This window comes from Rhizobium sp. NLR10b, assembly GCF_019685435.1.
In the GTDB taxonomy this organism is placed as follows: Bacteria; Pseudomonadota; Alphaproteobacteria; order Rhizobiales; family Rhizobiaceae; genus Rhizobium.
Window position 1 is genome coordinate 1 of the sequence record NZ_JABDWV010000006.1, and the last position, 57,671, is coordinate 57,671.

Consider the following 57,671-nt stretch of genomic DNA (forward strand, 5'->3'; position numbering starts at 1 on the left):
ATGGCGCGTCGCCCGCGGGAAATTGCCGCGGTGACGCTCGAGATCGGCAAAAACGCGGTAGCGGCCCTCGGCATGAAGCCCGTCCAGCTCGTTTTTGAAAAATGCTTCGAAATCCATCATATGCTCCAGTATCACGCGGCCGTTCTTGCCGATCGGACGTCCGCGCGTCAATGCTTACCCTTTGCTTTAACATCAACTGCGGCAAAAGGCCCAGATTTTTGAATGATTCCAGATAAAAAATATGGGCGCAATCATCCGTGAGTTTGATAGGGCGCAGCGCGATGGAAATCGCAAAACCACAGGCCCCGCGACGACACTCGTCCTGCAAAAAAATCGCGGCACTGGTGGACAACCCTTTCTTCCGACATAGTTTTCGGGCTAGCGTGCCAAAAAAACAATAGGGACGGCCTATGCCCATTGGGCGATAACCCAGGAGAAAGAGATGAAAAAAGCTGTCATACTCGCATTGATCGGCCTGTCAGTCGCAAGCTGCACGCCGACCCAGCAGGGTGCCGGTATTGGTGCTGCATCCGGCGCCGTCATTGGCGGCGCAGTGACCGGGAATGTCCGAGGTGCTGCGGTCGGAGCCGCCATCGGCGGCGTGTCGGGCGCCCTGATCGGCAGCGTCGCGGAACAGCCCGGCCAGTGCTACTATCGCGACCGCTACGGCCGCCGTTACATCGATGCTTGCCCGCGCTGAGGGCGCTGACAAACGGCAAAACAGGAAATCCCGGCCACACATCCGGGATTTTTTGTACCGAATTAGCGCGTGGGCAATTTAAAATGGTACACCCTGCGCGATTTTGCCGCTAAGCTGTTCACGGCTGGGCAACGAAGCTTCATGTAGGCGTAACCAAAAGCAGCGGATGCGGATTAGAGGGACAAGTCCGAAAATAGGTTTTGCGTATCGGCGAACAGGCACCATGATGGTGGTCGCAGCGGCAGCTGCTTTCTCACCGGTCCTGATCGGCGATGCTTACGCCTTCAAGCTTTTCGGCATCACCATCTTCGGCAAGGAGGAGGATGAGAGCGAACAGGTGCCTGATCCGGTGCGCTATCACGTCGACCTCAAGGCCGACACCACCGATCCGGATCTCAGGGAAGCGCTCGAAAACAGCTCCCGCCTTGTCAGCGACCAGAAACAGCCCGTCTCCGGCGATCTCGGCATCGTCGTCAAGGCGCGTGACGACCGCGAGCGACTGGTCGCTGCGCTCTATGAAAAGGCCCGGTATGGCGGAGTGGTGACGATCACCATCGACGGCAAAAATATCGACGACCTGCCGCCCAATCCGACATTCGACCGCTCCGGGCCGGTCCCCGTCACAGTCGATATAACACCAGGCCCTGTTTTCAAGGTCAGAGAGGTGCAGTTCGGCGGCGACGCCGCGGATCGCAATCCCGCCGACTACGACCTTGCCCCCGGCGCCGAGGCCGGCTCGCTCGCCATCATCAAGGCCGGCGACAGAATAGTCGAGCAGTTGAAAAGCGAAGGCCGGCCCTTCGCCAAATTGACCGAACGCAAGGTCGTAGCCGATCACAGGAGCGACACGGTCGACATCGTGCTTGCTGCCGAAGGCGGGCCTGTCGCCCCGATCGGCGATGTCGGGGTCACCGGCGAAAAAACCGTGCGGCCTGCGTTCATCCAGCGTTATTCCCGGCTGAACAAAGGGGACCCCTATTCGCCGGAAACGCTGAAGAAGGCCGGCGAGCGGCTGCGCGCCCTCGGCATCTTTTCGAGCGTCACCATTCATGAGGGCGATGCGCTGGCGCCGGACGGCACGCTGCCGATGACGATCGAGGTGTCCGAAGGCAAGAGGCGCTATTTCGGCGTCGGCGCGCAATATTCCACCACCGACGGCCTCGGCATCCAGGGTTATTGGGGTCACCGCAACCTGTTCGGCGAAGCCGAGACGCTGAGGATCGAAGGCTCGGTCTCGCGGCTCGGTGAAACCACCGATGTCGGCAGCCTCGACTATTCGGCCGGCATCCTCTTCACCAAGCCCGGCGCCTTCTTCCCGGCCGCCACGCTGAAGGCCGGCATCGTCGCCAAGACCCAGAATCCGGACGCTTATGATGCGACGCTCGTCACCGCCTCGCTCGGCCTTTCCTATGAACTGACCGAGAAGGACACGGTGTCGGCGAGCGGCGAAGTCAGCTGGGAGCGTGATGACGACGCATTCGGTACCAACGATTATCTGACCATCGCCCTGCCGCTTCAATATGATCGTGACGCACGCGACGATAAGTTCAATCCGACCGAAGGTTATCGCGCAACGGTGTCGGCAAAGCCCGGCTACGAGATCTTCAATGCCATCCCCTATGCGGCGTTCGAGGGTTCGATCTCCGGCTATCTTCCGTTCGGCGCCGAAGATCGCCTCGTGCTTGCAGGCAAGGTCGCCGCCGGCGTGCTGATCGGCGGCGGCGGGATCGAGGATATCCCTGCCACGCAACGCTTTTTCGCCGGCGGCGGCGGCTCGGTGCGCGGATACAGCTTTCAGGAAATCTCGCCTTACAACGACAACGGCGATGCCACCGGCGGCCGCTCCTATGTGACCGGGTCGCTGGAGGCCCGCTTCAGGATCACCGATACGATCGGCCTCGTGCCCTTCATCGATGTCGGCACCGTATCGGACAGCACCTTTCCGGGTTTTTCCGATATCCGCGCCGGCGCCGGCGCGGGAATACGATATGCCACACCTTTCGGGCCGCTGCGGCTTGATTTTGCCGTGCCGCTGAACAAGTACGAAGATGGCACAGATTATGGAATTTATGCCGGCATCGGCCAATCCTTCTAGGATTGCCGATTCGGGTTCCTTCCGATCTGTGGGCCGCATGAAAACGGGGTAGTCCGCGCCGATGCAAACGCTGGCAAAAATCATCAACTGGATCGTGCGGGTCACAGGCTTTGCTGTCGGCGCCATTTTGATTCTCGCTGTCGCGGCACTTGCGATCTTCGGCTTCACTTCCTTTGGCGCCCGCATCGTCACCGAAAGGATCGCCTCCACCCTTTCCAACCGCGACATGACGATCGAGGTGCGCGAACCGGAGGGGCTTTTGACCGGCGGGCTTCGCGCCGCCGAAATCTCCCTATCCGACACAAGGGGCGTTTTTGCGGAAATTCACGGCGTGGCGATTGACTGGAACCCGCTGGCGCTGCTGACGGGAACATTCCACGCCAAGCGTTTCCAGATCGAGACGATCAGCGTGCTGCGCAAGCCGGTGCGCACCCTGCCCTCCCGGCCCAACGCAGAAAATTCCGGCGGCTTCGCACTTCCGGTTAAGGTCGATGTCGACCATGTGGCCCTGCCCGATATCAAACTCGCCGAAGCTTTTGCGGGACGCGCCTTCGCGCTCGCCGCCGTAGGCAGCCTTACGGCGGATGGCGACGGCGGCGAAGCGATGGTCAATGTCAGCCGCCATGCAGTTCCGGATGCGCGGCTTAGCGCCGATATCGCCTACGCTCCGGCCGAAAACCGGCTGCGGCTGAAGGCGCAGCTTGCCGAGCCGAAGGGTGGGCTTTTGGCGGGCTTCCTCGGCCTGCCTGGCAATCCTGCCGTCAACATCAACCTCGACGGCCAGGGACCGATATCCGACTGGACAGGCAAAATGCAGGCTGCGCTCGACGGGCAACAGCGCGCTGCAATCGAGGGCCGACATGCGATTGGCGCAGACGGGCTGCACCATCTCGATCTCAAGGGTGGCGGTGACCTGAGCTCGCTTCTTCCCGCGGCATTCCGGCCTCTTTTCGCCGGCCAGACCAATATCGACCTTGCCGCCACCTTCGACGACCATGGCAAGATCGATATCCAGACAGGCAATATCGCCACCGGCAGCGTTGTCATCGCCGCATCGGGCGCGCTTGACCCGACCGGCAACAACAGCCTGAACGCCAATCTGCTCGGCACATCCGGCCCTGTCGATTTCCGCTGGCCGCTCGCCGAAGGCGAAGCGCGCTTCCTGATATCGGGTCTGAACCTGGCTCTAACAGGCGACGCGCAGACCGCCCGATTGAGCCTCAGCGGCTCGCTCGACAGCGCAACCCTGCCGCAGGCCGATATCGGCAACGTCAAGCTGACGGCAAAGAGCGACGCCTTCAATCTTGCCGCTCGTTCCGGCAGCGTTCAGCTGCGCCTCGTGGCCGGCGACGCAACCTTTGCCGAACCGAACCTCAACCGCGCAGTTCAAGGCCCTATCACGATCGCCGCGCCGCTCCAGATTTCGCCGGGAGACATCGGCTTCAATGGCACCACCGTCGAAAGCGCCAATATCAACGGCAGCCTCAACGGTTCCTATCGGCTGGGGGACCGAGCGCTGACCGGCAATGTCAAGCTGAGCGTCGAGCCGGCGGCCCTGCCGGCCGCGGCGGCGAGCAGGTTTGATCAGCCGATCACGCTCGAAAGCCAGGTGACCGGCACTATCCCGTCGAAATTCGCGCTGTCCAACCTCGTCCTGAAATCCGGCACGCTTGAAGCCGCCGGCAACGTCGCGCTCGACGGCTCGATGTTGAACGCCGATCTCTCAGGTCGGCTGCCCGATATCGGCAAGCTGATTGCGGGTGCGAGTGGCGGAGCAGGTTACGCGCTGAGAGTCGGAGGCGAACTGCCGGCGATCTCCATGACGGCCAATCTCAAGGCTCCCAGCCTTGAGATGGCCGATCGCATGCTCGCCAACCTCAATGTCGATCTGTCGGGTATCGCCGATCCCAAGGCGCCGCAGGGGAAATTTGCGGCCACCGGCACGATCGACGGACAGCCGATCGGCATCAGCGGCGACGTCCGTTCTGAAAACGGCAGGACGAGCATTCCCGCACTGACCGCCGATATCGGCGGCAACCGGCTGACCGGCAATCTGGAGCTCTCGCCCTCCTTTGCACCCTCAGGCGCGTTGACCTTCGATTTCCCCGAGCTCGGCTTGCTGGCTGCGCTTGGCGGACAGAAAGCCGAAGGAGATCTCAAAGGGTCGCTCGGCATCGAGAGCGACGGCGGCAAGATCGCGCTCAAGCTCGTTGCGTCAGGCGCCTCGATCCGCCGCGATACGCTGGCGATCGTCAAGCCGGATATCGACATCACGGTCAGCGATCTCAGCGCCCTTGCCGCAAACGGCACGGTCAGGGCCGAGGAACTGGCTGCCGGAGCGAACAAACTTGGCGAACTTTCTCTCAGCTTTACCAAACAGCAAGACCGCACCAAATTCGACCTCGATGCTACCTATGACGGCAATCCCGTGATCGCGGACGGTACGAGTGAGATGGCCGCCGGCAATATCGGCTTCAACCTCGATCGACTCTCGGCAAGCCCCCGCAACATTCCGATCGAGCTCGCTGCGCCGACGCGGGTCACGGTCACCGGCGGTGTCGCCAATCTGGACGGACTGACGTTGAAGACCGGCGCCGGCTCGGTATCGGTTACCGGTTCGGCCGGCGAGACGCTGAAGCTCGATGCCGTCATCAAGGAGCTGCCGGCGTCACTCGTCGACGGTTTCGTACCGAATCTTTCGACTGGCGGCACGATCTCGGGAACGATTGCCGTGACGGGAACGCCGGCAGCACCCATCGCCGATTTCAAACTCGACTGGAAGGATGCGACGACAGGGCAGCTTAAGGGCGCGGGCCTGACACCGCTCGGCATCACTGCCAGCGGTAAATTCGTCGACAAGAAGCTCGATTTCGACGCGACAATCGCCGGTGCCGACAGCCTGTTGCTCAAGGCCCGCGGCGACGTCGCGCTCGCTGATCCGACGGCGCCGGTGTTCGATATCAACGCCGATATCCTCAACCTGCCTGCGCAGGTCGCCAATGGTTTCGTTTCCGATCTCGCCGCCGAAGGCGCGATCACGGGAAAGGTGACCGCCTCCGGTTCCCTTAAGGCTCCAACCGCCAATTTCGACATCGCCTGGAAAAGCGCCGCGACGCGCCACACGAAGCGCGCCGGCCTCGCGGCTCTTGATGTGACCGCATCTGGCAAATTCGTGGACAACAAGCTCGATTTCGGCGCCGCAGCCATCGGCGCCGACAGGCTCTCGCTCAAGGCAAACGGCAACGTGGATATCGCCGGGACGACGATCGGTGACGTCAAGGTCGACGCAACACTGGACAATATCCCGGCAGCTATTGCCAACGGCTTCGTTCCCGATCTCGCAGCAGAAGGCACGCTCTCCGGAACGGTCGCGGCCAGCGGGCTGCTTGCAGCCCCGACCGCCGATTTCGATCTCCATTGGCTAAACGCCGCGACGAGCCACACGAAACGGGCCGGCCTCGCCGGTCTTGGCGTCACCGCGTCCGGAAAATTCACCGACAACAAGCTTGATTTCGACGCCGCGATTGCCGGCGCCAACAACCTCTCGCTGAAGGCGAACGGCAATGCCGCCGTTACCGGCACGACGATCAGCGCGGTCGCGGCCGATGCGACACTGTCAAATGTCCCGGCAAGCCTGGCAAACAGCTTCGTCGCCGATCTCGCTGCCGAAGGCACGGTCTCGGGTAGGCTCTCGGCTGCGGGCTCGCTTTCCGCCCCGACCGCCAATTTCGACCTCAATTGGAAAGACGCCGCGACGAGCCACACGAAGCGTGCCGGCCTTGCCGCTCTCGACATTACCGCATCGGGGAAATTTGCCGATAACAAGCTGGATTTCAACGCGGCCGCCGGTGGCGATCAAGGTCTCGCATTGAAGGCCATGGGCAACGTCGCTCTTGCTGGTACGACGATCGACAGTATGAAAGTCGATGCCGAAATCGTCAAACTCCCCGCCGCTCTCGCCAATGCCTTCGTCCCCGATCTTGCGGCCGGCGGCATGATATCCGGCACGCTCTCGGCAGCAGGAACACCCGCTGCACCCAAGGCCGATTTCAAGCTCGACTGGGCGGATGCCGCAACCAGCCACACCAGAAGCGCGCATCTTTCCGGCCTCGCGCTTGCCGCATCGGGACACCTCGTCGACAACAAGCTCGCCTTTAACGCCAATCTTGGCGGCAAGGACGGCCTCTCGCTGAATGCCGCGGGCAATGTGGCGATATCGGGCGCCTCGGTCCGCAACCTCGACGTCAAGGCCGATCTCGTCAATCTGCCAGCAGCCCTTGCCAACGGCTTTGTTCCGGGTCTTGCCGCGGAGGGCATGGTGTCGGGAACGGCATCCGCCTCAGGCGCGCTGCCAAGACCCGCCGTCGATTTCAAGCTCGACTGGAAGAACGCCGCCACCGCGCAGACCAGGAGCAGCGGCTTATCGGGTTTGAGCGCCGTGGCCTCCGGCAAGTTCGCCAATGACAGGGTCGCTTTCGATGCCAGCCTTGCCGGCAAGGAGGGCATGTTGGCCAAGGCGGCGGGTGGCTTGACGATCGCGGGAACGGCCATCCGCGACCTTTCGATCAATGCCGACATTCCGGCGCTGCCGGCAAATATCGCCAATGCCTTTGTTCCCGGCCTTGGTGCTGAAGGCACACTGTCGGCGAGCGCCCAGACATCGGGAACGCCGGCAGACCCGATCGTCGATTTCAAGCTCAACTGGAAAGATGCCGCGACCAGCCACACCAAGGCCGCCGGCCTCTCCCGGCTTGCCTTGGCGGCGACGGGAAAATATGCCGGCGACCGACTGGATTTCGATGCCGACCTCAGCGGCGGCGGCGGCATTTCGCTGAAGGCCGCCGGTAATTTGTCCATTGCAGGCACAACGATCCGATCGATCGACGTCACCGCGAACGCTGCCAATGTTCCGGCCGCCATCGCCAACGGCTTTGTTCCGGGCATCGGAGCCGAGGGTACCATCTCGGCGACGGCCAAAGCGACGGGCACGCTGTCCTCACCCGCCGTCGATTTCAAGGTCGACTGGAAGAATGCCGCGACGAGCCAGACGAAAGGCGCCGGTCTTTCGCCGTTCAGCATCGGGGCATCCGGCAAGCTTGCCGACAACAGGCTGACGGTCGACACCAGCCTGGCCGGCGACGCCGGCATGTCGCTGAAGGGCGGCGGCAGCGTGGTGATATCGGGCAACCGCGCCATCGACATGCGCTTCAACGGCAATGTTCCTTTCGCCGTGCTTGGCGCGCCGCTCGCACAGCAGGGCTTTGTCGCCGACGGCGTCGCCAACGTCGATCTTAAGATTGGCGGAACGGCCGCAGCACCCATCATCAACGGCACTGTCTCGACATCAGGGGCCAAGCTCGTCGACGTCAGGCGCAATCTTGCCATCAACAATGTCGCAGCCATCGTCACCTTCAATGGCAACCAGGCCGTCATCTCGCGCCTCAGCGGCAATCTTGGCGGCGGCGGCACGATTTCGGCAAGCGGCACCATCGGCATCCAGCCCGCCGGCGGCTTTCCCGCCGACATTTCGATCAAGCTCGACAAGGCCGTCTATGTCGACGGAACGCTCGTCGTCTCCACCGTCAACGGGGCAGTCGGCCTGCGCGGGCCGATCATGAGCGCGACGCTGAGCGGTAAGCTGCGGCTGGACAAGACCTCGATCACCGTCCCGGAGAGATTGCCGACCTCGCTGCGTGAAATCGACATCCGGCATAAGAATGCACCGCGAGCAGTGCTGGCGCAGCTGCGCGATGAAGGCAAGCAAAAGCCGGGCGAAAAGTCCTCCGTTATCACGCTCGACCTCGAAATCGATGCGCCCTCGCAGATCTTCGTGCGCGGCCGCGGCATCGATGCCGAGCTTGGAGGCCGCGTGACGATCCGCGGAACGGCGGCAGCACCCATCGTCACCGGCGGCTTTACGATGCGCCGCGGACGGCTGACCATTCTCAATCGCCGCCTCAATTTCTCCGACAAGAGCAAAATCACCTTTGCCGGCGACCTGACGCCAGCGCTCGACATGGAAGCGACCTCCACCTCCGGCACGACGACCCTGACGGTCGATGTCTCAGGCCTTGCCACCGATCCTTCGATCACCTTTTCCTCTTCGCCCCAGCTGCCGCAGGACGAGGTGCTGGCGCAGCTGATCTTCGGCCAGTCGATGTCGAAGCTGTCGCCGGTGCAGATCGCCCAGCTCGCCGACGCGGTCAGCCAGCTGGCCGGCAACCGCTCCACTTCGCTTTTCGAGGGTCTGCGCAACCAGCTCGGCGTTGACGATTTCGACGTCAGCACCGACGAGAAGGGCCAGACGAGTGTCAGCGTCGGCCGTTATCTCAACGACCGTACCTATTTCGAATTGCAGCAGGGCGGCTCGGCCGGCGCCAAGGCCATCATCAATCTCGATGTCGGCCGCGGTGTCAAATTGCGGGGAGCCGCCGGCGGCAATGGCGCCGGCGAAGCAGGCATCGTCTATGAACGGGAATATTGAAGCGGCTTAGAAACCCGTCTTGCTCGTTTTGAGAAGAATGTTGGTCTCGGTCGAATTGATGCCGTTGATCAACCTGATTCGACGCAGCGTCTCGTCAAAGGCGGCAAGATCGCGGTCCTCCAGCTCGGCGACGAAATCCCATTTGCCGTTGGTGCTGTGAAGCGCGCGCACCTGCGGCAGGCCCCTGAGCTGATCGGCCACCCTGTCGGCGAGCTTGCCGAGCACCTCGATCATGACGATAGCGCGCACGCCGGCGGATCGCGTCTCGTGACTGGTGCGGATGGTGAAGCCGACGATGGTGCCGCTGACGACCAGCCGGTCGATACGGGCGGCGACCGTTGCCCGCGATGCACCGGTCATCGCCGCCAGCGACGAGACGGACATGCGGGCATTGTGGCGAAGGGCACTCAGAAGTTCGGTATCGAGATCGTCCACGTCGAACACTTTGTCAAAATAGCTTTACCAATCTGCGCAATCATAATCCATTTCTGGCACTTTTCCATCTTTTTGCCGCCAGCCCTTTATCCCACTATCGGCCGAAACAGGCCTCAACACGGAGCCATCGAATGAATGCGCAATCGCGATCTGTCACCCTCATCGGCGCACCCTTGGAAGAAGGTTCGGGTCGCAGAGGCGCCGCCATGGGGCCGGCGGCGCTGCGGATTGCCGGCGTCGACCAGACCCTAATTGATCTCGGCCACGACGTCGCCGATATCGGCGATCTCTCCATCGTGCCCGCGATGGATCTGCCGAATCATCCGAAAGCCCACAATCTGAGGATCGTCGGTGCCTTCACCCGCGCATTGGAAAGCAGCGTCTATGACGTCGCCGCCGCCGGCCGCTTTCCGCTGATTCTCGGCGGCGATCACAGCCTGTCGATGGGCAGCGTCTCCGGCATGGCGCGTTATGCCGCCAGCAAGGAGCGCCCGCTCTTCGTGCTCTGGCTCGATGCCCATGCCGATTTCAACTCTCCGGCCACGTCGCCCTCCGGCAATATGCACGGCATGCCCGTTGCCTTCTTCTGCGGCGAGGCGGAGTTCGCCGAAATCCTCCCGAAGGACCGGCCCTTCGTCGACCCGAAGAATGTCTTCCAGGTCGGTATCCGTTCGGTCGATGCGCGCGAGCGCGAGGAAATCCATGAACACGGCGTCAACGTTTTCGATATGCGCGCCATCGACGAGCAGGGCATCGGCGCTATCATGCGGGAGATTCTCGCTGCTGTCGCCAAGGCCAACGGCCTGCTGCATGTCAGCCTCGATCTCGATTTCCTCGATCCCGACATCGCCCCCGGCGTCGGTACGACGGTGCCCGGCGGTGCGACCTTACGCGAGGCGCATCTTGTCATGGAAATGCTTTCGGACAGCGGCCTCGTCTCGTCGCTCGATCTCGTCGAGCTCAATCCGTTTCTCGATGATCGCGGCAAAAGCGCCCGCATCCTGGTGGAACTGACGGCAAGCCTGTTCGGCCGCCGCATCTTCGATCGTCCGACACGTGCCGCATAGACAAGGCTGAGGGAGAAGCGCCATGAACACTTCGGAAAAACTGATCGCCACGGAACAGCGGCTCGGCGCTCACAACTATAAGCCGCTCGACGTGGTGCTCACGCGCGGCGAAGGCGTGTATGTCTGGGATACCGACGGCAACCGTTATCTCGATTGCCTCTCGGCCTATTCTGCCGTCAATCAGGGCCATTGCCACCCGAAAATCCTCGCCGCAATGGTCGAGCAGGCCGGCAGATTGACGCTCACCTCCCGCGCCTTCCGCAACGACCAGCTCGCCCATCTCTACGAGGAGCTTGCCGCACTTACGGGCTCGCACAAGATCCTGCCGATGAATTCCGGCGCTGAAGCGGTGGAGACCGCCATCAAGGCGGTGCGCAAGTGGGGTTATGAGGTCAAGGGCGTACCTGAAGGCAAGGCGGAGATCATCGTCTGCGCCGACAATTTCCATGGTCGCACGCTGAGCATCATCAGTTTCTCCACAGATCCCGACGCCCGCACTGGCTTCGGCCCCTACACGCCTGGCTTCCGCATCATTCCCTTCGGCGATGCCGAGGCATTCGAGGCCGCGATCAACGGCAATACCGTGGCAGCCCTGATCGAGCCGATTCAGGGCGAAGCCGGCGTTATCATCCCGCCGGCCGGTTACTTTACCCGTATCCGGGAACTCTGCACTGATAACAACGTGACTCTGATCCTCGATGAGATCCAGACCGGCCTCGGCCGCACCGGCAAGCTGCTGGCCGAGGAGCACGAAAGCATAGAGGCCGATGTCACGCTGATCGGCAAGGCGCTTTCCGGCGGCTTCTATCCCGTATCCGCCGTCCTTTCCAATTCCGAGGTGCTGGGCGTGCTGAAGCCCGGCCAGCACGGCTCGACCTTCGGCGGCAATCCGCTCGCCTGCGCGGTGGCGCGCACGGCCCTCAAGGTGCTCGTGGAGGAAGGCATGATCGACAATGCCGCCGCGATGGGTGATTATTTCATCGAAGGCTTGAGGTCGATCCGCTCCAACATTGTCAGGGAGGTGCGCGGTCGTGGCCTGATGATGGCGATCGAGCTGGAGCCCGAAGCCGGCGGCGCGCGGCAATATTGCCATGCGCTGAAGGAGCGCGGCCTTCTCGCCAAGGACACCCATGACCACACGATCCGCCTCGCTCCGCCACTTGTTATAACGAGGGAGCAGGTCGATTGGGCCGTCTCGCGGATCGAAAAAACGATCGGCTGAAATAGATCGGGGCGGAAAAGCTTCACGCTTCCATTCCCGATTTAGATTTGGGCAACACTCTTCCGTTAATGTCGTTGCTAACCGTAACGATGCTTTGCCAAGTGCAAAGTCATCGCGTGGTGTGAAGGCAAAGCTCGTTGGCGCCAATGGTGGCGCACCCGCTTCTGCTTTGGCTTACGACAGTTGGGAAGAATTCTAATGGCCACGATCAATTCCACTAGCTTCAGCGGCGATACGCTCGAGATCATTGCCTTCCGCCTGCATGATCAGGAATTTTGCGTCAAGACTACGACCATTCGCGAAATCCGCGGCTGGGCGCCTTCGACGCCGATCCCGCATTCGCCGGCCGATGTCATCGGAGTCATGAACCTGCGCGGTTCGGTGATCCCGATCATTGATCTCGCCTATAAGCTCGGCATGAAGAGCACCGTTGCCAACGAACGCAGCGCCATCGTGGTCGCGGAAGTTCACAGCATGGTCATCGGCATGCTCGTCGACCGCGTCTCGGACATTCTCACCATCTCGTCGAGCCAGGTCCAGCCGGTGCCCGAGGTGACCGCCTCCTTCGACCGCGCTTTCTGCGAAGGCATCATCGCTTCGGAAAACGGCATGATCTGCTTCCTGAACCTCGCGAAGATGTTCAAGGAAAACGAGACGGATGAACTGGCCGCCTGATCTGCCAGAACAATGGGATATCGGAAAACCGCCGCTCTTGGCGGTTTTTTATTGCTTGCCATCGGAAATCTAGACTTGCTTGTCTGGTCGTGATCATCGTGCTCTTGGCGGCGGGCGGCGTTATTTTCCGGCGCGCAAAGGACGCTGTAACACTTCGAACTTCGTATATTTTAAATCGATTAAATTTCATGACGTATGCAGTGGCGCATGACCAGGCAGCTTGCTGCTGCCTCCCCTCCGGCAGATGCCACTTTGGATTACCGGACCTGGTTTGCCTCCGCCTCCGGCTTGCGGATCATGGGAGCGGCCTGAAGCACGAGTGCATCCAGACCGTTCTCCTCTTTCTCGAGAATTTCAAACAATTGCCGCCGCATGCGCGGCTCCCAGAATTTGTTGATGTGCGTGGCGACCCCTTGCGCGGCCTCGTTTTGCGGCTGGCTCTTGAAAAAGGTGGCGATCTGATTTGCCATATAGACAAGCTTGGTTTTGGTATCATGCGACATCGGCGATGCTTCCGGGCAAGATGCGGTGCGGGTGTGTGAAAATCTCGAAATCCTCGCCGCGCACCAGCGCGACGAGCGTCATGCCGGCCTCTTCGGCCGTGCGGATGGCAAGGGCTGTCGGCGCTGAAATGGCGATGAGCGTGGGGCTGCCGAGGATCGCCGCCTTCTGCACCATCTCGACCGACAGCCGGCTGGTGACGACGACCGCGCCGTTTCCGCCGCTTTCGTCGGCGCGGATGACGGCGCCGCAGAGTTTGTCCAGCGCGTTGTGGCGGCCAACATCTTCACGGACCGCAATGAGCCCGCCGCCGGGAAGATAGAATCCAGCGCCATGTACGGCCCGCGTCTGCCGATGCAGCGGCTGCGCCTCGTTCAGAAGCGAAACGGCCCGAACGATATCCGCGTGAGACAGCGTCAACGGCGATGTCGAGACGTTGGGCACCGGCCGCACTGCCTGTTCGATCGATTCGATGCCGCAGAGCCCGCAGCCGACCGGGCCGGCCATGCTGCGGCGGCGCGCCCGCAGCCGATCGGCGACGTCGTCGGCAAGGCTGACCTGCACGTCAACACCCTGCTCGCCCTCGACGATCTCGATGGCGGATATCTCCGCCGGCTTGGCGATAATTCCTTCCGTCAGGCTGAAGCCGACGGCGAAATCCTCAAGATCCGCGGGTGTCGCCATCATCACCGCATGCGAACTGCCGCCATAGGAAAAGGCGATCGGCACTTCCTCGGGCACCATGCGCGAACCGCTGTGCATGACGCCGTTGCGGCGGGCGGTTTCGGGAGCACGGGCGGTGGTGGCGAAAGTCACCACAGACGCCTCCTCTTCTCCCCTAGGAGAGGAAGGAGGATCTTGCCGACAACGCCAAATCGCCCCTGCATCGTCACTCCGCCGCTTCGAGCTTGCCGGCGATGCGGCGCGATTGCCGCGCCTGCTCGTCATATTCGAGCTGCCAGTCGCTCGGCCCGTTCGACGGCGAGACCTGCACCGCCGTCACCTTGTATTCCGGGCAGTTGGTCGCCCAGTCGGAAAAGTCGGTGGTGACGACGTTGGCCTGCGTATTGGGGTGATGGAAGGTCGTATAGACGACGCCCGGCGCGACACGATCGGTGATCAGCGCCCGGAGCGTGGTGTCGCCGGAGCGGCTGGCGAGCTTCACCCAGTCGCCATCGCGGACGCCGCGCTGTTCGGCATCGTGCGGGTGGATCTCCAGCCGGTCTTCCGCGTGCCAGACGACATTCTCCGTCCGCCGGGTCTGCGCTCCGACATTATACTGGCTGAGAATGCGGCCAGTGGTGAGCAGCAGCGGGAAGCGCGGGCCGGTGCGTTCGTCGGTCGCCACATATTCAGTGCGGATGAACTTGCCCTTGCCGCGCACGAAACCGTTGACATGCATGATCGGCGACCCGAGCGGGTTCTTCTCGTCGCAGGGCCACTGCACCGAACCCATCTTGTCGAGGTAATCGTAGGAAACAAGCGCGAAACTCGGCGTCGTCGCGGCAATTTCATCCATGATCTCCGACGGATGGGCATAATTCCAGTCGAGTCCCATGGTATGGGCAAGCTTCTGCGTCACCTCCCAGTCGCCATAGCCGTTGCGCGGCGTCATCACTTTGCGAACGCGGTTGATGCGCCGCTCGGCATTGGTGAAGGTGCCGTCTTTCTCGAGGAAGGTCGAGCCCGGCAGGAAGACATGGGCGTAGTTGGCAGTCTCGTTGAGGAACAGGTCCTGCACGACGACGCATTCCATCGCCGCCAGCCCGGCGGCGACATGTTTCGTATCGGGATCGGACTGGAGAATGTCCTCGCCCTGGACGTACAGGCCCTTGAACGAGCCGTCGACCGCCGCATCCAGCATGTTCGGAATGCGCAGACCCGGCTCGTCGCTGAGCTTCACACCCCATAGCTTCTCGAAGATATCGCGCGTCGCATCGTCGGAAATATGCCGGTAGCCGGGCAACTCGTGCGGGAAAGAGCCCATGTCGCAGGAGCCCTGCACATTGTTCTGGCCGCGCAGCGGATTTACGCCCACGCCCGGGCGGCCGATATTGCCGGTCGCCATCGCCAGGTTGGCGATCGCAATCACCGTGGTCGAACCCTGGCTGTGTTCGGTGACACCGAGGCCGTAATAGATCGCACCATTGCCGCCCTTGGCATAGAGCCTTGCCGCACCGCGCAGGTCCGCCGCCGGAACGCCGGTGAAAGCCTCCGTCTGTTCGGGACTATGCTGCGGCTCAGCGACGAAAGCCGCCCAGTCCTCGAATTCCGACCAGTCGCAGCGCTCGCGGATGAATGCCTCGTCGTAGAGCCCTTCGGTGACGATCACATGTGCCAGCGCCGTCATCACTGCGACATTGGTGCCCGGCTTCAGCGGCAGGTGGTAGGAAGCCTCGACATGTGGCGACCGGACGATATCGGTGCGGCGCGGATCGATGACGATGAGCTTCGCCCCCTGGCGCAGCCGCTTCTTCAGCCGCGACCCGAACACCGGATGGCCGTCCGTCGGGTTGGCGCCGATGATGACGACGACATCGGATTGTTCGACACTGTCGAAATTCTGCGTGCCGGCCGAGGTCCCGAATGTCTGGCCGAGACCGTAGCCGGTCGGCGAGTGGCAGACGCGGGCGCAGGTATCGACATTGTTGTTGCCGAAACCGGCGCGGACCAGCTTCTGCACCAGATAGGTTTCCTCATTGGTGCAGCGCGAGGAGGTGATGCCGCCGATCGCGTCGCGGCCATACTGATATTGGATGCGGCGGAACTCCGACGCCACATGCGCGAAGGCCTCGTCCCAGCTCACCTCCCGCCAGGGATCGCTGACCTTTTCGCGGATCATCGGGTTGAGGATGCGGTCTTTGTGAGTGGAATAACCGTAGGCGAAGCGGCCCTTGACGCACGAATGCCCGCGATTGGCCTGTCCGTCCTTCCACGGCACCATCCGCACCAGTTCCTCGCCGCGCATCTCCGCCTTGAAGGAGCAGCCGACGCCGCAATAGGCGCAGGTGGTGACGGCCGAATGCTCCGGCTGGCCGATCTCTATCACCGATTTCTCCGTCAGCGTCGCCGTCGGACAGGCCTGGACGCAGGCGCCGCAGGAAACGCATTCGGAATCCATGAAATTCTCATGCATGCCGGGTGACACGCGGGAACCGAAACCGCGCCCCTCGATCGCCAGCGCGAAAGTGCCCTGCACTTCCTCGCAGGCGCGTACGCAGAGCGAACAGACGATGCATTTCGAGGGATCATAGGTGAAATAGGGATTGGACTCGTCCTTCGGCATCCATTTCAGATTGATGTCGCCGTTGCTGCGCGCCTTGACGTGATTGTCGCCCTCATAGCCGTAGCGCACGTCGCGCAGGCCGACAGCGCCGGCCATATCCTGCAACTGGCAATCGCCATTGGCAGCGCAGGTGAGACAGTCGAGCGGATGATCGGAAATATAAAGCTCCATCACGCCGCGGCGGATATCCTTCAATCGTCCCGTCTGCGTGTGCACCACCATGTTTGCCGCCACCGGCGTCGTGCAGGAGGCTGGCGTGCCGGCGCGGCCCTCGATCTCGACGAGACAGAGCCGGCAGGAGCCGAAGGCATCGACCATGTCAGTAGCGCAGAGCTTCGGCACCTCGATACCGGCTTCCATCGATGCGCGCATGATGGAGGTGCCCTCCGGCACGCTGATCTGCTGCCCATCAATGGTGAGCCTCACCATGGTTTCGGATTTCGAAGCGGGAGTGCCGTAGTCGATTTCATGGATGAGAGACATGGTCGGCCTCCTGTACGGAAATGGAATTGAGCAAGTCACGGCATGCGACTGTAGCTTGGAAGATCATCACTCAGCCGCCTCCACGACCGGCGCCGGCGCGAAATCTTCCGGGAAATGCGTCATGGCGCTCACCACGGGATAGGGCGTGAAACCGCCGAGCGCACAGAGCGACCCGAATTTCATGGTATTGCAGAGATCGCCAAGCAGCACCCGGTTCTTCTCCGGCTCGATGCCGCGCGCGATTTTGTCGACCGTCTCGACGCCGCGGGTCGAACCGATGCGGCAGGGCGTGCATTTGCCGCAGCTTTCGACGGCACAGAATTCCATGGCGAAACGCGCCTGCTTCAGCATATCGGCCGTGTCGTCGAAGACAACGACGCCGGCGTGGCCGATGAGCCCGTCCTTGGCGGCGAAGGTTTCGTAGTCGAAAGGCGTATCGAACAGAGCCCGCGGGAAATAGGCGCCCAATGGTCCGCCGACCTGCACGGCCTTGACCGGTCGGCCGGTCCTCGTGCCGCCGCCGATCCTGTCGACGATCTCGCCGAGCGAAAGACCGAAGGCGGTCTCATAGAGGCCGCCATATCTGACATTGCCGGCGATCTGCAGCGGAATGGTGCCGCGCGAGCGGCCCATACCGAAATCGCGGTAGAAGGCGGCCCCCTTCTCCAGGATGACAGGCACCGAGGCAAGTGAGATCACATTGTTGATGACGGTCGGACAGTCGAACAAGCCCTTATGCGCCGGCAGCGGCGGCTTGGCGCGCACGATGCCGCGCTTGCCTTCCAGACTGTTCAAGAGAGCCGTTTCCTCACCGCAGACATAGGCGCCGGCGCCGGTGCGCACCTCGATATCGAAGGCGCGACCCGAACCAAGCACTGACGGCCCGAGAATGCCGGCCTGCCGGGCAATGCCGATGGCCTCGCTCATCACGGCGATCGCATGCGGATATTCCGAACGGGTATAGACGAACCCCTTCGTGGCGCCGGTCGCAAGCCCTGCAATCGCCATGCCCTCGATCAGCACGAAGGGATCGCCCTCCATGATCATCCTGTCGGCGAAGGTGCCGCTATCACCTTCGTCGGCGTTGCAGACGATATATTTGCGTTCGCCGCTGGCATCGAGAACCGTCTTCCACTTGATGCCCGTGGGAAAACCGGCACCGCCGCGTCCGCGCAGGCCGGAATCCGTGACTTCCTTGACGATTTCGACAGGCGTCATCAAAACGGCGCGGCGAAGGCCGGCAAGGCCGCCATGCGCCTCATAATCGCCAAGCGAAAGCGGGTCGGTGATGCCACAGCGGGCGAAGGTCAGGCGGGTCTGTTCCTTCAGGAAGGGGAGGTCTTCAACCCCCCCGAGACAGAGCGGGTGGCCGCCGCCGTTCATCATTCCGGCGTCAAACAGAGCAGGCACATCCCTTGCCTTCACCGGCCCGTAGCCGATGCGCCTGCCGGCGGCCTCGACCTCGACCAGCGGTTCCAGCCAGAACATTCCGCGCGAGCCGTTGCGCACGATCTCTGCATCGAAGCCGCGGGCGGCGATCTCCTGGGCAATCGCCTTTGCCACCTTTTCGGCCCCGAGCGCCAGCGCAGCGGCATCGCGCGGAACATAGATCTTGACTGTCATCGACGTGCCTCCGCAACGAGTTCCGCCACCAGCTGATCGTCGAGCCGGCCATAAACCTCGCCGTCGAGCATCGCCGACGGGGCGCAGGCACAAAGGCCGAGACAGTAGACCGGCTCCAGCGTCACGGCGCCGTCGAGCGTCGTCTGATGAAAATCGATGCCCAGCAGCGCCTTGACGCGTTCAGCCAACGCATCGCCGCCCGTCGACTGACAGGCCTCGGCGCGACAGAGCTTCAGCACGTGGCGGCCGGCGGGATGGTCGCGATAATCGTGATAGAATGTCATCACCCCGTGCACTTCGGCGCGCGAGAGGTTCAATTCCTCCGCAATCACAGGCAGGGCTTCCTGCGGCACATAACCGAATTCTCGCTGAACCTCGTGCAGAATGGGAAGCAGCGGTCCCTCAAGGAAGCGCAGGTCGGCGACGATGGTCCGTGTACGCGCTGCGATATCGCCTCCGGCGATATGAATGGTCATCAGGCAGCCCTCCCGGCGGCTTGCTCGTTTCGGGATGGCAGGCCTCCCCAGCCGAGCGCCATCGTGCAGACAACATCTCAGGGAAGCCGATGACGATCAATAAAGCTATCTCGTGGAATGATAGGTTTTTTCTATCAAAGCTCCTCATCCCGCACGAGCACTCTCGCTTCGTGCAATAGGGCCGAAACGAGCGGGGTGAAGGGCTCGCGATAAGGCGCGACAAGACCGACCAGATGATGCGCCTCAGGCTCGACGATCGGAATCATCCGGATTTCCACGGGAAAACCAAAGGATTTCGCGACGTTGCGCGGCATGATGCTCGCCCAGCGACCGGTCCTGACATGCGAGAACAGCACGATCATCGAATTGGATTCGAGCGTCGGATGCACCGTGGCGCCGGCTTCCGTCAGATGCCGGTTGATGATGCGGCGGTTCTGCATGTCAGCTGTCAATAGACAAAGCCGAAGATCGCCGACTTCCCGCCAAGTCACGTTGTCGCGATCGGAAAGCGGGCTGCCTGCGGCCGTGATCAGATTGTAGCGCTCGGCATAGAGGGGCACGGTCGTAACGCGGCCAAGCGGTTCATTTTCTAGGTAGGTGATGCCGGCCTCGATTTCGAGATTTTCCAGCATGCTCAGCACCTGCAGCGAGTTCCGCGAGACGATCGAGAAGGTCACTCCGGGATGTCGTTCCTGAAAGGGCGTAGTGATGCGCGAAAGCATGGCGAGCGCGGTCGGAATGGCAGCGAGGCGGATGTGGCCGGAAAGACCACGGCGGGCGGCGCGCATTTCCTCGCGCATGGTGCGGGCGTCGCCGACGATGCGCCGCGCCCATTCAAGCACCCGCTGCCCCTCCGGCGTCAGCCCTTGAAAACGCGAGCCGCGCTGCACCAGCATGACACCAAGCTGGTCTTCAAGCTGCCGGATGGCGGCCGAAAGTGTCGGTTGCGAGATCCCGCACTCCTCGGCGGCGCGGCCGAAATGCTTTTCGTTGGCAAGGGCGATGAAAAATTCCAGCTTGTCGATCATCCGGTCTCCCGATCCGGCGCGAAATCATCCGGATCAGCCTATCTTCGACGCAGCAACCGTGCTCCGCAAGGGCGGGTGCTAATTGTTTTCTGCAGGAAAAAGATCGAACAGCGATTCGAGGAAGGCAAGCACGCTCGTATTGCCGATACGGTAATAGACGAGCCTGCCCTGACGGCGCGTATTGACAAGGCCTTCGAGCCTCAAACGCGCGAGCTGCTGCGAGACCATCGCCTGCTGAATGCCGAGGATATTTTCGATTTCACCCACCGTCCGCTCCTCGGTCGCGAGTATGCAAAGAATTAGAAGTCGGGTCTGGTGCGCCAGCGCCTTCAGCAGATCGCTCGCCTCACGAGCGTTTCCAGCGAGTTTGTGCAATTCCTGACCGGACATTCCCGGCTCGGGCTTGGGCAATGGCATTCGACATCTCGGAAGGGAAGCGAAAAGGCAGATCAGCCCAATAGCATATTCGCACACGCGAATTTGCCAAAAGTGATCAAATGTCAAAAAAGGTCTAACTAAATCAGCAGATAAGCTGGCCGCCATTGATCTCGAGGACCTGGCCGGTAATGTATCCGGAGAGGGAGGGTGCCGCCAGGAACAGATAGGCCGGAGCGCAATCCTCCGCTGTGCCCAGCCGCTGCAAGGGAATAGACTTTCTCGTCTGCTCCAGCTTTTCGCGGGAAGAATAGCGCTCATGGAAATCCGTCTCGATCGTTCCGGGCGAGACACAATTGACGCGGATGCCATCCGGCGCAAGCTCGCGGGCAAGCGCCTTGGAATAGGTTGAAATGAAGGCTTTCGAGGCGGAATAGATCGAAGAACCGGGGCTGCCGCCGGTCAGCGCGGAAATTGAAACGGTGTTGACGATGGCAGCGCCTTCCGCCGCCTTCAATGCCGGTAGCAACGCACGCGTCAGCGCCACCACCGACGTCTGGTTCAAACGCACGATCGCCTCATAATCTGCGTCGGTCAGTGTGGCAGCCGGAAAACGGCCGAGCATGGTGCCGGCGTTATTGACGAGCACATGCACCTTGTCGAAGAAGGCGAGCGCATTTTCGGCAAATTGCGCAGCGCCGCCAACGGCGGTGAAATCGGCGTGCAGCAACAGCGCCCGTCTTTCGGATTCAGCCGTCAGCAGAAAATCCGGCAGCTCGCGTCCCGGTTTGCGCCCGATATGGACGATCACCTTTGCGCCGCAGTCCAAGAACTGCCGGGCCACTTCGAGGCCGATGCCCCGCCCGGCGCCGGTCACGATGACATTGCGATTCTCGAATAGTCTCGGATGGAACACGAAGCCGTCCTCCTCGCGGACAATGCCGCCTGTTGCGCCATTCGCCCTTAACATATGAGCGCGCCGGCCGAAAGAAAGGCGGCATCATCTTTCCGCCAGAGGCTAGAGCTTTTCCCTGAAAGCTCATATGTCGATTTCGGTCTCCAGCAGCCGTGCGCCTGGCCCCTCCTCGCCGAGCCGATCGAAGGGATTGCGCAACGGACAGCTTTCGATCGACAGGCAGCCGCAGCCGATGCAGCCGGTCAGGCGGTCTCGCAGCAGGCTCAGCCGCCTGATTCGCGCGTCGAGTTCATCCTTCCAGCGCGCCGACAGCGTCTGCCAGTCGGCAACCGTCGGCGTGCGTCCCTGCGGCAGGGAGGCAAATGCCGTCTGGATTTCCGAAAGCGGTATGCCAACACGTTGCGCCACCTTGATGATGCCGAGCCGGCGAAGCACATCGCGTCCGTATCGCCGCTGATTGCCGCGCGTGCGGATACTCGAAATCAGCCCCTTGGCTTCGTAGAAATGCAGTGCCGAGACGGCAAGACCACTGCGTTGCGCCACTTCGCCGACTGTCAGAAGCCTGCCGAGCGGCGTCGCAGAAATCCTATTCATCGCCCATTGACCTCAATATTAGTTGAGGTTTTATAACCCCTGCTCCCCCGGCCGTAAAGCGCGAGGGCGCAGGAAGGAGCGACAGCGAGATCATCCGGTCGATACGAAGCTGAAATGATGGCATCGGCGCTTGTCCGCCCTGGTACCGATCGCCCCTGCCGATATAGCCGCCCGAGAGGCGAGCGCTCGGGTTCCGTTCCCGGCAGGTACGGAACCTCGGAAAACACCCGGACAGGACCTCGTCCGGGTGTTTTTTCATCTGCGCCCCGTCCCGGCCGGCCGGACGGGTTTGTAATTTTGCGGTTGCGGCAACAAAACCCCGATGATAGTTTTCGCCGAATGACAGGGGAGCTCTGTATCGCCGGGGCTGAGATGCGAGGCGCAAGCCTCCGGACCCTTCTAAGCTGATCTGGGTAATGCCAGCGGAGCGAGGTCCAAATGTGTTCCGGCGCGCAAGTGTCACTCTACCCGACGTCCGGCAATTCCGCCGGCATCCCTCTCGATGCCGTCAAGGCAACCGCCCCCAATCGCGGTAGGCTGCGCATCGAGACCGATGTCCTCGACAGGTTTGCGCTAACGGCCAGACGAAAGCCTGAAATCGAACGCCGATGACATCGCCACGACCATCGGATTCGCGCCTTGCGACGCTCTGTCTCGCCGTGTACCGGGCAATGCCCGCCTTGCTCGCAGGCTTTGCCTTTCTGGCGGCATGGGAACTCTATGTGGATCTTTCCGGCATCAAACCGTCCATTCTGCCGGCGCCTTCGCGTATTCTTATCCAGGGCTGGCTGAACCGAGAGGGGCTGATATCAAACACCTGGCCGACGCTCGGCGCGACACTCGGCGGCTTCGCCCTGTCGCTCGCCTTCGCCTTCGCCTCTTCGATCCTGATGGATTTCATGCCCTTCATGCGTCGGGCACTGCTGCCGATCTTCATCGCCAGCCAGACTCTGCCGCTGGTGGCGATCGCACCCCTCGTCGTTCTCTGGTTCGGTTTCGGCCTTTTGCCGAAGATATTGCTGGTGGCGCTCGTCACTTTCTTTCCGCTGCTCGTTGCCCTGCTTCAGGGTTATGAGGCGACCGATCGCGACATCGCCGAGCTCTTGAATTCGATGAAGGCGAGTCGCTGGCGCATTTTCCGCCTGGCGCGGCTTCCCTCGTCGCTGCCCTATTTCTTCGCCGGCCTTCGAATCTCGATCACCTATGCCGTCGTCGGCGCGATCTTTGCCGAATATGCCGGCGCTGCAAGCGGCCTCGGCATTTATATCCTCAACGCCAAGAACAATTTCCGTCCCGATCTCGTGCTCGCCGCCGTGATCGTCAGCGCTGTGTTGACGCTCTGCCTCTTCGCGCTGACGGTGGTTATCCAGCGTTTCGTCATGCCCTGGCAGCCATCCAAGGAACGGCGCCGATGACCGGTCAGATGCTTGAGCTGCGCAACATCTCGAAGTCCTTCGACGGCATGAAGGTCCTGGACGACATTTCGCTCGCGGTCGCAAACGGCGAGTTCGTCTCGATCGTTGGCCCATCCGGCTCGGGAAAATCGACCGTGCTGAGACTGCTGACTCAGGCGCTGCGGCCGGATTCCGGCAACATGCTTTTCAACGGTGCGGCGCTGGAACAGACGCCGCATTCCTTTGCCTTCATGCCGCAACGCGATGCGCTGATGCCCTGGCGCCGGATCATCGACAATGCCGTGCTCGGCCTGGAAGTGAGGGGCATGAATCGGCGGGCCGCCCGCGCCGCTGTCGCGCCCCTCTTCGAGCGGTTTGGCCTGGCCGGCTTCGAGCATCACTACCCCGCCTCTCTTTCCGGCGGCATGCGCCAGCGTGCTGCACTGCTGCGCACCGTCATCCAGAAGCAGGACATGCTGCTGCTCGACGAGCCCTTCGGCGCGCTCGATGCGCTGACTCGCATCCAGATCCAGGAGTGGCTGCAAGACATGTGGACCGAACATCGCTGGACGGCGCTGCTGATCACCCACGATGTTCGCGAGGCCGTTTTCCTCTCCGACCGGATCTACGTGCTGTCTGCCCGCCCGGCCCGCGTCATCCGCGAATTCCGCGTTTCCCTGCCCCGCCCGAGAAGCATCGCTGATCTCGGTTCGCCCGCGGCCCAGGCAATCGAGACTGAAATCCTGCAAACCCTGCTTCATCCGCAAGAACAGGATGATTTCAGGCCGGTCGGCCTGCAATCTGAATCCTGTTCCAATTTAAAGAGTTAGAGCACGATGTCGTCCGAAAACCGCTCACACTTTTCGGGATCCTGCTCTAATAGACCTGAGGAGGTCACCATGCTGCTTCTCACCCGTCGACAGACGATCCTCGCCGCTATCGCAACAAGCCTCGCCGGCCGCGCCGCCTTCGCTCAATCGGCGCCCGCAAAGGTTCGTATCGCGCTCGACTGGACGCCCAACACCAACCACATCGGCATCTATGTCGCCAAGGCGAAAGGCTTCTACACGGCCGCCGGCCTCGATGTTGAGATTCTGCCCTTTACCGACACCAGCGCCGGCACGCTGGTGTCGAACGGGGTCGCCGACTTCGGCATCAGCAGCGAGATCGAGGCTCTCACGCAGCGCGCTGGCGGCGGTGACGTGAAGATGGTCTACGGCGTCGTCCAGACGGAAACCGCACGCCTGATCTTCAAGGGCGGGCGCGACGACATCAAGAGTCCCAGAGATCTCGACGGCAAGACCTATGGCGGCTTCGGCGGCACCTGGGAAAGCGCGCTGGTCTCAGCGATGATCCGCAATGACGGCGGCAAGGGCGACGTCAAGACCGTCACCCTTGGCACCTCCGCCTATGAGGCGCTGGACAATGGCTCGATTGACTTCACGCTGGAGATCTACACCTGGGAAGGCATCGCCGCCGAGCTGGAGAAGCGGAAGATCAGCCGCTTCCACTATTCCGATTACGGCATTCCCGACGAGCAGACGACGGTCATCGTTTCCAGCGACGCCTATCTCTCGGCCAGTCGAGAACACGCCCGCGCCTTCATCCAGGCCACACGTCAAGGCTATGTCTACTCCATCGACCATCCCGACGAAGCCTGCGAACTGCTGATATCGGGAAGCAACGGCGCACTGATGAACACGGAACTGGTAAAGGCTTCCCAGAAGGCATTGATCGAAGGCCATTTCCTGAGATCCGAGGCCGGCGTGATCGGCACCCTTGACCCGGCAAAGGCCGATGCCATCGGCGGCTTCCTGCTTGAGAACGGCATCCTGGTTGATGCGAATGGCGTCGTGCTCAGGGAGAAGCCGGACTTTTCCACCTATTACACCAACGAACTCCTCGGCTGATCCCGACCCGCCCTTGCCGACGCGGCCTTCCGCGGCAATGCTTTGAGCTTGGGCGGTTTGAGCCGAATCGAGCGGGGCGGGAACGACATGCGAGCACAGGACAAACTGGTCGGAGCCGACTTTCTGCGCGCGATGGCGTGCTTGTTGGTGCTCGCGCATCATCTCGCGCTCCGGCTGGATATGCGCAGAATTCCGGATGAATTGGCGCCGACGGCCAACGTCCTCCGCTTCGGCAATTTCGGCGTCGCCATCTTCTTCGTGCTCAGCGGCTTTCTGCTTGCCCGCCCTTTCTGGCACGCTCTCGACGCCGGCGGCGCCATGCCGAGCCTCGGGCACTACGCCATCCGCAGGTTGGCGCGCATCACTCCGGGCTTCTGGTTCGCCGCCAGCGTCGGCTTTATCCTCAGCCTGACGCTGCTTGCCCTGCCGCTGACGCCGGAGCTCGTCGTCCGCTATGTCTCGGGACTGCTGTTCATGAGCCAGTGGCATTGGCGCACGTTCTTTCCCGTCGAAGCCGATGGGCCGCTCTGGTCCATTCCCTTCGAGGTCACCAGCTATGTGCTCCTGCCGGCCGCCTTTTTCCTGCTGTTTCGCTTGCCCCTGCTGCGGCGACGTCCGTTCTTCGCCCGCGCCGTATGGCTCTGCGTCATTGCCGTCGTCCTTCTTGCCCATCTGGTAATCCTGAGGCTCTTTGCGCTCGACGATATTGGGCGCGGCTGGGCATATGGCCTGCAGGGCGGGGCGAAGGAATGGATGCCCAACTATAATCCGATCGGTTTCTTTGCCGTCTTCGCGCTCGGTGCCTTTGCCGCTGGCATCGAAGTGATGTTGTCCGCAAGGCGCTCTTCCTGGTTCGACGCCGCGGCACTCCTGGCCCTTTCGGTTGCCGCTTACCGCCTCCTCATATCACCTGGCGGCTCGGCCGAAGGTTACGGCTGGCTTGACATCCCCTATGGATTTCCAGTCTTTCCACTGGCGGTCGCAACAGCGCTCGTTTCGCTCAGCCGTGCCCAGGGCCTGGGCAGGCTGCTTGATAACGCTCCTGTCCGCTACGTCGCCAAGATCTCCTTCGGCATTTACATCTGGCAGGAGATCATCCTGACATTGATCCAGAGACTCGACCCCGGCTCGTTCGGGGCCTCCTCGGAGAACGTGGTCACCGGTTGGCTGCAATCCTGCACACTGACGGCGGCGCTCGTTTTTCTGGTGGCAAGCCTCAGTTATTATCTGTTGGAACGACCGGTAATCGATTTCGGCAATCACCTCACATCGCGCCGCCTGATCGGGCTACTCCTTTAGAAGTATAATTTCGAACGCCACTCAACTAGAGGCATTAAGGTTAACGCGAAATACTCCCATTTTTGGCGTCTTTATGCTTACCGATTTCTTATTTATAACGATGACAAACCATACGTAAGCATGTATCTGTCTCCCCGCAGTTCAGTATCGCATCTAAACTTCTGGGCTTTGAGTAATGAATGCTTTTACTTCGAAGATAAGTTCACGCTTCGATTCGTCTCAGCGTCAGAACAAAATCCGGACTCTGGTTGTAGCGAACTCCAACATTCGCCAGCCGGACAGCTTTTCTGGTGTCGAAGGCAAGGCGGCTCTGCGATTGGCCGTAAAGCGGCTGATCGACATCGTCATCGCGGCCAGCGCTCTCCTCGTGCTGGCGCCGCTTTTCCTGGCAATCGCTATTTTCATCAAACTCGACGATGGCGGCCCCGTATTCTTCCGTCAGATCCGTTGGGGCCTGAACGGCCGAAAGATCACCGTCTTCAAGTTCCGCTCGATGCACACCGACGCTTGCGATCCCAGCGGCATCCAGCAGACCGTCAAGGGCGACAGGCGGGTGACCGGCATCGGCGCTCTGCTCCGCAGGACAAACATTGACGAGCTGCCGCAACTTCTGAACGTCCTCAGGGGCGACATGTCCCTGGTCGGTCCGCGCTGCCATGCCATCAACATGCGCGCAGCCGGCAGGCTTTACGAAGAATTGGTGCCGAACTACCACCATCGCCACGTCATGCGCCCCGGCATCACCGGCCTCGCGCAGACACGGGGCTGGCGCGGACCGACGGCACGGCCGCTGCAAGCCCGGGCCCGGATCGCCTGCGATATCTATTACGTCAGGAATTTCAGCCTGCTGCTCGACCTGAAAATCCTGTTCAAGACGCTGGTCATCGAGCTACGCGGCGGTACCGGCTTCTAATGAGAGTCTGCCCGGTTCCAAGCCTCGCGCGCACAATGTGCGGCCACGAAGATGCAGTCGTAAAACAAAGAAAGCACGATAGGCGTATCAAGGGCCGCAGCGCTTTTGCGCGCGCTTTGAAGTCGCGCGGCACTGCAAGTGTCGCCTCACCGTCGTAAACCGGCAAAAGCGGCTTTGATCGCCTGCTCTCTCTTCACTTTCGTTGATGCGCTTCGATCGTCGCGCTCAAAGACGGCAGAAACAAGAAAAGCGGCCTCGCGGCCGCCTTTCATTGATGCTGTCGCTGTGATCAATCCTGCTGGACGATGCCGCTAAGATGCGTCAGTTCCAGGATAAAGTGCTCAAGCTTGGACTTGTGCTCATGATGCACGGCATCCTCGAGTTCCTTCTTGGCAGCTTCGATGCGGCGGGTCAGCTCATCCTTGTTGAGCTCTTCAACCGGAACGGCGGACTCGGCAAGCAATGTGCAGCCTGTCGGCAGGATATCGGCAAAACCACCGAACACCACATAGTCCTGCTTTCTGCCGGAGCCGGAGCGGACGCTCACGATACCCGGCTTGATCGTTGTCATGGTCGGCGCATGATGCGCCATAACCGTCATCTCGCCTTCGGTTGCGGGAATGACGACTTCGGTCACCATCTCCGACAGCAGCAGGCGCTCCGGCGAAACGAGCTCAAAGTTGAAATTGTCAGCCATCAGTGACTTACCTTCTCGGCTATGGCTTTTGCAGTTTGCAATTTGGTCCCGCAGAACGGGCAGTGCAGTATCGCCTGATCGAGATATCCGAGGCCTTCCTCGGTCTGAACCAGCCCGACAACCATCATCGTCACGCCGTTATCGGCGCGGTAGACGGTCGGCGCGGCCGGCTCTGGCAGCTCCGCCACGACTCGCTTGAGGGAGTCGCAGCAGAATATCTCGTCCTGAGCGTCGCTCATCAAGCGGCGGCGAGCTTCTTGGCCTTCTCGACGGCTTCATCGATCGAGCCGACCATATAGAATGCGGCTTCCGGCAGATTGTCGTATTCGCCGTTAACGAGGCCCTTGAAGCCCTTGATCGTGTCTTCGAGAGCAACGAGCTTGCCCGGCGAGCCGGTGAAGACTTCGGCAACGAAGAACGGCTGCGACAGGAAGCGCTCGATCTTGCGGGCACGGGCGACGGCAACCTTGTCCTCTTCGGACAGTTCATCCATGCCCAGAATGGCGATGATGTCCTGCAGGGCCTTGTATCGCTGCAGCGTCGACTGGACCTTACGGGCGACTTCGTAATGCTCTTCGCCGACGACCAACGGGTCGAGCATGCGCGAGGTGGAGTCGAGCGGGTCGACGGCCGGGTAGATGCCCTTTTCAGCAATCGAACGCGACAGAACCGTCGTTGCGTCAAGGTGGGCGAACGAGGTCGCCGGCGCCGGGTCGGTCAAGTCGTCGGCCGGAACGTAGATGGCCTGGACCGAGGTGATCGAGCCCGTGGTCGTGGTGGTGATGCGTTCCTGCATCTGACCCATGTCGGTTGCGAGCGTCGGCTGATAACCCACGGCCGAAGGAATACGGCCGAGCAGAGCCGACACTTCGGAACCCGCCTGCGTGAAACGGAAGATGTTGTCGACGAAGAACAGAACGTCCTGGCCCTGGTCGCGGAAATGTTCTGCGACGGTCAGACCGGTCAGAGCGACGCGAGCACGCGCGCCCGGCGGTTCGTTCATCTGGCCGTAAACGAGCGCAGCCTTCGAGCCCTCGCCACCGCCATGCTTGTTGACGCCTGATTCGATCATTTCGTGGTAGAGGTCGTTGCCTTCGCGGGTACGCTCACCCACGCCTGCGAAGACCGAGTAACCACCGTGCGCCTTGGCGACGTTGTTGATCAGTTCCATGATGAGAACCGTCTTGCCGACGCCGGCGCCGCCGAACAGGCCGATCTTGCCGCCCTTTGCGTAAGGGGCGAGAAGGTCGACGACCTTGATGCCGGTAACGAGGATCTGCGCTTCCGTCGACTGCTCGACGTAAGCCGGCGCGTCCTGGTGGATGGCGCGCTTGTGGGCGGTGTTGAGCGGGCCTGCTTCGTCGACCGGTTCGCCGATGACGTTCATAATGCGGCCAAGCGTCTCATCGCCGACAGGAACCGAGATCGGGGCACCGGTATCGACGACCTGCTGGCCGCGGACGAGACCCTCGCTCGAGTCCATGGCGATGGTACGGACTTCGTTTTCGCCCAGATGCTGAGCGACTTCGAGAACAAGGCGGTTGCCGTTGTTATCGGTTTCGAGCGCGTTCAGGATCGCCGGCAGTTCGCCTTCGAAAGCGACGTCGACGACGGCGCCGATAACCTGGGTGACTTTGCCGACAGAACGGGTAGCTGCCTCAGCCATTTTCTTACCCTCTTTTCCTAACTCAGAGCGCTTCCGCGCCCGAAATGATTTCAATCAGTTCCTTGGTGATCTGCGCCTGACGCTGGCGGTTGTAGCTCAGCGTCAGCTTGTTGATCATCTCACCAGCATTGCGCGTCGCATTGTCCATGGCGCTCATCTTGGCGCCCATTTCGCCCGCGACATTCTCGAGGAGAGCGCGGAAGATCTGGACCGAGATGTTGCGCGGGATCAGATCGTCGAGGATCGACGCCGGATCCGGCTCGTATTCGTAGACGGCGCCAGCATGCTCCTCATCCTCGACGACGGCTTCCGGGGCCTTGGCGGGGATGAGCTGCTGCGCGGTCGGAACCTGGCTTATCACCGACTTGAACTCGGAATAGAACAGCGTGCAGACGTCGAATTCGCCGGCCTCGAACATCTCGATGATGCGCTTGCCGATCTGGTCGGCATTCTCGAAACCGATCTTCTTGACCTCGCGCAATTCCTTGCGCTCGACAATCAGTGACGCGAATTCGCGGCGCAGAATGTCATAACCCTTCTTGCCGATCGTGAAGATCTTCACCGTCTTGCCTTCGGCGACCAATTTGCGGACATGGTCGCGGGCGAAGCGGGCAATCTGCGAGTTGAAACCGCCGCACAGGCCGCGTTCGGCCGTGCAGACCACGAGCAGGTGCACCTGGTCCTCGCCGGTGCCGGTCATCAAGACCGGCGCCCCGTCCGCATCGGTAACGGCCTTGGCGATATTCGCAAGGACCGCGTTCATACGCTGCGAGTAAGGCCGGGCGGCCTCGGCCGCCTCCTGCGCACGCCGAAGCTTCGCCGCGGCGACCATCTTCATCGCCTTGGTGATCTTCTGCGTCGCCTTGACGGAGGCGATCCGATTTTTCAGATCCTTAAGTGAAGGCATCCGTTATCCGTCCTAACCTGGCCCGATTACTGGAAAGACTTGGCGAAGCTGTCGAGAGCAGCGGTGAGCTTGCCCCTGGTGTCGTCGCTGATAGCCTTTTCCGTGCGGATTGCGTCGAGGATTGCGGAGCCTTCCGAACGCAGATAGGACAACAGGCCCTGTTCGAACTTGCCGACCGATGCGACCGGCAGCTTGTCGAGGTAACCATTGACGCCTGCGAAGATCACAGCGACCTGCTCTTCCGTCTTCAGCGGCGAGAACTGCGGCTGCTTCAGGAGCTCGGTCAGGCGAGCGCCACGGTTCAGCAGGCGCTGCGTCGCAGCGTCAAGATCCGAACCGAACTGGGCGAAGGCGGCCATTTCGCGGTACTGGGCGAGCTCGCCCTTGATCGAGCCTGCGACCTGCTTCATCGCCTTGATCTGAGCCGAGGAACCGACGCGGGAAACCGACAGGCCGACGTTCACGGCAGGACGGATACCCTGGTAGAACAGGTCGGTTTCAAGGAAGATCTGGCCGTCGGTGATCGAGATCACGTTGGTCGGAATGAAGGCCGAAACGTCGTTGCCCTGCGTTTCGATGACCGGAAGAGCGGTCAGCGAACCGGCACCCATGTCGTCGTTCATCTTCGCAGCGCGCTCGAGCAGGCGAGAGTGCAGATAGAAAACATCGCCCGGATAGGCTTCGCGGCCCGGCGGGCGACGCAGCAACAGCGACATCTGGCGGTAGGACACGGCCTGCTTCGACAGGTCGTCGTAACCAATCAGCGCATGCATGCCGTTGTCGCGGAAATATTCGCCCATGGCGCAGCCGGCAAACGGGGCCAGGTACTGCATCGGCGCCGGGTCGGAAGCGGTGGCGGCGACGATGATCGAGTATTTCAGCGCGCCGCGCTCTTCGAGCACCTTGACGAACTGGGCGACGGTCGAACGCTTCTGGCCGATAGCGACGTAAACGCAGTAAAGCTTTTCGCCCTCCGGACCATTGTCGTGAATGGCCTTCTGGTTGAGGAAGGCATCGAGAAGGATGGCGGTCTTGCCGGTCTGGCGGTCGCCGATGACGAGTTCGCGCTGGCCGCGGCCGACCGGAATCAGCGCATCGATGGCCTTGAGGCCGGTCGACATCGGCTCATGGACCGACTTGCGCGGGATGATGCCGGGAGCCTTGATGTCGACGCGCGAACGGCGCGTCGCATTGATCGGGCCTTTACCGTCGATCGGGTTGCCGAGCGCGTCGACGACACGGCCGAGCAGTTCGGGACCAACGGGAACGTCGACGATGGCACCGGTCCGCTTGACAGTGTCGCCTTCCTTGATGTCGCGGTCGTTACCGAAAATAACGACGCCGACATTGTCGGATTCAAGGTTCAGGGCCATGCCGCGGATGCCGCCGGGGAACTCGACCATTTCACCAGCCTGGACATTGTCCAGCCCGTAAACGCGAGCGATACCGTCACCGACGGAGAGAACCTGGCCGACTTCCGAGACTTCCGCCTCTTTGCCGAAATTTTTGATCTGGTCTTTGAGAATTGCGGAAATTTCCGCGGCGCGGATATCCATCAGCCAACCTCTTTCAATGCGAGCTTAAGGGTAGAGAGTTTGGTACGAAGAGACGTATCAATCTGACGGGACCCGACCTTCACGATCAGACCACCAAGAATTGACGGATCAACCGTGACGGCCATCGTCACGTCTTTGCCGGTGACGCTCTTGAGTGCCGCCTTCAATTCGGTTTCCTGCGCTTGGGAGAGCGCATGCGCCGAGGTGACCTCGGCGGAGATTTCACCGCGATTATTCGCCGCGATGAGGCGGAAGGCCCTGATCATCCCCGGCAGGGCAAACAGGCGGCGGTTGCGCGCCACGACCTTCAGAAAATTGGCGAAGAAGCCGCTGATGCCGGCTCTCTCGCTGATGGCGACAATCGCCTTCAGCTGATCTTCAGCGGAGAAAACCGGGCTTGCGACGAAGCGCTTCAGTTCGGCGCTCTCATCCAGCATCGCCTGGAAACGGTCAAGATCGGCGGCTACGCTGTCGACGGCGCCGTGTTCGAGCGCCAGCTCGAAAAGCGACGAGGCATAGCGCTCGGCAACACCAGAAGTAAGCTGGGACGTGTCTGCCACTGGCACAAATTTCCCTGATTTCAATCCAAAATCCGGCTCTCGGCGGGCGCCGAACCTATGATCTTGAATTCGTTTTGATTTCCCCCAGAAATCACAAGAGAAGCCTCTTGCTTCTTCCGAAATTCGGGGTCCGTCTAACATAGGATGTTCGGACTCGCAACACGCGTAATGCCCGAATACGCCTTTCGCATGAATTTCTGTTCGCAAAATTGCGCAATGGCCTGAAAGCGGGCCGCGCAAGCCGCCGCCGGCGGCGAAAATCATGTTTGGAAGAAGCCGAAAACATACAGCAGCGGCAGTGCCGCGATAACTGTTTGCACAACCAGAAGTAAATAGTTGAGATAAGTACTCCCCTTATCTGACAGGATGGAGACGATGCGGGCGAACGCGGCCATGGCGAACGCTGCGCCGAATGCCGTATAAATCAGCGGCTGCGCCAGCACGACGGAACCGAGACCAAAACCGAGATAGAAGCCGCCTGTCGATCGGACCTCGCTGAAACCTTCACGCCGCTCGCCGCGCGGCGCCAGGCCGAAGATCCTCATCGCAAGACCGGGCGCAAACATGATGACGAAGCCGGCGATGGCCGTGAAGGCGGCTGCGCCGAAGGCAAGCTGCTCGCCAAATTCCGTGGGAAACTCAAATTCCATGCCTCGACCCCAAATCATCCGCTGATTCTGCGTTTATGCCATGATCGGCCGCATCCGGAAACGCAGCGTGCGGAACGATCTACAGAAAGCTCTGGGGATCGATGTCGAGCTGCACCTGCACTGATCCGCGCTCCTTCGGCGACTGCGACAGCATCGCCCGCAAAAACGCCTGGATGTCGGAGTTGCGCCGTCCGTGGACCAAAAGGCGGAAGCGGTGGCGGCCGCGCACCAAGGCGAGGGGCGCTTCCGCCGGGCCGAGCACTGAGATGCCGGAGACCTGGGGCGCTGCGTTGCGCATGCCGCGCGCATGGTTCTCGGCGTCGTGGCGCGTTTCTGCCGATACGATGATCGAAGCCAGCCGGCCGAAAGGCGGTAGTGCGGCGCGTTCGCGCTCGGTGATCTCGCGCTCGTAAAAGGCATCGGAATCGCCTGATACAATCGCCTGCATCACGGGATGCTGCGGCTGGTAGGTCTGCAGCAACCCGTGGCTTTTGAGACCGGTGCGTCCGGCGCGGCCCGTCACCTGCGACAGAAGTTGAAACGTGCGCTCGGCCGCGCGCGGGTCGCCATTGGCAAGGCCGAGATCGGCATCGACGATGCCGACCAGCGTCATCAGCGGAAAATTATGCCCCTTGGCGACGAGCTGTGTGCCGATGACGATATCGGCCTCGCCCTTGGCGATTGCATCAAGCTCCAGCCGCAACCGCTTCACACCGCCCATGATATCCGAGGACAGAACGATTGTCCGCGCCTCTGGGAAATGTCGCTCCACCTCTTCGGCGATGCGTTCGACGCCAGGCCCGCAGGCGACGAGATGGTCGAGCGTGCCGCACTCCGGACAGGCCTCCGGGGTGCGCTCGGCATGGCCGCATTGATGGCACTGCAGCTGCTTGCGGAAGCGATGCTCGACCAGCCAGCTCGAACATTGCGGGCATTGGAAGCGGTGACCGCAGACCCGGCAGAGCGTCAGCGGTGCATAACCGCGCCGATTGAGAAAAAGCAGCGCCTGTTCGCGCCTCTCCACGGTCTTGCCGATCGCCCGGATCAGCACCGGCGACAGGAAGCCACCGCGCTCCGGCGCGTGCCTGCGCATATCGATGAGATGCAGATCGGGCAGCGCCGCGTCGCCGAAACGCGTGGGCAGGTGGACGGTGCTGTAGCGGCCGTTCTGCCCGTTGACCTGGCTTTCGACCGACGGCGTCGCCGACACCAGGATGACGGGAAAATCACCGATGCGGCCGCGCACCACGGCCATGTCGCGGGCATTATAGAAGACCCGATCTTCCTGCTTGTAGGCAGGATCATGCTCCTCGTCGACGATGATGAGACCAAGGTCTTCGAAAGGCAGGAAGAGCGCCGATCGGGCGCCGGCCACGACCCGCACTTCCCCGGTCACCGCCTGGCGCCAGACCTTTTCGCGCATGCGCGGGGCGAGGTCGGAATGCCATTCGGCCGGCTTTGCCCCGAAGCGATCCTGAAAACGCTCGAGGAAACTCGCCGTCAGCGCGATCTCCGGCAGCAAGATCAGCACTTGCCTGCCGCGCTTCAGCGTCTCGGCGATCGCCTCGAAATAGACTTCGGTCTTGCCGGAGCCGGTCACCCCGTCGATCAGCGACACCGAAAATTCGCCCCTGCGGACGTCGGAGACGATCTCCGCCGCCGCCTCTTTCTGCGGCCCTTCGAGGCGTGCGGCGGCAAAGCCGGGATCCGGCATCGCCACAACGGGCGGCGGCGGCAGGAACACCGTCTCGAAAATGCCGAGCGTGATCAGCCCATCGACGACGCTCGTCGAAACGCCGGCCGCATGCGCCAGACCGCTGCGCGTCCATGACAGGCCGTCGAAAGCGGCCGCAAGCACGCGAGCACGCGCCGGTGTCATCCGCTCAGGTTCGCCGCCGACGAATTTCAGCCCCTCCACCATCGGCTCAGGCTCGAAGGCATTCGGCGCCCTGAGCGCCATGCGTGCCACGAGGCCGGGCGGGGAGAGCGTGTAGCTCGCCACCCAATCGATGAAATCCCGCATCTCCTTGGAAAGCGGCGGGCAATCGAAGACATGGCTGATCGGCCGCAGCTTCTTCGGATCGACGCCATCTTCGCCGCCGTCCCAGACGACGCCGATCACCTGCCGCGGCCCGAGCGGTACCTGCACGACCGAGCCGGGCTCGACCGCCATGCCCTCCGGCACCGAGTAGGAATAGGGTTTCGGCGCCGGCATCGGCACCAGCACCGGAACCGTTCGGTTCACGGGCGGTGCTTCGAAAAGCGTGCCAAAGAGATCGGACGAATCTATGCTCATCGCGCGAGACCATGCCCGCAAATCGATGGAATTGGAACCGCAAAGAAGAGATGGCTCGACTGGCGACAATGTGGATAACGAAGGCTCGCCAAGATGAACCGCGCCTTGACGAAAAGGTTGCCGGGCAAGCAATTGGCCGCCTAGTTTGCCGGAAGATTGTTCGACAGCTGAATCGGAGAGCATGAATGGCCAGACTGAGCGAGAATGCCAAAGGCGTCTACGTTATCGCTGTAACTCCCTTTGCCGACGACGGCACGCTTGATCTCCAAAGCATCGACAGCATGGTCGAGTTTTATGAAGGCGCCGGCGTCACCGGCCTGACGGTGCTCGGCCAGCTCGGCGAGGCTCCGAAGCTGACCGCCGAGGAATCGCGGATCGTGGTCGAGCGTGTACTGAAGCGCCTTGACGGACGCCTGCCGGTGGTCGTCGGCGTGTCGGCGCCCGGGCTTGCCCCGATGAGCGAGCTCGCCAAGGTCGTCATGGGCGAAGGTGCCGCCGGCGTCATGGTTGCGCCGCCCTGGACCATCAGGACCGACGATCAGGTCTTCGCCTTCTACCAGTCGGTTGGTGAAACCCTGGGTGATACGCCTTTCGCGCTGCAGGACTATCCGCTTACCACCAATGTGACGATCGCACCCGCGGTCATCGAGCGCATCGTCAGAGAGGTGCCGAATTGCGTCATGCTTAAACACGAGGATTGGCCGGGCCTGTCGAAAATCACCGCGCTTCGCGCAGCCAGCGACAAGGGCGGCATGCGGCGCATCTCCATCCTCTGCGGCAATGGCGGGCTTTTCCTGCCGGAGGAGATGGGCCGCGGCGCCGACGGCGCCATGACCGGCTTCTGTTATCCCGAGATGATGGTCGGCGTCGTCGAAGCCTATAGCGCCGGCGATCCCGAGCGCGCCCACGAAATCTTCGATGCCTATCTGCCGCTCGCTCGCTATGAACAGCAGCAGGGCGTCGGTCTTGCCTGCCGCAAATACGTGCTTGCCAAGCGCGGCGTGATCAAATCCGCCGCCTTGCGCAAGCCGGGGCCCAGGCTTTCGGCGCTCGACATTGCCGATGTCGAGCGGCTCTTGGCCCGCCAGGCCGTCCGCCTCCAGGAGATCGGCGCATAATGGTGTGCGGTCTCGCCTCAACCGCGCAGGTCTAGGACAAGGGTATAGCCATCCTGGTCAAGGGGACGAAACTCGAGCGACTCCCAAAACCTCATCGCACCATCATTTCCCGCATGGACAGTGACACAGCGGCAGAAGCGCCGCGCGTGATCCAGAAGCGCCAGAGCAAGCATCCGCCCGACGCCGCGACCGCGCATTGCGGGGCGAACGTAGAAACGCCGCATCCGCAGCGCTTCCGGCCGGGCGGGTTCGATGGTCACGCCTCCGACAGCAACGAGTGTTTCGCCCTCAAAAGCGCCGAGCAGCCTTTCGCCGTCACGCGTGAAGCGGATGTCGCCAGCTGCCCAGTCATCGATAAGCCGGCCGATATGGAGATGGCCTTCCTGTTGGGCTTGGTGCGCAAGCCCCGCCATTGCCTCCGGCAACCCATCATGGAAGATGCGAATATCTATCGTCACGATTCTAGACGGCCAGAACCGACATCTCGCACGGCATCGCCGCAGCCGGCCCGCCGACCGGCACGAAGGTCGCGTCCCCATCGCGGGCCATGTCGTGGACCGTATGTTTCTCCAGCGCCTTCGTCACCTCGTTGACATCGCCGTCGAGATGTTCGGCGGGAATGAGATTGCCGATCACGAAATCGAAACGGTCGCCGCGTTTGTTCAAGAGTTCGTGGAAAACCGTCATGTCGCGAAGCTCCGTCGACCACTTTGCCAGCCAGTAGAACAGGCCGGAATTGCGCGCCGTCATGTGGACGGGGAGAATCGGCAGATTGTATTTGCGCGCCAGCCCGACCGCCGACGTCTTCCAGGGGCGTTCATTGAGCCGGCCATTGGCCCAATAGGCGATGCGGCCCGATGGAAAGAGCACCGTCGCCTTGCCTTCCCGCACCGCGTGGTTCGTCAATTGCAGCGTCTCGCGCGCCTTGAGCTTGCTCTTGTGCTCCTCGCGCCATTCGACCGGAATGACCATCTCGGCAAAACGCGGATTGACGCGGATCGCATCGCGATTGGCAAAGAACATCATATCGGGCCGGCGCGTTTTCAGGAGGTCGAAAACGGCTACGCCGTCGGCAATGCCTGTGGGGTGATTGCTGACGAGGATGAAGCCGCCGCTATCGGGAATGCGTTCGCCGTTGGTGACGCCGATGTCGAGCTTCAGCACGTCGCTCAGATATTCGAACGACTGGAAACCCGGCATCTTGGCCACCGCATTGGCGAATTCGATCGCCTTGTTGTAGCGCAGAAGCGTGTAGAGGAACGGCCGCATGACCGGCCAGAGCGGATGTTTCACGATCCTCTGGCCGCGTTCGGCGATCAGCGTGTCGACGATGTGACCGGGCTTTCCCTGTGAAACGAGAGCGATCGCTTCCGCGAGTTGTCCGAAAGCCGTCATGGAATCGCGCCGTGCCATGAAAGATCCTGTCTATGGGCTATAAGCTATCGCAGTACAATATGATCGAAGGATGACAAAGGCTTGGCCGGCATTAGCAATTCCATAACCGTTCCTGCTTCAAATTGGCGGACTTGAAGGCAAATTCAAGGCCAGCGACGTGAATGAACTGCTTGTAATCGCCGACCCGCGCCTGATGGCGGAACGCGCTGCGTGGCTCGAAAACCTCGCTCGTGAACGCCGCCTTTCCGAGCATACGCTCGATGCATATGAGCGCGACACCCGCCAGTTTCTGACCTTCCTGACCGGTCATCTTGCCGGCCCGGCGACCCTCGCCGACATCAGGGAATTGCGTCCCGTCGATTTCCGCGCCTTCCTGGCTGCCCGGCGCAGGCAAGGCTCCGGCGCCCGTTCGCTCGGCCGCAATCTCGCCGGCCTTCGTTCGCTGTTGCGTCACCTGGAAAAGAAGGGCTTGGTCAATGCCGCCGGCGCCGGTGCGATCCGTTCGCCGAAACAGCCGAAGTCGCTGCCCAAACCCCTGTCGGATACGCAGGCGATCACCATCGTCAGCGATGAAGCCCAACTGCATGACGAACCCTGGATCGCCGCGCGCGATGCGGCTGTCATGACTCTGCTCTACGGCTGTGGCCTGCGCATTTCCGAAGCGCTGGGTCTCGTTCCCGCCGACCTGCCGAAGGGCGCCACAGCGCTGCGCATCACCGGCAAAGGCAACAGGACACGGCTGGTGCCGCTTCTGCCCGTCGTTTTCGATGCGGTCGAAAAATATCGCGCCCTCTGTCCCTATTATCTCGAAAGCGGTGAGCCGCTGTTTCGCGGCGCCCGCGGCGGCAAGCTGCAGGCGGCGATCATCCAGCGCGCCATGCAGAAGCTGCGCGGCGCCTTCGGCCTGCCGGAGACGGCGACGCCGCATGCGCTCCGCCACTCCTTCGCCACCCATCTGCTTGCTGGCGGCGGCGATCTGCGCACCATCCAGGAACTGCTCGGCCACGCCAGCCTTTCGACAACGCAGGTCTACACCGGCGTGGATGCATCGCGGCTGCTTGAGGTGTATGATCGAGCCCATCCGCGCGCTTGATGCATCTCGTCCAGAATGCGCAGCGCTTCTGACGACAGCATCCCATATTGTCGACAAGCTCAGCGCCCATGAATCCGGCCTGAATCGACGCGCTAATTTTTCGTTAACGCATTCTCTTAAAGGATTATGCGCAAGCCGAGCGTAGAGCAGAAGCGATAGGGCATGTGGGGAATACCATGATGACGACTTCAATCAGCCGCCGGGCTTTTTTCCTCTTAGCACCCGGCAATCTGCTGCTCTGGCTGATTGCGGCCTTCCACATGCTGCTTGTTGCGGCTCTGTTTGTCGCCCTCCTCGCCGCAAGGCCGGCGGCGGCCGAAGACACTGCCTGCACCGGCCGCAATCTGATGGTCGACTTGCAGCAGAGCGACCCCGCCCGATACGCCGAGGCGGTCAAGGAAGCCGAAGCAACGCCGAACGGCAAGGGCATCTTCTGGAAGATCGAAAAGCCCGGACTTGCCCCTTCATGGCTGCTCGGCAGCATGCATGTGACCGATCCCCGTGTGCTCGCCCTGCCGCCGCGCGCCCAGGCGGCCCACGACGCAGCCAACACGATCATCATCGAATCCGACGAGATCCTCGATGAACGAAAGGCAACCGCCGCCCTGCTCGCGCGGCCGGAACTGACGATGTTCACCGACGGCACGACGATCGACAAGCTGCTCTCTGCCGAGGACTACAAGCGCCTGGAGGCCGGCCTCAAGCAGCGCGGCATCCCGCTCAGCGCCGTCTCCCGCATGCGGCCATGGATGATCTCCAGCGCCGTTGCCCTTCCGGCCTGCGAACTCGCCCGCAAGGCCAGGGGCGTGCAGTTTCTCGACCAGAAAATCGCCACCGACGCCGTTGCCGAGGGCAAGGAGGTCAAGGGGCTGGAAACCCTTGCCGAGCAGATCCAGGCCATGGCTGATCTGCCGGTCGAATTCCATATGAAGTCGCTGATCGAGACGCTGGAACTCGGAGCCAAGATGAATGATGTGGTCGAAACGATGACCGATCTCTACCTCTCCGGCGATATCGGCCTGACCATGCCGATGCTGAAGACCGTGACACCGGAGACCGAAGGCGAAAGCAGCGACTATGCCGCCTTCGAACAGCGGGTCATCCTCGATCGAAACAAGGTCATGGCAGAACGCGCCGCACCCATTCTCGACGACGGAAACGTCTTCATGGCCGTCGGTGCCCTGCATCTGCCCGGCGAGGGCGGCGTCATCGAATTGCTGCGCAAGCAGGGCTTCACCGTTACCGCCGTGAACTGAACTCGTTGTCGGTCAGCCGAGCGTCATGCGGCGCAGCACATTGCTTTTATAATAGAACTGATGGACGAGCCCGCCTGCGACGTGGGCCGCGATCAGCCCCCAAAGAATGACCTTCAAGACATCCGCGTGAACGAAGCCGGCGGGATTGATGCCGAAATAGTAAGCGGCGATGCCCGAAAGCGGCATCGCGAAGAGCAGGATATAAAGCCCGGCATGGGCGAGTTTTGCCCCGAGACGAACGATCGCCGGCTCCTGCGAAGCCTCAGGCGGCGCACCCTGCATAAAGCGCAGACAGAGCCTGAGGACGGCAAGCAGCAGAATGGCGATGCCGACATAGGCATGGATATTGGCCGAGGCAATCTGCTCGGGCGTCGGCACCTCGCCCCTGCGAACGAGCCGGTGCCATATATTCATCCCGTCGGGAAACAGCAGATTGAAGAAGATCAGCAGCGCCACCGCCCAGTGGAGGAAACGCTGGCTGAGACTGTAACTCGGGATGGACGGCTGCTGCATTGCTGATCTCCCCCGGATGGTCGAACTCTGCGATCAACTAAAACAGCCGCTTGCCTCTCGGCAAGCGGCTGCGCGCTTCATTACGAAGATGTAAGATTACATATGGATCGGCTTGAAGAAGGTCGCGAGTGCAGCCTCCTTGACGGCTTCAGACATCGTCGGATGTGCATGGCAGCTGCGGCCGAGATCTTCCGACGAGCCGCCGAATTCCATCAGCACGGCGATCTCGTGGATCATCTCGCCGGCGCCGAAGCCGACGATATGGCCGCCGAGCACGCGGTCGGTCTCCTTGTCGGCGAGGATCTTGACGAAGCCGTCGGTCGCCAGCATCGCACGGGCGCGGCCGTTTGCGGTGAACGGGAACTTGCCGACCTTGTAGGCGATGCCTGCCGCCTTCAGTTCCTCCTCAGTCTTGCCGACCGAAGCGATCTCCGGCTGGGTATAAACGACGCTCGGGATGACCTCATAATTGACGTGGCCATGCTGACCGGCAAGGATTTCGGCAAGCGCCACGCCCTCGTCTTCGGCCTTGTGCGCCAGCATCGGCCCCTTCACCACGTCGCCGATCGCATAGATGCCGGCGACATTGGTCTTGAAGTGGCCGTCGATCTCGACGCGGCCGCGATTGTCGAGCACAACACCTGCCTCTTCTAGGCCGAGACCTGCGGTATAGGGCTTGCGGCCGGTGGCGATCAGCACGACTTCAGCGTCGAGCGTCACCGTGTCGCCGCCCTTGACCGGCTCGAACGTGACCTTGGCGCCCTTATCGCCCTTTTCGACGCCGGTGACCTTGGCGCTGAGGTTGAAATCGATGCCCTGCTTGGCGAGCATGCGCTGGAACTGCTTGGAGACCTCGCCGTCCATGCCGCCGAGAATGGTGTCGAGATATTCGACGACGGTGACCTTGGCGCCGAGACGCGACCAGACCGAGCCGAGTTCGAGGCCGATGACGCCACCGCCGACGACGATCAACGTTTCCGGCACCTTTTCCAACGCAATGCCGCCTGTCGACGAGATGATGGTCTTTTCATCGATTTCGACCTGCACGCCCGGAATGCCGGCGACATCCGAACCGGTCGCGATGACGATGTTCTTGCCTTCGATTTCCTGCGCGGTCCCGTCCTCGGCGGTGATGGAAACCTTGCCGGCCGAAACGATCTTGCCGGTACCCTTGAAAGCGTCGATCTTGTTCTTTTTGAACAGGAAGGCGACGCCGTCGACATTCGACTTCACCGTCGCATCCTTGTGCGCCATCATATTGGCGAGGTTGAGCGTCGGCGCCGACACGTCGATGCCAAGCGCGGTTAATCCATGGCCGGCCTGATGGAACATTTCGGAAGCATGCAGCAGCGCCTTCGACGGAATGCAGCCGACGTTCAGACAGGTGCCGCCATAGGTCGCGCGCTTTTCGACGACGGCGACCTTGAGGCCGAGCTGGGCTGCCTTGACGGCGCAGACATAGCCGCCCGGACCGGTTCCGATAATGATCACATCGTAGGACATTGCTTCTTTCCCTTTGGATTTTTCGTTTAGTCGGCTGCGCGCGACAGCGCGAGGCGGAAGCCGAAGGCGACGAGTGCCGCTCCGGTGATGCGGTTGAACCATTTGCCGCTGGCGATGAAGCGGTCTCGGATCGTCTTGACCGTGAAGAAATAGGAGACGCCGGCAAACCAGGCGACCAGCGCCGTCGCCATGCCGATACCATAGGAGAACTGGATCAGTGCTGGCGTGTCGTGGTGGACGAGCGTCGAAAACAAGGACAGGAAGAACAGCACCGGCTTCGGGTTCAGCGCATTGGTGATGAACCCCATGCCGAGGCATGACAGCATCGAGGCCGACTTGCGCTCGTCGGCCGTGACGGCGATCTCCTGCACATTGAATCCCGGTTCGCGGAACGACTTGATGCCGAGATAGACGAGATAGCCGACACCCGCCCATTTAATCATCGCAAACAGCATCAGCGACTTGGAGACGATCAGGCCGAGGCCAAGGATCGTGTAGCTGATATGAAAGAGCAGCGAGAAGCCCATGCCGAGCCCGGTCATGATGGCGGCGCGGCGCCCATGCATGATGCTTTGGCGCAGGATGACAGCGAAATCGGCGCCCGGCACGACGATGAAAATAGAGAAGACGGCCATCAGGCCGAGGAATTCGAAGATGTAGCTCATATTGATTCCGCCCTGTCTTTCTAACGGCCGCCGCTCACATTGAGGATCGATCCGGTGACATAGGACGCTGAAGGTGAAAGCAGATAGAGAATTGCATCCGCCACCTCCTCCGGCAGGCCGGCCCGCTGCATCGGGACCGATGGCGCCATTTCGCGCGCCCGGTCCGGCAAGCCACCCGATGCATGGAGATCGGTTTCGATGATGCCGGGCCTGACGGCATTGACGCGAATCCCTTCCCCGGCAACTTCGCGCGCAAGCCCGATGGTGAAGGTGTCGATCGCCGCTTTCGATGCCGCATAATCGACATACTGCGTCGCCGAACCGAGGACTGCCGCCATCGAGGAGACGTTGACGATCGCCCCACCCTGCCCACCATGTCGGCGCGACATGCGGCGCACGGCCTCGGCGGCGCAGAGGATCGAGCCGGTCACATTGACGCGGAGCATGCGCTCGATCCGCTCGACCGACATCTCGTCGACTCGTTGCGGATAATCGACGATGCCGGCATTGTTGACCAGCCCGTCGAGCCGCCCGAACTGACGATCAACCGCCGAAAACATCGCGGCGATATCCGCGGCCTTGCCGACATCGCCCTTAATTGCCACAGCCTCGCCGCCGCTTTCGATGATCGCGGTAACGACGGCATCCGCCGCTTCATGGCTCGTGGCGTAATTCACCGCGACGCGCCAACCCCCGCGCGCAGCAAGCCGGCAGACCGCCGCGCCGATGCCCCGGCTTCCGCCGGTGACGAGAACAACAGGTGTATCGCTCATGTCGCACACTCCTTGAATGTCAGCACGTCCCAAGGCGCCACCGAGGCCTTGCCCTCGCCCCAGGCGCTGGATTCGCGAATGGCGGGACCAAGACCGGGAAGCACCAGCTTTTCGGCGGCAGCAGCGCCCTCCGGCAGCAGGTTGTCGATCTCGCCCTTGGCGTCCATGCCATAGACGGCGCCCTGCCAGACCGTGCAGGCATCGAGATCGGCGCCGGTCACATCGCCTTCCGGACAGTTGAACATCAGGATGCCGATGGCGCGCACCGGATCCTCCGACGGCATGATATAGCCTTCCATCACCACGGCCGTCTTGAGGGCGCTGACCTTGAACTGGTTGCTGGCGGCCGCCGACGCCGAGTTCAGCGGCGCGAAGCGCAGTTCATAGGCGCCGTCACGGTCGACGTAGACGGCCTGCTCCTGTTTGCAGTCGACGGCGAACCCGGCAACCGGGACGGCGAAAACCGCCACGGCCGCAATTGCAGCCGCACCTCGCCGCCCTGCCATGATCCCGATCGTCCCGCTCATTGCACCTTCGGCTCTCTCCGCCCGTCGGCATTCTGGATTATGCCAAAATCCGTCAACAGCACCAGCGGGCAACCGTCCTTGTCGAGGCCCCAGAAGACAGGATAGACACCATCACCCCAGCCGCTCCAAAACACCGCAACATTGCCCTTCTTGCCGGCAACCGGCCGGTGCAATGCATAGTGGCGCTTGTTGGCGTCAAGCTCCGACGCCAGCACGTCATCGTAATAATTGATATCGGCGTCCGGCTTCTGCGCCTGGACCTGCGTTTCCCGCTCATCGATCAGCGCCAGCGTATCGGCGTCCATATAACAGCCGACGCCGGCATCGACGGGATAGCCGAAGATCTCGTCGTCCTTCAGTGTCGCCGGGTCTTGGCCGGGCACGACGGCCAGTTCCCAGTGATCGGGCCTGCCCTCGGCAAACCGCATGCTGGCCGCCGCGATGCGCCCGAAGGCATGGTAGAGCGTCACCGGATAGTCGCCCGGCGCCACCGTTCTTGCAAGCGCCGCACGATCCGGCTGGGCAAGCGGATCAGCGGCGACGATGCGACCCGAGGTCAGCTCGACATCGCCCATATGGACCACATCGATCGACCGGCTGGAGAGTTCGGCAGCATCAAGCGCCACGAGTCCGAAATTGCTGCTGGCCTTGCTGACATCCCAGCCGGCGGCCGATGCGGGGACCGGGGCATGCGCGGCGGCAGCGCAAAGAAGAAGCCGCGCCGCTCGCAATATCCGGTTCCGCATCGAAAGCGCTCCTTAGAGATCGAGAACCAGGCGTTCCGGATCTTCGAGGCTCTCCTTGACGCGGACGAGGAAGGTGACAGCCTCCTTGCCGTCGACGATGCGATGATCGTAGGACAGCGCCAGATACATCATCGGACGGATGACCACCTGGCCGCCGATCGCAACCGGCCGCTCCTGGATCTTGTGCATGCCGAGAATGCCGGACTGCGGCGCGTTGAGGATCGGTGAAGACATCAGCGAGCCGTAGACGCCGCCGTTGGTGATGGTGAAGGTGCCTCCCTGCATGTCGGCCATAGCAAGCGATCCGTCACGGGCTGCCTTGGCAAGACGGCCGAGTTCCTTCTCGACTTCGGCGATCGACATCTGGTCGGCGTCGCGGATAACAGGAACCACGAGGCCCTTGTCGGTGCCGACCGCCATGCCGACATGGCAGTAGTTCTTGTAGATGACGTCGGTCCCGTCGATTTCGGCATTGACTGCCGGCAGCTCCTTCAGCGCATGCGTCACCGCCTTGGTGAAGAAGCCCATGAAGCCGAGCTTGACGCCGTGTTTCTTCTCGAAAATGTCCTTGTACTTGTTGCGCAGGTCCATGACTGCCTTCATGTCCACCTCGTTATAGGTGGTCAGCATGGCGGCAGTGTTCTGGGCGTCCTTGAGGCGCTTGGCGATCGTCTGGCGCAGGCGCGTCATCTTCACGCGCTCTTCGCGCGAGGCATCCTCGACCGTCGACGGGCCACGTGCAGCCGCAGGCGCTGCAGCCGGTGCCGCGGCGGGAGCGGAAATGCCCTTGGCAACGGCGGCAATGACGTCGCCCTTCAGCACCTGACCACGTTTGCCGCTGCCGTCGACCTGATCGGCGGAAAGATTGCTTTCGGCAAGCATCTTCGCAGCTGCCGGTGCCGGCGGCATGGTGGAGACGGAAGCGCTCGACGAGGATGCGGCGGTGGCAACCGGTGCGGCAGCAGCAGCAGGGGCCGGCTGAGCGGGAGCGGCGACCGGTGCGGCGGCAGCCTGCGCGGCGGCGGCAGCACCGGCGCCTTCGGCGATCTGGCCGAGCAGTGCACCGAGACCGACGGTCTCGCCGGCGGCGGCGACGATTTCCGACAGCGTACCGGAGGCGGGCGCGGGAACTTCGATGGTCACCTTGTCGGTTTCAAGCTCCAGAATCGGCTCGTCGGCCTTGATGGCGTCGCCGACCTTCTTGAACCAGGTGCCGACGGTTGCCTCGCTGACGGATTCACCGAGAGTTGGAACGCGGATTTCTGTGGCCATTGTTCAAATCCTGATTTCGTGTGTTTTCGTTTATGCGTTTCAGACGGCGGGCGGCCGCAAAATGATCGAGGGCATCGGCAAGACATCGAAACGGAAACCGAAACCGGAAGCGATGATCGGATCGCCGTCGACAAGAGCTTGCGCCGCCGGCTGATCCTCCACTTCGACGACTGCCATGCCGAAGGCGCCTTGACCCTCGAACACCGGACCGACGACAATTGCCGATCCCGCAAGGGCCTGCCGATGCCAATATTCGACATGGCGTTTCATCGCCGCCATTTCTTCCCCCGTCCCGTCATGCGGAAAAGTGGGGCGCGGCGGCAGCAGTCTCAAAAAGAAGTAAGCCATTGCGCCCCCCTTGATTTAGCCGCCCAATGCATCCTCGAGGAATGCGGCAAGCTGCGATAGATGCTTGGACATCAGGCCCGTCGCCGGCGAGGCGGCGGCCGGACGGCCGGTATAGCGGACGCGCTGATATTTGGCGTCGATATGGGCAAGCACCCACTCGAGGAACGGGTCGATGAACGACCATGCGCCCATGTTCTTCGGCTCTTCCTGGCACCAGACCATCTCGGCATTGCGGAAGCGCGACAGCTCGTTGATCAGCGCCTTTGCCGGGAACGGATAGAGCTGCTCGACGCGCAGCAGATAGATGTCGTCGATACCGCGCTTTTCACGCTCTTCCAGAAGGTCGTAATAGACCTTGCCGGAGCACATGACGACACGGCGGATCTTGTTGTCCTTCTGCAGCTTGATCGGGCCGTCCTTGATAACCTCGGCATCATCCCACAGCAGGCGGTGGAAGGCGGATTCGCCGGCCAGTTCGGCAAGCGTCGAAACGGCCCGCTTGTGACGCAGCAGCGACTTCGGCGTCATCAGGATCAGCGGCTTACGGAAGTCGCGCTTCAGCTGCCGGCGCAGGATATGGAAGTAGTTCGCCGGCGTCGTGACGTTGGCGACCTGCATGTTGTCTTCCGCGCAGAGCTGCAGGAAGCGCTCCAGGCGAGCCGAGGAGTGCTCCGGACCCTGGCCTTCATAGCCGTGCGGCAGCAGGCAGACGAGTCCGGACATGCGCAGCCACTTGCGTTCGCCCGACGAGATGAACTGGTCGAAGACGACCTGCGCGCCGTTGGCGAAATCGCCGAACTGCGCTTCCCAGAGCGTCAGCGCATTCGGGCGGGCGAGCGAGTAGCCATATTCGAAACCGAGCACGGCCTCTTCCGAAAGCATCGAGTTGATGACTTCGTAGCGGGCCTGTGTCGGCGAAAGATTGGCGAGCGGAATGTAGCGTTCCTCGGTCTCCTGATCGTAGAGAACCGAATGACGCTGCGAGAAGGTGCCGCGTTCGCAATCCTGGCCCGACAGGCGGATCTTGTGGCCTTCCAAGCAGAGCGCGCCAAAGGCGAGCGCTTCGGCCATCGCCCAGTCGAGGCCTTCGCCGGTGGCGATCATGTTGGCCCGGTTTTCCATGAAACGCTGGATCGTGCGGTGCGCATTGAAGCCCGCCGGGATTTCCGAGAGCTTGCGGCCGATCTCCTTCAGCGTCTTCATCGGCACCGCGGTCTTGCCGCGGCGCTGTTCGTCGGCGTTGTCGGCCGTGCGCAGGCCCGACCACTCCCCATCCAGCCAGTCGGCCTTATTAGGCTTGTAGTGCTGGCCGGCGTCGAACTCCTGCTCGAGATGCGCGCGCCAGTCGGCCTTCATCTTCTCGACTTCGCCTTCGGTGAGCAGGCCCTCGGCGACAAGGCGCGCCGCATAGAGCTGCAGCACGGTCTTATGGGCGCGAATGACCTTGTACATCTTCGGCTGCGTGAAGGACGGCTCGTCGCCTTCATTGTGGCCGTAGCGGCGATAGCAGAACATGTCGAGCACCACAGGCTTGTGGAACTTCATGCGGAATTCGGTCGCGATCTTGGCTGCGTAGACGACCGCTTCCGGATCGTCGCCGTTGACGTGCAGGATCGGTGCTTCGATCATCTTGGCGACGTCGGACGGATAGGGCGACGAGCGCGAAAAGGCCGGGTTCGTCGTGAAACCGATCTGATTGTTGATGATCACGTGCATGGTGCCGGCAACACGGTGGCCGCGCAGACCGGAAAGACCGAGGATTTCGGCAATGACGCCCTGGCCGGCGAAGGCCGCATCGCCGTGGATCAGCAGCGGCAGAACCTTGGAGCGTTCGGAAAGCGGAATGATGTCGCCTTCCCACACCGTGGCGCTCATGTCCTGCTTGGCGCGAGCCTTGCCCATGACGACGGGATCGACGATTTCGAGATGCGACGGGTTTGCCGTCAGCGACACGTGTACCTTGTTGCCGTCGAATTCGCGGTCCGAGGATGCACCGAGATGGTACTTGACGTCGCCGGAGCCTTCGACTTCATCGGGTGCGTAGGAACCGCCTTTGAATTCGTGGAAGATGGCGCGGTGCGGCTTGCCCATGACCTGGGAGAGCACGTTGAGGCGGCCGCGATGGGCCATGCCGAACACGGCTTCCTTGAGGCCGAGATGACCGCCGCGCTTCAGGATCTGTTCCAGCGCCGGGATCAGCGATTCGCCGCCGTCGAGGCCGAAGCGCTTGGTGCCCTTGAACTTGACGTCGAGGAACTGTTCGTAGCCTTCGGCTTCGACGAGTTTGGAAAGGATCGCCTTCTTGCCCTCAGGCGTGAAGGCCACACCCTTGTCGGGGCCTTCGATGCGTTCCTGGATCCAGGCCTTCTCTTCCGGGTTGGAGATATGCATGAATTCGACGCCGAGCGTCGAGCAGTAGGTGCGCTCGAGGATCTCGATCATCTCGCGGATGGTGGCGTACTCCAGGCCGAGCACGTTGTCGATGAAGATCTTGCGATCGTAATCGGCTGATGTGAAGCCGTAATTTTCCGGCGACAGCTCGCGAAAATCGTCGACGGCGGCGGCGATTCCGAGCGGGTCGAGCTTGGCATGCAGGTGGCCGCGCATGCGGTAGGCGCGGATCATCATGATGGCGCGGACGGAATCGCGCGTCGCCTGCAACACGTCGGTGCCGTCGGCGGGCTTGCCCTCGGCTACGGCCTTGGCCTTCACCTTCGTCTCGATCACCTTCTCGACGATGCCCCAGTCGCCGTCGAGCGCCGATACCAGATCGCCGCCGGCTGCCAGAGGCCAGTTCTTCCTGCGCCAGGAGGCTCCCTTGGCCGCCTTTTTCACATCGGCAGGATCGTCTTCCAGCGCCTTGAAGAAAGCGCGCCATTGATCGTCGACCGACGCCGGATCCTCTTCGTAGCGCGCATAGAGCTGCTCGATATAGGCCGCGTTGGCGCCATCCAGAAACGAGGTGATCTGAAATTGCTCGTTGGCTTCTTGCCGTGCCATGGTGATATGCGGACGCTTCGGTCCGCCTCCTGACTTGATGAATTTGCCGGATCGATCGCCGGCTGCCGCATTCCGATCGCCGCCTGTCCGCGGCGCATCTGCTGCTCTCGCATGCGAGCCGGGCGGAAGGCGCAGATGCCGTTCCTCCGCCCGGTCTACAGGTGGCTTCAGCCCTTCAGGACTTCCACCAGCGTCTTGCCGAGGCGGGCCGGAGACGGAGACACCTTGATGCCAGCCGATTCCATCGCCGCGATCTTCGATTCAGCGTCGCCCTTGCCGCCGGATACCACGGCGCCGGCATGGCCCATGGTGCGGCCCTTCGGTGCCGTACGGCCTGCGATGAAGCCGGCCATCGGTTTCTTGCGGCCCTTCTTGGCCTCATCCTTCAGGAACTGGGCTGCGTCTTCTTCGGCGGAGCCGCCGATTTCGCCGATCATGATGATCGAAGTCGTGGCTTCGTCGGCGAGGAACATCTCCAGCACATCGATGAACTCGGTGCCCTTGACCGGGTCGCCGCCGATGCCGACGGCCGTCGTCTGGCCGAGGCCTTCATTGGAGGTCTGGAAGACGGCCTCATAGGTCAGCGTGCCCGAGCGGGACACGATGCCGACCGAACCCTTGCGGAAGATCGAGCCCGGCATGATGCCGATCTTGCATTCTTCCGGCGTCAGGATGCCCGGGCAGTTCGGCCCAAGCAGGCGCGACTTGGAGCGGTCGAGGCGAGCCTTCACGCGCACCATGTCCATGACCGGAATGCCTTCGGTGATGCAGGTGATGAACGGGATCTCGGCGTCGATCGCTTCGATGATCGCATCGGCAGCGCCCGCCGGCGGAACGTAGATGACGGTGGCGTCGGCGCCGGTCTTTTCCTTGCCCTCGGCAACGGTTGCAAAGATCGGCAGGCTTTCGCCCTTCGCGCCGGTCCAGGTTTCGCCGCCCTTCTTCGGGTGGATGCCGCCGACCATCTGGGTGCCGTAATAAGCGAGCGCCTGTTCGGTGTGGAACGTGCCGGTCTTGCCGGTCAGACCCTGAACGAGGACCTTGGTGTCTTTATTGACGAGAATAGACATTCTTTCCGATCCCTCAAAATTAGCCGTTGATCGCCGCGACGATCTTCTTGGCCGCATCGTCCAAGTCGTCAGCCGCCGTGATCGCGAGACCCGACTCGTTCAGGATCTTCTTGCCGAGCTCGACATTGGTGCCTTCAAGGCGCACGACGAGCGGAACCTTGAGACCGACTTCCTTGACCGCGGCAATGACGCCTTCAGCGATGACGTCGCACTTCATGATGCCGCCGAAGATGTTGACGAGAATGCCCTCGACCTTCGGGTCTGCGGTGATGATCTTGAACGCCGCAGCGACCTTCTCCTTGCCGGCGCCGCCGCCGACGTCGCAGAAGTTGGCCGGCTCCTTGCCGTATAGCTTGATGATGTCCATCGTCGCCATGGCGAGGCCCGCGCCGTTGACCATGCAGCCGATATTGCCGTCGAGCGCGACGTAAGCGAGGTCCCACTTGGAGGCCTCGATTTCCTTGGCATCTTCTTCGGTCTCGTCGCGCAGCGCCCGGACGTCGTCGTGACGGAAGAGCGCATTGCCGTCGAAGGACATCTTGGCGTCGAGAACGCGCAGATGGCCATTCTTCATGACGATCAGCGGATTGATTTCGAGAAGCGACATGTCCTTCTCGTTGAAGGCCTTGTAGAGCAGCGGGAAGAGCGACTTGGCGTCTTCTGCGGCAGCACCTTCGAGCTTGAGAGCGGCGGAGATCTTGGCGACGTCGGCAGCCGTCACGCCGGCTTCCGGATCGATGGCGATCGTCTGGATCTTCTCGGGCGTATCGTGGGCGACGGCCTCGATGTCCATGCCGCCTTCAGTGGAGACGACGAAGGCGACCTTGCCGACCGAGCGGTCGACCAGCAGCGAGCAGTAGAGTTCGCGCTCGATGTCGGCGCCGTCCTCGATATAGAGGCGATTGACCTGCTTGCCGGCTTCGCCGGTCTGCGCGGTCACCAGCGTGTTGCCGAGCATCTCCTTGACGTTGGCAACGACGTCTTCGATCGACTTGGCGAGACGTACGCCGCCCTTGGCTTCCGGCGACAGTTCCTTGAACTTGCCCTTGCCGCGGCCGCCCGCATGGATCTGGCTCTTGACCACGTAAAGCGGGCCGGGAAGCGACTTGGCAGCCGCCTCGGCTTCTTCAACCTTGAGAATTGCCACACCCTCGGCAACCGGCGCGCCATAGCCCTTCAGCAGAGCCTTGGCCTGATATTCATGAATGTTCATGGGTCTATCCCTGTTTCGATTACTTCAGCGCCGATTACTTCAGGGCAGGCGCGATGTTGATGCAGGCCTCGCAAAGACCGGCGACGGCGCCGACAGACTTGTCGAAGGCTTCCTTCTCGGTCTTGTTGAGGTCGATCTCGATGACGCGCTCGACGCCGCCGGCGCCGATGACGGTGGGTACACCGACATACATGTCCTTGACACCGTACTGGCCGGTCAGATGGGCGGCGCAAGGCAGGACGCGCTTCTTGTCCTTGAGGTAGGATTCGGCCATTTCGATTGCCGAGGCAGCCGGCGCATAATAAGCGGAACCTGTCTTCAGCAGGCCGACGATCTCGGCGCCGCCATCACGGGTGCGCTGGATGATCTCTTCGAGGCGCTCCTTGGTGACCCAGCCCATGGTGACGAGGTCGGTGAGCGGAATGCCGCCGACCGTGGAGTAGCGGGCGAGCGGCACCATCGTATCGCCGTGGCCGCCGAGAACGAAGGCGGTCACATCCTGAACGGAGACGTTGAATTCTCTGGCGAGGAAGAGACGGAAGCGCGAGGAGTCGAGAACACCGGCCATGCCGACGACCTTGTTGGCGGGAAGACCCGAAAACTTCTGCAGCGCCCAGACCATGGCGTCGAGCGGGTTGGTGATGCAGATGACGAAGGCGTTCGGCGCGTATTTCTTGATGCCGGCGCCGACCTGCTCCATGACCTTGAGGTTGATGCCGAGAAGATCGTCGCGGCTCATGCCCGGCTTGCGCGGAACGCCGGCAGTGACGATGCAGACGTCGGCACCCTCGATCGCCGAATAATCGCTGGCGCCGGTCAGATTGGCGTCGAAGCCTTCGACCGGAGAGGACTGTGCGATGTCGAGACCCTTGCCCTGGGGAATGCCATCGGCAATGTCGAAGAGGACGATATCGCCCAGTTCCTTCAGGCCGGCCAGATGCGCCAACGTGCCACCAATCATGCCAGAACCAATGAGTGCGATCTTATTACGCGCCATTTCGCTGTTTCCTTTGCGATCAAATTCGTCGAACGACGCTGCAAGGCCGCTCAATGACGCAATCGCATAGACCTAAAGGCTAAAAATGGCAATCCATTAATTTTGATGCAGCGTTTTCAATCGTTTAGATACAAAAATTCTTACGTAAACGTAAGATGTTTTGTCACTGGATTGTTACTCCGCGGCCCGCTTTTCATGGTGCAGCGCAAGATATTCGGCGCTCCGCATCTCGAACAGTCGCGACGCCGTGCGATCGAATTCAAAGCCTTCGGTGCCCCGGCGATGGACGAGCAGGTTCTCCGGCAACGCCGCCGCGGATATGTAAAGCCGCACGGCATGATCATAGAGCGTATCGACCAGAATGATGAAACGCTTGATCTGGTTCCGCTTCTCCGGCCCGAGCAAGGGAACGTGATCGAGAAAGATCGTATCGAAGTGTTCGGCGATGGCCAGGAAGTCGGCGGCCCCGAGCGGCTTGTCGCAGAGATCCGCGAAAGAGAAGCGCGCCATGCGGTCGGCGGCAAGCGGCACATGGATGGAGCGGCCCTTCATCGGAATATCGAGCGGCTTCGCCTTGCGCCCATGCAGCGCCTGCGTCCAGGACGCCTCCATCGCCATGTCGTTATGTTCGCTGATCGGCACGAGATAGACCGGTTGGCTATTCTGCTTCTCCATCCGGTAGTCGGTCGGCGAATCCAGCGTGACGACATCGACATGCTGCTTGAGCAGAGCGACGAAGGGCAGGAACAGGCCGCGATTGAGCCCATCCTTGTAGAGATTGTCCGGCTCGACATTCGAGGTCGCGACCAGCACGCATCCCCGCGCGAAGAGTTCGGAAAACAACCGCGACAGGATCATCGCGTCGGCAATGTCGGTGACGGTGAATTCATCGAAGCAGAGCAGTTCCGCTTCCTCGTAGAGGGCTGCGGCGACCGGCGGCATCGGATCGGCCTGCTTCGTCTCGCCGTTCTTGAGCTTCAGCCGGTGTGCCGCGATACGGTTGTGCACATCCGCCATGAATTCGTGGAAATGCGCCCTGCGCTTCTTCCTGCACGGCGCCATGGCAAAGAACATGTCCATCAGCATGGTCTTGCCGCGTCCGACGCTGCCGTGAATGTAAAGCCCCTTGATGCCGTCGGCGGCTTTCTTCTTCTTGGCAAACAGCCAGCCGAGCGCGCTCGCTTTGGCCGCCGGCCGCAACTGCTTCAGCCCGGCAAGCACCCGATCCAGGCTTTTGGCCACGTCCATCTGGGCGGAATCGACCTGCAACGCACCGGCAAGCGTCAGCGATTTAAGCTGTTCGCAAACGCTGAGCGTATAATCTGGCATTGGCTGCATGAGGGCACGTCCGCCTGTCAGTCATCAGCGGCGCGCCGCCGGATCGTTTACCGCGCGGTTGGTTTACCGGCTGAGGCTGATCTGCTGACCGGTATTCGTCTGGCCCTGGAAGCGATTGTCGGCTGTCTTGTAGACGCTGCCGATCTGGTTGCCCGAACGATCCTTGAGCAGCACCTGCTTGCCCGCGACCTCCCAGGAGCCCATCGCCGTCAGCTCGCCGACGCAACCGCGCGTGCCGCCACGCGACCCGCTGCCGAGATTGGTGAGCGTCAGGAACATATCGCAGCTGCCATTGACGCGCCAGCTTCCGACCATTGATTCCTTGGTGACGTCGAGCGCATTCGCAGCCATGGCGCCGGACTGTGCCCCAGGCATCGGTGCCGTCGCCGTCGGCGCGGCCGGGAACTGCGAGCTGCCGGTCGGCGGCGGAAGCTGACCGCCCTGGACGGACGGGACAGGCTGCGCCGTCAACGGCGCCGGTCCGGCGTTCGAGTTGGAGCTGTAATCATATGCCGTACGCTGACAACCGGCTAGCGCGAGAGCCACCACCAGACCTGTCATCGCATATCGCAACTGCATCATCATACTCCTGAATTCGGCTATCGCCGCAAAGAACGGGCGTGAGACAAGTTCGATTATCGTAATTCGCTTTGGTTAATCAAGTCGGGTTGCAGAAATTGCCCGTGACAACACCTAACCGAAAAACGATACAGTTCAACTGCCCTGCTGCAAAACTTCCTGCACATAGAATTTGTCAGCAAGGTGTTGCGCACGCTCATCTCTGTCAGGATTTCTGCCAAACTCCCGCAATGTCTCGGAATAGTGCTCGAACGAGCTGCGCAGAAATAACCGCACCGGCTCCGGCGGCAGACCTTCACCCATCTCACGGGTCCGCTTCTTAACATGCACGAGATCGAGAATCGCCGCCCGCAATATAGATAAAGCGGCAATCATAATCGCTGTCGGGAGACGGAAAGCCCCAGGCGCGGCTGCCGCTTTCGATCGCCAGACCGATGCGGATGCCCTGCTCGCGAACCGAGGCGAGCCGCGACCTGATCTCCGCGACGGCTGCGGGATCGAAGCCGTCCAATCCGCCGGTGGCATGCATGCCGATCAGACCCGGCGCTCGACCATCATCTTCTTGATTTCGGCGATCGCCTTGGCCGGGTTGAGGCCCTTCGGGCAGGTCTGCGCGCAGTTCATGATCGTATGGCAGCGGTAGAGGCGGAACGGGTCCTCGAGATTGTCGAGACGTTCGCCGGTCGCCTCGTCTCTGGAGTCGATCAGCCAGCGATAGGCCTGCAGCAGAACGGCCGGACCGAGATAACGGTCGCCGTTCCACCAATAGCTCGGACAGGAGGTCGAGCAACAGGCGCAGAGGATGCATTCATAAAGGCCGTCGAGCTTCTGCCGGTCCTCATGGCTCTGCTTCCATTCCTTAGCCGGAGACGGCGACACCGTCTTCAGCCAGGGCTCGATTGAGCGATGCTGGGCGTAGAAGTTACTGAGATCGGGCACCAGATCCTTGACGACGGGCAGATGCGGTAGCGGATAGATCTTCACCGCGCCGGTAATATCGTCGAGGCCCTTGGTGCAGGCAAGCGTGTTGGTGCCGTCGATGTTCATCGCGCAGGAACCGCAGATGCCCTCGCGACAGGAGCGGCGCAAGGTCAGCGTCGGGTCGATCTTGTTCTTGATGTAGAGCAGACCGTCGAGCACCATCGGGCCGCAATCGTCGACATCGATGTAGAAGGTGTCGATCGACGGGTTCTGGCCATCGTCCGGGCTCCAGCGGTAGACGCGGAACTCGCGGGTGTTGGTCGCACCCGCCGGCTTCGGCCAGACCTTGCCTTCGCGCATCTGAGAATTCTTGGGGAGAGCGAGTTCAACCATATCCGGTTCCTCTTGAAATCAGTACACGCGAGCTTTTGGCTCGATCTTATGCGGATCGATGCCTTCGGCGATGAGCTCGGTGTGAACAGGGCGATAGTCGAGCTTGACGTCGCCTGCCTCGTTCACCCAGGCAAGCGTATGCTTACGCCAGTTGACGTCGTCGCGGCCGGCGAATGCACCCTCGGTATAATCCTCGCGAGCGTGCGAACCGCGGCTCTCCTTGCGGGCCTCGGCGCCGTAGATCGTCGTGATGGCGTTGGCCATCAGGTTCTGCAGTTCGAGCGTTTCCACCAGGTCGGAGTTCCAGACCATCGAACGGTCGGTGACCTTGATGTCCTGCATCTCGCCCCAGATCGCCGAAATGCGCCGGCAACCGGATTCCAGCGATTCCTGCGTGCGGAACACGGCCGCATCTTCCTGCATGGCGCGCTGCATCTTCTCGCGCAGCACAGCCGTCGGCGTGCCGCCGCTGGCGTGACGCAGGCCGTCGAAGCGGTCCATGATCTTGTCGCAGGCCGCGACGTTGAGATGCGGGATGGGCGCCGCGCGGTCGATGACTTCGCCGGCGCGGATCGCGGCGGCGCGGCCGAAGACCACGAGGTCGATCAGCGAGTTGGAGCCGAGGCGGTTGGCGCCGTGCACCGAGGCGCAGCCGGCTTCACCGACCGCCATCAGGCCGGGAATGATCCGCTCCGGATTGGCGCCATCGGCGTTCAGCACTTCGCCCCAGTAATTGGTGGGAATGCCGCCCATATTGTAGTGAACGGTCGGCAGAACCGGGATGGGCTCGCGCGTGACGTCGACGCCGGCGAAGATCTTGGCGCTCTCGGAAATCCCCGGCAGGCGCTCATGCAGAACGGCCGGATCGAGGTGGTCGAGATGCAGGAAGATGTGATCCTTGTTCTTGCCGACGCCGCGGCCTTCGCGGATCTCCAGCGTCATGCAGCGCGAAACGACATCGCGCGAGGCAAGATCCTTGGCCGAAGGCGCATAACGCTCCATGAAGCGTTCACCCTCGGAGTTGACGAGGTAACCACCTTCGCCGCGCGCGCCTTCCGTGATCAGACAGCCCGAACCGTAGATTCCGGTCGGGTGGAACTGCACGAATTCCATGTCCTGCAGCGGCAGGCCGGCGCGTGCCAC

At 61.8% G+C, this 57,671-nt stretch carries 51 protein-coding genes, 3 pseudogenes and 1 riboswitch (1 of these 55 running past the window's edge); of the genes and pseudogenes, 16 read left to right on the forward strand and 38 right to left on the reverse strand.

The window, feature by feature from the left end; translation table 11 throughout:
• From HJB91_RS10875 to HJB91_RS10890, 4 genes are all read left to right on the forward strand, one after another.
• On the forward strand, positions 1–222 hold a 222-nt coding region (locus HJB91_RS10875; RefSeq protein ID WP_221102547.1), incomplete at its 5' end, for a hypothetical protein.
• Positions 223–442: 220 nt separating this feature from the next.
• Positions 443–700 (forward strand): YMGG-like glycine zipper-containing protein, encoded by a 258-nt coding sequence (locus HJB91_RS10880; RefSeq protein WP_011427043.1) that lies wholly within the window; start codon positions 443–445, stop codon positions 698–700.
• Positions 701–866: 166 nt separating this feature from the next.
• Positions 867–2,795, forward strand: coding sequence for an autotransporter assembly complex family protein (locus HJB91_RS10885; RefSeq protein ID WP_221154708.1), 1,929 nt, complete (start codon positions 867–869; stop codon positions 2,793–2,795).
• 61 nt (positions 2,796–2,856) lie between these two features.
• Positions 2,857–9,279 carry a translocation/assembly module TamB domain-containing protein gene (locus HJB91_RS10890; protein WP_221154710.1) on the forward strand — a complete coding sequence of 2,141 codons (6,423 nt, stop codon included), beginning with the start codon at positions 2,857–2,859 and terminating at the stop codon, positions 9,277–9,279.
• A 6-nt stretch (positions 9,280–9,285) separates the two neighbouring features.
• Here HJB91_RS10890 and HJB91_RS10895 read toward each other — a convergent pair whose 3' ends face one another.
• The gene (locus tag HJB91_RS10895) at positions 9,286–9,723 is read right to left on the reverse strand and encodes an Lrp/AsnC family transcriptional regulator (RefSeq protein WP_210633041.1); all 438 of its coding nucleotides are present in this window, start codon (positions 9,721–9,723) and stop codon (positions 9,286–9,288) included.
• Positions 9,724–9,845: 122 nt separating this feature from the next.
• On the opposite strand from HJB91_RS10895, the gene rocF reads away from it, so the two are divergent.
• The 3 genes from rocF (at position 9,846) to HJB91_RS10910 (ending at position 12,678) form a co-directional block, all read left to right on the forward strand.
• Positions 9,846–10,781 (forward strand): arginase, encoded by a 936-nt coding sequence (rocF, locus tag HJB91_RS10900; RefSeq protein WP_221154713.1) that lies wholly within the window; start codon positions 9,846–9,848, stop codon positions 10,779–10,781.
• A gap of 22 nt (positions 10,782–10,803) precedes the next feature.
• A complete protein-coding gene (gene rocD, locus HJB91_RS10905) occupies positions 10,804–12,003 on the forward strand; it encodes an ornithine--oxo-acid transaminase (protein WP_221154716.1) in 1,200 nt (399 codons plus the stop codon).
• A gap of 198 nt (positions 12,004–12,201) precedes the next feature.
• Positions 12,202–12,678 (forward strand): chemotaxis protein CheW, encoded by a 477-nt coding sequence (locus HJB91_RS10910; protein ID WP_064707940.1) that lies wholly within the window; start codon positions 12,202–12,204, stop codon positions 12,676–12,678.
• Positions 12,679–12,935: 257 nt separating this feature from the next.
• On the opposite strand, the gene HJB91_RS10915 is transcribed toward HJB91_RS10910, so the two are convergent.
• From HJB91_RS10915 to soxR, 9 genes are all read right to left on the reverse strand, one after another.
• The gene (locus HJB91_RS10915) at positions 12,936–13,181 is read right to left on the reverse strand and encodes a formate dehydrogenase subunit delta (protein WP_184454821.1); all 246 of its coding nucleotides are present in this window, start codon (positions 13,179–13,181) and stop codon (positions 12,936–12,938) included.
• The gene (fdhD, locus tag HJB91_RS10920; protein ID WP_221154718.1) at positions 13,171–13,995 is read right to left on the reverse strand and encodes a formate dehydrogenase accessory sulfurtransferase FdhD; all 825 of its coding nucleotides are present in this window, start codon (positions 13,993–13,995) and stop codon (positions 13,171–13,173) included. The genes HJB91_RS10915 and fdhD overlap by 11 nt, the downstream gene beginning before the upstream one ends.
• 73 nt (positions 13,996–14,068) lie before the next feature.
• Positions 14,069–16,948 (reverse strand): formate dehydrogenase subunit alpha, encoded by a 2,880-nt coding sequence (gene fdhF, locus HJB91_RS10925; protein WP_221154720.1) that lies wholly within the window; start codon positions 16,946–16,948, stop codon positions 14,069–14,071.
• 66 nt (positions 16,949–17,014) lie between these two features.
• Positions 17,015–18,571 carry an NADH-quinone oxidoreductase subunit NuoF gene (locus tag HJB91_RS10930; protein ID WP_221146053.1) on the reverse strand — a complete coding sequence of 519 codons (1,557 nt, stop codon included), beginning with the start codon at positions 18,569–18,571 and terminating at the stop codon, positions 17,015–17,017.
• A complete protein-coding gene (locus tag HJB91_RS10935; RefSeq protein WP_210632930.1) occupies positions 18,568–19,047 on the reverse strand; it encodes a formate dehydrogenase subunit gamma in 480 nt (159 codons plus the stop codon). Before HJB91_RS10935 ends, HJB91_RS10930 begins: the two co-directional genes overlap by 4 nt.
• Positions 19,048–19,181: 134 nt before the next feature.
• Positions 19,182–20,075 carry a LysR family transcriptional regulator gene (locus HJB91_RS10940; RefSeq protein ID WP_210632931.1) on the reverse strand — a complete coding sequence of 298 codons (894 nt, stop codon included), beginning with the start codon at positions 20,073–20,075 and terminating at the stop codon, positions 19,182–19,184.
• Between the two features lie 78 nt (positions 20,076–20,153).
• On the reverse strand, positions 20,154–20,492 hold the full coding sequence (locus tag HJB91_RS10945) for a helix-turn-helix transcriptional regulator (protein WP_221146055.1): 339 nt from the start codon (positions 20,490–20,492) through the stop codon (positions 20,154–20,156).
• 103 nt (positions 20,493–20,595) lie between these two features.
• Positions 20,596–21,366, reverse strand: coding sequence for an SDR family NAD(P)-dependent oxidoreductase (locus HJB91_RS10950; protein ID WP_210633042.1), 771 nt, complete (start codon positions 21,364–21,366; stop codon positions 20,596–20,598).
• Positions 21,367–21,489: 123 nt separating this feature from the next.
• Complete coding sequence (soxR, locus tag HJB91_RS10955) at positions 21,490–21,960, reverse strand: redox-sensitive transcriptional activator SoxR (protein ID WP_210632933.1); 471 nt, start codon at positions 21,958–21,960, stop codon at positions 21,490–21,492.
• A 335-nt stretch (positions 21,961–22,295) separates the two neighbouring features.
• Positions 22,296–22,408: riboswitch (TPP riboswitch) on the forward strand.
• Between soxR and HJB91_RS31130 the strand changes: the two are divergent.
• The 6 genes and pseudogenes from HJB91_RS31130 to HJB91_RS10980 form a co-directional block, all read left to right on the forward strand.
• Positions 22,399–22,515 (forward strand): annotated as a pseudogene (locus tag HJB91_RS31130) (HMP/thiamine-binding protein); the annotation flags it as partial. It overlaps the preceding riboswitch by 10 nt.
• A gap of 53 nt (positions 22,516–22,568) precedes the next feature.
• Positions 22,569–23,375 (forward strand): ABC transporter permease, encoded by an 807-nt coding sequence (locus tag HJB91_RS10960; RefSeq protein ID WP_221146057.1) that lies wholly within the window; start codon positions 22,569–22,571, stop codon positions 23,373–23,375.
• The gene (locus HJB91_RS10965) at positions 23,372–24,184 is read left to right on the forward strand and encodes an ABC transporter ATP-binding protein (RefSeq protein WP_210632935.1); all 813 of its coding nucleotides are present in this window, start codon (positions 23,372–23,374) and stop codon (positions 24,182–24,184) included. The genes HJB91_RS10960 and HJB91_RS10965 overlap by 4 nt, the downstream gene beginning before the upstream one ends.
• Positions 24,185–24,253: 69 nt before the next feature.
• The gene (locus HJB91_RS10970) at positions 24,254–25,264 is read left to right on the forward strand and encodes an ABC transporter substrate-binding protein (protein WP_210632936.1); all 1,011 of its coding nucleotides are present in this window, start codon (positions 24,254–24,256) and stop codon (positions 25,262–25,264) included.
• A gap of 87 nt (positions 25,265–25,351) precedes the next feature.
• Positions 25,352–26,571: pseudogene (locus tag HJB91_RS10975) on the forward strand (acyltransferase family protein).
• Positions 26,572–26,738: 167 nt separating this feature from the next.
• Positions 26,739–27,476, forward strand: coding sequence for a sugar transferase (locus HJB91_RS10980; RefSeq protein ID WP_221146061.1), 738 nt, complete (start codon positions 26,739–26,741; stop codon positions 27,474–27,476).
• Positions 27,477–27,765: 289 nt separating this feature from the next.
• Here the strand turns inward: HJB91_RS10980 and HJB91_RS10985 are convergent, their stop codons facing one another.
• The 8 genes from HJB91_RS10985 to HJB91_RS11020 form a co-directional block, all read right to left on the reverse strand.
• Entirely contained in the window at positions 27,766–28,173 is a 408-nt protein-coding gene (locus HJB91_RS10985) for a F0F1 ATP synthase subunit epsilon (protein ID WP_210632939.1), read from the reverse strand.
• The gene (locus tag HJB91_RS10990) at positions 28,173–28,412 is read right to left on the reverse strand and encodes a hypothetical protein (RefSeq protein ID WP_221154723.1); all 240 of its coding nucleotides are present in this window, start codon (positions 28,410–28,412) and stop codon (positions 28,173–28,175) included. Before HJB91_RS10990 ends, HJB91_RS10985 begins: the two co-directional genes overlap by 1 nt.
• The gene (atpD, locus tag HJB91_RS10995; protein WP_168296614.1) at positions 28,412–29,839 is read right to left on the reverse strand and encodes a F0F1 ATP synthase subunit beta; all 1,428 of its coding nucleotides are present in this window, start codon (positions 29,837–29,839) and stop codon (positions 28,412–28,414) included. Before atpD ends, HJB91_RS10990 begins: the two co-directional genes overlap by 1 nt.
• A gap of 22 nt (positions 29,840–29,861) precedes the next feature.
• Positions 29,862–30,746: a F0F1 ATP synthase subunit gamma gene (locus tag HJB91_RS11000; protein ID WP_168296613.1), complete on the reverse strand. Its 885-nt coding sequence runs from the start codon at positions 30,744–30,746 to the stop codon at positions 29,862–29,864.
• A 26-nt stretch (positions 30,747–30,772) separates the two neighbouring features.
• A complete protein-coding gene (gene atpA / locus HJB91_RS11005) occupies positions 30,773–32,302 on the reverse strand; it encodes a F0F1 ATP synthase subunit alpha (protein ID WP_210632941.1) in 1,530 nt (509 codons plus the stop codon).
• Entirely contained in the window at positions 32,302–32,868 is a 567-nt protein-coding gene (locus tag HJB91_RS11010) for a F0F1 ATP synthase subunit delta (RefSeq protein WP_210633043.1), read from the reverse strand. Before HJB91_RS11010 ends, atpA begins: the two co-directional genes overlap by 1 nt.
• A gap of 254 nt (positions 32,869–33,122) precedes the next feature.
• Positions 33,123–33,512, reverse strand: coding sequence for a DUF4345 domain-containing protein (locus HJB91_RS11015; RefSeq protein WP_210632942.1), 390 nt, complete (start codon positions 33,510–33,512; stop codon positions 33,123–33,125).
• Positions 33,513–33,591: 79 nt separating this feature from the next.
• Positions 33,592–35,808 (reverse strand): primosomal protein N', encoded by a 2,217-nt coding sequence (locus tag HJB91_RS11020; protein ID WP_210632943.1) that lies wholly within the window; start codon positions 35,806–35,808, stop codon positions 33,592–33,594.
• A gap of 185 nt (positions 35,809–35,993) precedes the next feature.
• Between HJB91_RS11020 and HJB91_RS11025 the strand changes: the two genes are divergently transcribed.
• Positions 35,994–36,926 (forward strand): dihydrodipicolinate synthase family protein, encoded by a 933-nt coding sequence (locus HJB91_RS11025; protein ID WP_221154725.1) that lies wholly within the window; start codon positions 35,994–35,996, stop codon positions 36,924–36,926.
• 17 nt (positions 36,927–36,943) lie between these two features.
• Here HJB91_RS11025 and HJB91_RS11030 read toward each other — a convergent pair whose 3' ends face one another.
• Positions 36,944–37,384, reverse strand: coding sequence for a GNAT family N-acetyltransferase (locus HJB91_RS11030; RefSeq protein WP_221122946.1), 441 nt, complete (start codon positions 37,382–37,384; stop codon positions 36,944–36,946).
• A 4-nt stretch (positions 37,385–37,388) separates the two neighbouring features.
• Positions 37,389–38,339: a GNAT family N-acetyltransferase gene (locus HJB91_RS11035; RefSeq protein WP_221122945.1), complete on the reverse strand. Its 951-nt coding sequence runs from the start codon at positions 38,337–38,339 to the stop codon at positions 37,389–37,391.
• Between the two features lie 139 nt (positions 38,340–38,478).
• Between HJB91_RS11035 and HJB91_RS11040 the strand changes: the two genes are divergently transcribed.
• On the forward strand, positions 38,479–39,414 hold the full coding sequence (locus HJB91_RS11040) for a tyrosine recombinase XerC (protein ID WP_221154727.1): 936 nt from the start codon (positions 38,479–38,481) through the stop codon (positions 39,412–39,414).
• Positions 39,415–39,593: 179 nt separating this feature from the next.
• Positions 39,594–40,670, forward strand: a complete 1,077-nt coding sequence (locus HJB91_RS11045) for a TraB/GumN family protein (RefSeq protein WP_210633044.1) — start codon at positions 39,594–39,596, stop codon at positions 40,668–40,670.
• Positions 40,671–40,682: 12 nt separating this feature from the next.
• Here the strand turns inward: HJB91_RS11045 and HJB91_RS11050 are convergent, their stop codons facing one another.
• The 18 genes and pseudogenes from HJB91_RS11050 to sdhA form a co-directional block, all read right to left on the reverse strand.
• Positions 40,683–41,183 carry a cytochrome b gene (locus HJB91_RS11050; RefSeq protein WP_221122943.1) on the reverse strand — a complete coding sequence of 167 codons (501 nt, stop codon included), beginning with the start codon at positions 41,181–41,183 and terminating at the stop codon, positions 40,683–40,685.
• 96 nt (positions 41,184–41,279) lie between these two features.
• Positions 41,280–42,686: a dihydrolipoyl dehydrogenase gene (lpdA, locus tag HJB91_RS11055; RefSeq protein ID WP_210632949.1), complete on the reverse strand. Its 1,407-nt coding sequence runs from the start codon at positions 42,684–42,686 to the stop codon at positions 41,280–41,282.
• Positions 42,687–42,712: 26 nt separating this feature from the next.
• Complete coding sequence (locus HJB91_RS11060; protein ID WP_210632950.1) at positions 42,713–43,351, reverse strand: LysE family translocator; 639 nt, start codon at positions 43,349–43,351, stop codon at positions 42,713–42,715.
• A 20-nt stretch (positions 43,352–43,371) separates the two neighbouring features.
• A complete protein-coding gene (locus HJB91_RS11065; RefSeq protein WP_210632951.1) occupies positions 43,372–44,124 on the reverse strand; it encodes an SDR family oxidoreductase in 753 nt (250 codons plus the stop codon).
• Positions 44,121–44,651: a hypothetical protein gene (locus tag HJB91_RS11070; RefSeq protein ID WP_221122941.1), complete on the reverse strand. Its 531-nt coding sequence runs from the start codon at positions 44,649–44,651 to the stop codon at positions 44,121–44,123. Before HJB91_RS11070 ends, HJB91_RS11065 begins: the two co-directional genes overlap by 4 nt.
• Positions 44,648–45,397, reverse strand: coding sequence for a DUF4241 domain-containing protein (locus HJB91_RS11075; RefSeq protein WP_221122940.1), 750 nt, complete (start codon positions 45,395–45,397; stop codon positions 44,648–44,650). The genes HJB91_RS11070 and HJB91_RS11075 overlap by 4 nt, the downstream gene beginning before the upstream one ends.
• 12 nt (positions 45,398–45,409) lie before the next feature.
• Positions 45,410–46,669 carry a 2-oxoglutarate dehydrogenase complex dihydrolipoyllysine-residue succinyltransferase gene (gene odhB / locus HJB91_RS11080; protein WP_210632954.1) on the reverse strand — a complete coding sequence of 420 codons (1,260 nt, stop codon included), beginning with the start codon at positions 46,667–46,669 and terminating at the stop codon, positions 45,410–45,412.
• Positions 46,670–46,708: 39 nt separating this feature from the next.
• On the reverse strand, positions 46,709–47,017 hold the full coding sequence (locus tag HJB91_RS11085; RefSeq protein WP_210632955.1) for a YciI family protein: 309 nt from the start codon (positions 47,015–47,017) through the stop codon (positions 46,709–46,711).
• A 15-nt stretch (positions 47,018–47,032) separates the two neighbouring features.
• Complete coding sequence (locus tag HJB91_RS11090; RefSeq protein WP_210632956.1) at positions 47,033–50,017, reverse strand: 2-oxoglutarate dehydrogenase E1 component; 2,985 nt, start codon at positions 50,015–50,017, stop codon at positions 47,033–47,035.
• 167 nt (positions 50,018–50,184) lie between these two features.
• Entirely contained in the window at positions 50,185–51,087 is a 903-nt protein-coding gene (gene sucD / locus HJB91_RS11095) for a succinate--CoA ligase subunit alpha (RefSeq protein ID WP_008528022.1), read from the reverse strand.
• 19 nt (positions 51,088–51,106) lie between these two features.
• Positions 51,107–52,300, reverse strand: a complete 1,194-nt coding sequence (gene sucC / locus HJB91_RS11100) for an ADP-forming succinate--CoA ligase subunit beta (protein WP_097598164.1) — start codon at positions 52,298–52,300, stop codon at positions 51,107–51,109.
• Positions 52,301–52,334: 34 nt separating this feature from the next.
• The gene (mdh, locus tag HJB91_RS11105) at positions 52,335–53,297 is read right to left on the reverse strand and encodes a malate dehydrogenase (RefSeq protein WP_210632957.1); all 963 of its coding nucleotides are present in this window, start codon (positions 53,295–53,297) and stop codon (positions 52,335–52,337) included.
• Positions 53,298–53,471: 174 nt separating this feature from the next.
• A complete protein-coding gene (zapE, locus tag HJB91_RS11110) occupies positions 53,472–54,635 on the reverse strand; it encodes a cell division protein ZapE (protein ID WP_210632958.1) in 1,164 nt (387 codons plus the stop codon).
• 63 nt (positions 54,636–54,698) lie between these two features.
• Positions 54,699–55,214, reverse strand: coding sequence for a protease inhibitor Inh/omp19 family protein (locus HJB91_RS11115; protein ID WP_088391343.1), 516 nt, complete (start codon positions 55,212–55,214; stop codon positions 54,699–54,701).
• Between the two features lie 135 nt (positions 55,215–55,349).
• Positions 55,350–55,517: a hypothetical protein gene (locus HJB91_RS30635; protein ID WP_247241794.1), complete on the reverse strand. Its 168-nt coding sequence runs from the start codon at positions 55,515–55,517 to the stop codon at positions 55,350–55,352.
• A gap of 49 nt (positions 55,518–55,566) precedes the next feature.
• Positions 55,567–55,743 (reverse strand): annotated as a pseudogene (locus tag HJB91_RS30640) (DNA polymerase beta superfamily protein); the annotation flags it as partial.
• A 5-nt stretch (positions 55,744–55,748) separates the two neighbouring features.
• Positions 55,749–56,528 carry a succinate dehydrogenase iron-sulfur subunit gene (locus HJB91_RS11125; RefSeq protein ID WP_210632959.1) on the reverse strand — a complete coding sequence of 260 codons (780 nt, stop codon included), beginning with the start codon at positions 56,526–56,528 and terminating at the stop codon, positions 55,749–55,751.
• Positions 56,529–56,546: 18 nt separating this feature from the next.
• A protein-coding gene (gene sdhA / locus HJB91_RS11130) for a succinate dehydrogenase flavoprotein subunit (protein ID WP_210632960.1) crosses the window boundary here: on the reverse strand, positions 56,547–57,671 show its 3' portion. 717 nt of this gene lie beyond the right edge of the window; 1,125 of the gene's 1,842 nt are visible here — the last part of the coding sequence; the start codon falls outside the window, past its right edge — the gene reads right to left on this strand; it ends in the stop codon at positions 56,547–56,549.

Coding starts and splice junctions, on each gene's coding strand:
- HJB91_RS10880 (WP_011427043.1), top strand. CDS start 443: ATGAAAAAAGCTGTCATACTCGCATTGATCGGCCTGTCAGTCGCAAGC.
- HJB91_RS10885 (WP_221154708.1), top strand. CDS start 867: ATGCGGATTAGAGGGACAAGTCCGAAAATAGGTTTTGCGTATCGGCGA.
- HJB91_RS10890 (WP_221154710.1), top strand. CDS start 2,857: ATGCAAACGCTGGCAAAAATCATCAACTGGATCGTGCGGGTCACAGGC.
- rocF (WP_221154713.1), top strand. CDS start 9,846: ATGAATGCGCAATCGCGATCTGTCACCCTCATCGGCGCACCCTTGGAA.
- rocD (WP_221154716.1), top strand. CDS start 10,804: ATGAACACTTCGGAAAAACTGATCGCCACGGAACAGCGGCTCGGCGCT.
- HJB91_RS10910 (WP_064707940.1), top strand. CDS start 12,202: ATGGCCACGATCAATTCCACTAGCTTCAGCGGCGATACGCTCGAGATC.
- HJB91_RS10915 (WP_184454821.1), bottom strand. CDS start 13,181: ATGTCGCATGATACCAAAACCAAGCTTGTCTATATGGCAAATCAGATC.
- fdhF (WP_221154720.1), bottom strand. CDS start 16,948: ATGTCTCTCATCCATGAAATCGACTACGGCACTCCCGCTTCGAAATCC.
- HJB91_RS10930 (WP_221146053.1), bottom strand. CDS start 18,571: ATGACAGTCAAGATCTATGTTCCGCGCGATGCCGCTGCGCTGGCGCTC.
- HJB91_RS10935 (WP_210632930.1), bottom strand. CDS start 19,047: ATGACCATTCATATCGCCGGAGGCGATATCGCAGCGCGTACACGGACC.
- HJB91_RS10940 (WP_210632931.1), bottom strand. CDS start 20,075: ATGATCGACAAGCTGGAATTTTTCATCGCCCTTGCCAACGAAAAGCAT.
- HJB91_RS10945 (WP_221146055.1), bottom strand. CDS start 20,492: ATGCCATTGCCCAAGCCCGAGCCGGGAATGTCCGGTCAGGAATTGCAC.
- soxR (WP_210632933.1), bottom strand. CDS start 21,960: ATGAATAGGATTTCTGCGACGCCGCTCGGCAGGCTTCTGACAGTCGGC.
- HJB91_RS10960 (WP_221146057.1), top strand. CDS start 22,569: ATGACATCGCCACGACCATCGGATTCGCGCCTTGCGACGCTCTGTCTC.
- HJB91_RS10965 (WP_210632935.1), top strand. CDS start 23,372: ATGACCGGTCAGATGCTTGAGCTGCGCAACATCTCGAAGTCCTTCGAC.
- HJB91_RS10970 (WP_210632936.1), top strand. CDS start 24,254: ATGCTGCTTCTCACCCGTCGACAGACGATCCTCGCCGCTATCGCAACA.
- HJB91_RS10980 (WP_221146061.1), top strand. CDS start 26,739: ATGAATGCTTTTACTTCGAAGATAAGTTCACGCTTCGATTCGTCTCAG.
- HJB91_RS10985 (WP_210632939.1), bottom strand. CDS start 28,173: ATGGCTGACAATTTCAACTTTGAGCTCGTTTCGCCGGAGCGCCTGCTG.
- HJB91_RS10990 (WP_221154723.1), bottom strand. CDS start 28,412: ATGAGCGACGCTCAGGACGAGATATTCTGCTGCGACTCCCTCAAGCGA.
- atpD (WP_168296614.1), bottom strand. CDS start 29,839: ATGGCTGAGGCAGCTACCCGTTCTGTCGGCAAAGTCACCCAGGTTATC.
- HJB91_RS11000 (WP_168296613.1), bottom strand. CDS start 30,746: ATGCCTTCACTTAAGGATCTGAAAAATCGGATCGCCTCCGTCAAGGCG.
- atpA (WP_210632941.1), bottom strand. CDS start 32,302: ATGGATATCCGCGCCGCGGAAATTTCCGCAATTCTCAAAGACCAGATC.
- HJB91_RS11015 (WP_210632942.1), bottom strand. CDS start 33,512: ATGGAATTTGAGTTTCCCACGGAATTTGGCGAGCAGCTTGCCTTCGGC.
- HJB91_RS11020 (WP_210632943.1), bottom strand. CDS start 35,808: ATGAGCATAGATTCGTCCGATCTCTTTGGCACGCTTTTCGAAGCACCG.
- HJB91_RS11025 (WP_221154725.1), top strand. CDS start 35,994: ATGGCCAGACTGAGCGAGAATGCCAAAGGCGTCTACGTTATCGCTGTA.
- HJB91_RS11035 (WP_221122945.1), bottom strand. CDS start 38,339: ATGGCACGGCGCGATTCCATGACGGCTTTCGGACAACTCGCGGAAGCG.
- HJB91_RS11045 (WP_210633044.1), top strand. CDS start 39,594: ATGACGACTTCAATCAGCCGCCGGGCTTTTTTCCTCTTAGCACCCGGC.
- HJB91_RS11050 (WP_221122943.1), bottom strand. CDS start 41,183: ATGCAGCAGCCGTCCATCCCGAGTTACAGTCTCAGCCAGCGTTTCCTC.
- lpdA (WP_210632949.1), bottom strand. CDS start 42,686: ATGTCCTACGATGTGATCATTATCGGAACCGGTCCGGGCGGCTATGTC.
- HJB91_RS11060 (WP_210632950.1), bottom strand. CDS start 43,351: ATGAGCTACATCTTCGAATTCCTCGGCCTGATGGCCGTCTTCTCTATT.
- HJB91_RS11065 (WP_210632951.1), bottom strand. CDS start 44,124: ATGAGCGATACACCTGTTGTTCTCGTCACCGGCGGAAGCCGGGGCATC.
- HJB91_RS11070 (WP_221122941.1), bottom strand. CDS start 44,651: ATGAGCGGGACGATCGGGATCATGGCAGGGCGGCGAGGTGCGGCTGCA.
- HJB91_RS11075 (WP_221122940.1), bottom strand. CDS start 45,397: ATGCGGAACCGGATATTGCGAGCGGCGCGGCTTCTTCTTTGCGCTGCC.
- odhB (WP_210632954.1), bottom strand. CDS start 46,669: ATGGCCACAGAAATCCGCGTTCCAACTCTCGGTGAATCCGTCAGCGAG.
- HJB91_RS11085 (WP_210632955.1), bottom strand. CDS start 47,017: ATGGCTTACTTCTTTTTGAGACTGCTGCCGCCGCGCCCCACTTTTCCG.
- HJB91_RS11090 (WP_210632956.1), bottom strand. CDS start 50,017: ATGGCACGGCAAGAAGCCAACGAGCAATTTCAGATCACCTCGTTTCTG.
- sucD (WP_008528022.1), bottom strand. CDS start 51,087: ATGTCTATTCTCGTCAATAAAGACACCAAGGTCCTCGTTCAGGGTCTG.
- sucC (WP_097598164.1), bottom strand. CDS start 52,300: ATGAACATTCATGAATATCAGGCCAAGGCTCTGCTGAAGGGCTATGGC.
- mdh (WP_210632957.1), bottom strand. CDS start 53,297: ATGGCGCGTAATAAGATCGCACTCATTGGTTCTGGCATGATTGGTGGC.
- zapE (WP_210632958.1), bottom strand. CDS start 54,635: ATGCAGCCAATGCCAGATTATACGCTCAGCGTTTGCGAACAGCTTAAA.
- HJB91_RS11115 (WP_088391343.1), bottom strand. CDS start 55,214: ATGCAGTTGCGATATGCGATGACAGGTCTGGTGGTGGCTCTCGCGCTA.
- HJB91_RS30635 (WP_247241794.1), bottom strand. CDS start 55,517: ATGGGTGAAGGTCTGCCGCCGGAGCCGGTGCGGTTATTTCTGCGCAGC.
- HJB91_RS11125 (WP_210632959.1), bottom strand. CDS start 56,528: ATGGTTGAACTCGCTCTCCCCAAGAATTCTCAGATGCGCGAAGGCAAG.